The sequence below is a fragment of the Streptomyces sp. NPDC104761 genome (assembly GCF_055583445.1).
Map to the genome: position 1 here is coordinate 29,980 of NZ_JBVJNZ010000016.1, position 54,394 is coordinate 84,373.

Sequence of the window (54,394 nt, forward strand, 5' to 3'; positions counted from 1 at the left end):
GCGTAGTCTGTCCAGTTTGTGCGGGCTGGCGCGATGCGAACACCCGAGGCCAGCGCGCCCCCACAAGCAAAGGCACGGATAACTCCTTTGCGTTCCCCCCCCCCTCCCCCCCCCCCCCCCCCCCCGGTGCAGTCCTGACTGCCGGAGACGCGCAGCGCGCCGCCCGAGGTGTTGTGACCGTCCGTCACGCAGGCGCCCGTGACGTCCTGGAGGCCGATGTCGTACGGGGATCCACTCCCCTTCTGGGCGGTGAAGCGGGTGAGGCGGAGGTCGCTCGCCGCGTTGGCGATGACCGCGGGGCGGGCGTCGTTCGCGGCGAACTTGACGCTGCTGTCGGTGAACTGGACGTGGTCGGCGTTGTGTACGTACCACCCGTAGGCGGGCCGGGTGCCGATGGCCTTGGGGTTGTAGTCGTTCGGGTCGTTGCTCGGCACTCCGGTGGACATGGTGCCGTTGCCGCCGGGGACCGTGATGTCGACGTTGTTGAAGGTCACCCCGCTGATGCGGTGGCCGCTCTCGCCCCACAGGGTCGGGCTGAAGGAGGGGCTGTTGCCGGTGGCGGTGATGTCGTCGTACGTGACATTGCTGATCGAGCCGACACCGGGACTGTTCCCGCAGCGTTTCCGCGTGCCGATCTTCTCCATGATCGGCGAGTGCACGTTCGTCATCGTGATGTCGCGGTAGTGGACGTCGGAGATCTTCGCGCCGTCCATGGAGACCATGCCGAGGCCGGACTTGTCGGCACCGTCGATGCGGATGTTCTCGAACTGGTAGTCCGAGAAGTCGCCACAGGTCTCGGAGCCGAACATCAGCGCGTTGCAGCACTTCGCGCCGAGCGTCGAACCGCTGACCCGGACATGCCCGTTGGGCAGCTTGGCGCCGAGGGCGTAGTCGCTCTTGAAGACCAGGGCGTCGTCGTTGGCGTGGATGGTGGCATTGGTGATCGTGGCGTTCGTGGTGGAGATGACGTTCCAGCCGTCGCGGTCGCTCGCGGTGTCGATGGTCAGGTGGTCGGACGTCACGTTGGTGCAGCCGTTGATGAGGGCCGCGAAGTGGCCGCCGCGGCGGAGGGTGAGACCGTCACCGATCCGGAGGCCGTCGCACCGGGTCAGCGAGAGGATCTTGTCGGCCTCGCCGGTCTTCGGGTTGCCGGTGATCAGGTTGCCCGCGCCGTCGATGACGCCCTGCCCCACGAAGCCGATGTCGGTGAGCCTGTCGCCGTAGATCATCGCGTCGTGGAAGTGGCTGTGCCCGTAGTCCTGGTAGGAGTCGTACGGGTTGGACTCGGCCTTGTCGTAGGTGTCCGCGCTGGAGCCCTGGAGGGTGGCGCCCTTGTCGAGCTGGAGCGTCACATGGCTCTTCATGTGGATCGTGTTCTTGGACTTGTAGGTGCCGGCGGTGAAGCGGACGGTGCCGCCGCCCGCGGAGTTCGCGGCCGTGACGGCCTTGTCGATGGCAGGGCTGTCGTTGGTGGAGCCGTCGCCCTTGGCGCCGTAGTCACGCACGTCGTAGACGGCGCCGGCGCGGGGTGCGGCGGTGTGCTGGGCGGCGAGGGCCGCGGGGTGGGTGAGGCCGAGGACCACGGCCACCACGAAGAGGATGACGGCCGCCGCTCGGCGGCCCGGACCGGTGGGGGGTTTCATGTGGCGTCTCCTCACACCAGTTGGTAGCCACGGAGGTTGGTGAGCAGGAGATAGGTGTCCTGCAGGGATCCGGAGGTGTCACCCAGGGAGCGGTAGATGCCCCACTTCGGGCGGACCCGGTCGGCCAGGAAGGTGTCCACGCCGGTCTTCGAGGCGTCGATCACGGTGGCGCCGCCGGACTTGAGGATCCAGCGGACCGAACCCGCCGAGCCGTTGCCGACCTTGATCTGGAAGTCGACGTCGGTCCAGGTGTCGTGCAGCGGGTCGAGGTCGGTGCGGCCGACGATGATGCCGTCGGTGGCGAGGTTCAGCTCGATGGTCTGCTTGCCGTTCACCCGGCGCAGCGACTGCGTGACGATCGGGGAGGTGCCGGTGCCGGGCTGCTTCATCTGCATGATGTGGGTGAAGGTGGTGGTCGCCTTGAGCGAGCTCGGGATGTACATGGAGTACGTCACCCGCCAGGTCTGGCCCTGGTTCCACTTGAGGTAGTCGCTGCCGCTTCCGTTCCGCAGGCCGGTGACCTCCTGGCGCTGCCGGTCGGTGGAGGTGTCCCGGTCGACCATGTGCATGTTGAAGCGCCAGTTGTTCCCGGTGGCGAAGATGTGCGGATGCCCGGCGGGGTGCGAGTCGGCGCGGTCGTCCTCGACCGTCTCGAAGGCGCCCAGTCCGTCGCTGCTCGCGGAGGGGGCCCACTTCTGCTGCCAGGAGGCGGCGTGGGCAGTGGCGGGCAGCCCCAGCGTCGCTCCGGCCGCGCCCGCGGCAGCCGCGCCCAGCAGTGTTCTTCTGGATGTGCTCATGACATTAATCGCCTCGCAGTTGTTCGTTCATGATCAGGAAGGCGCCCAGACCGTGGAAGTCGTTGGTGGCCCGGGAACGGCCGACGTAGTACGCGTAGTCGCCGACGTTGGTGCCGACGGAGATGTCGGCGAGGTTGGTGCGGCCGTCCGAGCCGACCGAGAGCTTCGCCAGCACGCCCTGGTAGCCGCGGTGCGCGACGGCGGCGTAGTGCGGATCGAGGTAGCCCTGCTGGACGCCGCGGGAGAGGGCGTAGGTGAACATGCTGGAGCAGGAGGTCTCGGTCCAGTTGCCGGACTGGTTGCCCTTGTCCATCACCTGGAACCAGCGACCGGTCGCCGGGTCCTGGTACTTCTCCAGACCGGCGGCCAGCTTGCGGAAGATGGACAGGAGTTGGGGGCGCCGGGCCTGGGTCGCCGGGATCGCGTCCAGGACGTTGACGATCGCCATGGAGTACCAGCCGACGGCGCGGCACCAGTGCTCGGGGGCGAGCCCGGTCTGCGGATCGGCCCAACTCGCGGTCCCCGACTCGTCGTAGGCGTGCTTGAGCAGTCCGTTCGCGACCTGCAGATGACTGCCGTAGACGTACAGCTGCTTCGCCGCCTCGTCGTCGGTGTAGGTGCTGTCGCCGAACTCCCTGCCGTACTCGACGAGGAACGGGTTCACCATGTAGACGCCGTCCGCCCAGAGTTGGTGGGCGCGGCTGGAGTTGTCCGCGTGCCAGAAGCCGCCGTCGCCGGTGCGCGGATAGGTGTTCAGACGGTCGCGGATCTTCTTGGCCGCCTTGCGGTAGCGGTCCTGGCCGGTCTCGTGGTGCAGGATCACCAGGAGCCGGCCCGCCTGCATGCTGTCCAGGCTGTTGAAGGACTGGTCGATCGACCCGTCGCTCTTCACGAACCGGTCGACGTAGTTCTTGATGTAGGTGAGGTAGCGGGGGTCGTGGGTGCGCCGGTAGGTGAGGTACTGGCCGTAGAGGTAGAGGCCGATCGGGTAGGACCAGCCGCCGATGGTGCTCGGGGTGTAGCGGGCCATGGTGGAGTCGACGACCGCGGTGGACCAGTCGGCGGCCGCGGCCGGCCTGGCCGGGGCGGCGGCCACCGCGAGGGCGGGCGGGGGGACGGCCGCGGGGAGCGCGACCAGCGGGGCGGTGGTGAAGGCGACGGCCGCGAGGGCGACTCGCAGGCGTTTCATGGTCCTCCTTCTGCAGGGGCTTCTCTGGGGGCGGCGGCCTCGGAGGTCCGCCGCAGGGGAACGAGGTGGTGGTCGGGGGCGTGGCGGCAGGCCGGGTCGGGGTTGCGGGCGTCTCCGGTGAGTGCGTACGCCTGGCAGCGGCAGCCGCCGAAGTCGGTGGTGCGCAGGGCGCAGCCGCGGCAGGGCTCGCGCATCCAGGACTCGCCCCGGTAGGCGTTGAAGGCCCTCGACTCCCGCCAGATCCAGGCGAGTCGGCGGTCCCTGACACTGGGCGGGTCGAGGCCGGGCAGGGTGGCGGCGGCCGGGCAGGGCAGGACGGTGCCGTCGGGGGTGACGGTGAGCGAGATCCGGCCCCAGCCGCCCATGCAGGGTTTCGCCGTGCCGGCGAGGATGTCGGGGGCGACCCAGACCAGCTCCGGTTCGTCCAGGCGCCGGCGCCAGCGCAGGACTGCCTCGCGGGCCCGCTCGACCTGTCCAGGCAGTGGCAGCAGGGCGGCTCGGTTGCGGGCGGCCCAGCCGTGGTACTGGGTGTTGGCCAGCTCGATCCGGTCCGCGCCCCAGGCCACGCCGAGCGCGATCAGGTCGTCGACGGCGTCCAGGTTGCCCCGGTGCAGGACGACGTTCAGGCCGAAGGGCAGGCCCGCCGCCCGGATCAGCCGGGCCGCGCGCTCCTTGGCCGCGAACGACCGGGCGCCCGCGATGCGTTCGGCGGCCGTCGGCGCCGCGTGCTGCACGGACAACTGCACAGCACGCAGCCCGGCCCCGACCAGCCCTGCCAGCCGCCGCTCGGTCAGTCCGAGCCCGCTGGTGACGAGCTGGGTGTGCAGGCCGGCGGTGTCCGCGGCGCCGACCAGCTCGGGCAGATCGCGCCTGAGCAGCGGTTCGCCACCGGACAGATGGGTCTGGACGACGCCCAGCTCGCCGGCCTGCCGGAACACCTCGGCCCACTGCGCGGTCGACAGCTCCGCTGACCGACCGATCAGTCGGACGGGGTTCGAGCAGTAGCCGCAGTGGAGCGGACAGGCGTGGGTGAGTTCGGCGAGCAGTGCCCAGGGCGGCGCGGGTCCGCCCGGCTCCGCGGTCGTCATCGCAGCCATCCCTCCTTCCGCAACGCGGTCAGGAACTCCGGGACCTCGGCCGCGACCGGGGCGCCCGGGAAGGCCCCGGACAGTTCTGCGACGATCTCGGGCACCGCCCGGGTGCCGTCGCACAGCCGGAGCACGCCGCCCGCCCGGCCGTGCAGCACGACCACCCGCTCGGGCAGCAGCAACAGGTCGGTGCCGCGGACCCGGTCGTGGCGCAGCAGGGCCGTGCGGGCGAGGACGGGGCGCCAGGTCATGGCCCGCCGCCGTCCGCAGCGCCGTCCCGGCCCCCGGTGTCCCCCCGGTCCACGGCGTCGAGCAGCGCCCAGAGCACCTCGCACTTGTAGGCGAGGGCGGCGACTGCGCGGTGCTGCTCCTCACGGGTGCGGGCCCAGGACAGGACCAGCGCGAGGGCCTCCGCGCCGTCCCGGGCGCCCTGGTCGACGCGGGTGCGGAAGTAGCCGAGGCCGGCCGGGTCGATCCACGGGTAGTGGCGTTCGAAGGCGGCGATGCGGGTGCGCATCAGGCCGGGCGCGGACAGTTCGGTGAGGGAGGCGGCGACCGCGTCCAGGGCGGGGCGCAGGCGGCAGAAGGTGACGTACCCCTCGACCGCGAAGCGCACCCCGGGCAGCACGCGGGAGCTGTCCCACAGCTGTTCGCGAGAGAGGCCGGCCGCCTCGCCGAGGCGCAGCCAGCGCTCGATACCGCCCTCGCCGTCGGCGGCGCCGTCGTGGTCGCGGATGCGGCGCAGCCACGGGCGGCGCAGCTCGGGCCGGTCGAGCCGGGCGAGGATCAGGGCGTCCTTGACGGGGATGTGCCGCTGGTAGTGGAAGCGGTTGGCGATCCAGCGGCGCAGTTCGGCGGGGGTCAACTCGCCCCGGTGCATGCGCTGGTTGAAGGGGTGGCGGTCGTGGTAGCGGTCGGCGGTGACGGCGCGCAGTCGTGCGGCGAACTCCGCGGCCGGCCAGGGGTCCGGGTCCGATCCGGGGTGGACGGTGGTGGCGGTGGTGGCGGTGGTGACGGTCATGGTGGCCCGCCCGGGGCCGATCAGCGGTCGCCGAGGAAGTAGCCGGTCACTTCCAGGGCGGTCTCCACGATGTGGTAACCAGGGCTCCGCCAGACCTTTTCATCCGATGTCTGCGGGACGGCGGGTGCCTGCTGACGGTCCTCGGAGGTCGTCTCGTTCATGGGGTGGGTACCTGCTTTCCTGAGGTTGGGGGGTCTCAGCGCGCAGAGAGAGATTTCTCGTTCACAGGGAACGATCGGGAAACCCACAGGGATGTTCACATCTCTGGACCGGGTTCAGCGATACGTCCGACGATGCGCACCAGAGTCCCGGCAGAGACGGGCCCCGGTCAATGGTCCGGACCCATAACGTCGGATGCATTTCCGGCCAATCTCCGCCCGCAGGGGCCGGCCCGCCGGACAGTTCCGGCGGATTCCGCGGTCAGGAATGCGTCGGGGCGGATGATCGTTGACGATGGGTGTACCACCTGTCGACAACCTAAGGATCGAGAGCTCGTGAGCAGCAAGGTCCCCCCGAAAATCCTCAACAACGGCGTCGAGATGCCCCAGCTGGGCTTCGGCGTGTGGCAGGTGCCGGACGACGAGGCCGAGCGGGCCGTCGCCACGGCACTGGAGGCCGGGTACCGCAGCATCGACACAGCGGCGATCTACGGCAACGAAGAGGGCACCGGCAAGGCGATCGCCGCGTCCGGCGTACCGCGTGCGGACATCTTCGTCACCACCAAGCTCTGGAACGCCGACCACGGGTACGACGCCACGCTGCGCGCCTTCGACGCGTCGCTGGCGAAGCTGGGCCTGGACTACCTGGACCTGTACCTGATCCACTGGCCGCTGCCGGCCCGGGGCAAGTACATCGACTCCTACAAGGCGTTCGAGAAGCTGTACGCGGACGGCCGCGTCAAGGCGATCGGTGTGTCCAACTTCCTTCCGGAGCACCTGGAGCGGCTGATCGCGGAGACCTCCGTCATCCCGGCGGTCAACCAGATCGAGCTGCACCCGCACCTGCAGCAGCACGCTGCCCGCGAGTACCACGACGAGCAGGGCATCGCCACCGAGGCCTGGTCGCCGCTCGGCTCGGGCAAGGGCCTGCTGGAGGTCCCGGCGATCGTCGCGATCGCGCAGAAGCACAACCGCACCCCGGCCCAGGTCGTGCTGCGCTGGCACATCCAGCTCGGCAACGTCGTGATCCCGAAGTCCGTGACCCCGTCCCGGATCAAGGAGAACATCCAGGTGTTCGACTTCAGCCTGGACACCGAGGACCTCGCGGCGATCAGCGCGCTCAACGAGGACCGACGCATCGGCCCGGACCCGGCCACCTTCGACGTGGGCTGACCCGGAGCCCGTCCCGCCGACGGCCGTTCCGCCCCGCCGGGGCGGGGCGGCCGTCCGCGTTCCCGGACTCCCGTGCGGGGCAGGTCAGTCGGCGCGGACGTCCGCGTGCAGGACCTCGAACTCCTCCAGACCGACCACCGTCACACGGGCCTTGGCGGCGTCCGCGCGCCGGGCCTCGGCCTGTCCGGCGCGCGAGGCGGCCATCGAGGCGCGGTCGACGAAGAGCGAGCCGGCCACACCCCGGCCCCGCTCCCGGTCGACGAAGAGGGAGCACTGGGCGAATCCGGGCAGTCCCTCCAGCCGGGGCACCGCCGAGGAGCGGAAGGTCTCGGCGAACAGGTCCGTGTCGGCGGGGTCGAACTCCACCCGGGTGGAACGCAGACCACCGCCGGTTCTCGGCGGCCGCACGGTGTGGTGGACGGCGACCTCGTAGTTCTCGACGGCGACGGTACCCGCGAACGGCTCCAGCATCGGCCTGCGCCGCTCGCGCATCACCTGGTCGCTGTTGCGCCGGGCCGCCTCGGTGCCCCACCAGCTCACCGCGAGCAGTTTGCCCAGCTCCCGGTCGATGAAGACGCCCGCGCCCCGGTACTCGGGCCGCTCTTCCAGCAGTTCGCGCCCCTCGCTGTTCAGCGCTCTGACGGCCGCCTCGAGTTTCGCCGGATCGCCGGTGACGTACACTGCGCGTACGAACATGACCCCTCGCCTTCCAGGAGCCACCGGAGCCACCGCCGAATCCCCGCACGGCTCCTGAGCAAATATCCGGAATGTCCTGCCCCACCAGTCTTCCCTGGCGGTCATATCACCGCAATGCGCGAGAAATCACCGAGTTGACATCCAGGACTTGACGCGAACATGCAGCCGGGTCCACCTTGTACGTCACCCGGTCAGGAAACTTTCCTAACAGAAGGGGACCCCCACAGTGCGCATCCGAACACTGACCCTTGCCGCGGCCTCCGGGGCCGCACTGCTCGCCGCCGGAGTGCTGCCCGCGAGCGCGTCCGGCGCCGTCCCGAAGTCCGCCCAGGAGGGCTCGGTCAGCGCGGCCGACCTGCTCGCCAAGGTGAAGTCCTGTTCCCAGATCTCCAACGGCAAGTACAAGACCGACGACGAGACGTCGGCGACGATTCCCGTCTGCGGCAAGAACGGCGCGGTCTTCTGGAAGGCCGACATGGACATCGACTGCGACGGGCAGCGCACCACCAACTGCAACGAGGACCGCGACCCCTGGTACCAGGACGACACCGCCTTCCACCAGTCCGACGGCAAGCCGCTGAAGGCCGAGTCGCTGCCGTACATCGTGGTCCCCAGCTCCAGCAGCATCTGGAACTACTCCAGCGCCGGCATCAAGGGCGGCGGTGTGGTCGCCGTGATCTACAACAACAAGGTCGAGTACGCGGTGGTCGGTGACACCGGCCCCACGAAGATCATCGGTGAGGCCTCCTACGCCACCGCCAAGGCGCTCGGCATCGACCCCGACCCGGCGACCGGCGGCGCCGACTCCGGTGTGACCTACATCCTGTTCAAGAACTCCAAGGTGTCCCCCATAGAGAGCCACAGCGCGGCGGTGACCCTCGGCGACCAGCTGGCCAAGCAGTTCCTCGCCAACAACTGACCGATGCCCTCGCACCCTGCCACCGGCCCGGGGCGGGCGGACGGCCCGGTACCGCGCGGTACCGGGCCGTTCCGGCACCTCACCTGCGGCGCGCTCGGCCTCAGGTGCCGCAGGTCGCGCGCTCGGGCACGCCGTCATGGCCGGTCCCGGTTGCGTGCCGTCGGATGTGGTCGAGGTGCCGGGTCAGGGTCGACCGGCTGTCCCCGGGGGCCGGCGGCAGCAGAGGGTGCTGTGCGTCCGGCGGCCGCCAGGAGTGCCTCGGCGGTCGCCGGGTCGGCCGGCAGGAATGCCTCCAGCTTCAGCTCGGCGAGTGTCACGTCGACGGCCGTGGCGAAGGTCGTCACGGTCGTCATCAGGCGCAGTTCGCCGTACGACGACCGCAGGCGCAGCGGCACCGCGAAACCCAGAGCCCCGGCGGACGGCTCCAGGTCGGGAACGTATCCGGTGAGTTCGGAGCGCAGCTCCTCGAGGTGACCGAGGCGGGCCAGGATGTGGCGTGCCCACTCGGCGAGGTTGACGATGCGGGGAGCCAGGCCGTCCGGGTGCAGGGCGAGGCGGTAGATGTTCGTGCCCTCGCCCACCAGGCGGGGAGCCGCACCCTCGGTGATGAGGTCGAACGCGGTGTTCGCGGCGATCAGGGCACCGCCGCGGTCCACCACCAGCGCCGGATACGGCAGATGCCCGCGCAGGATGTGGCCGATCGCCGTGCGCACGGGCGCCAGCGCCGGGTCGTCGAACGCGCTCTCGGGGTAGGCGGGCGCGTAACCGGCGGCCAGCAGCAGTTCGTTGCGCTCCCGCAGCGGCAGTTCCAGCGACTCGGCCAGGCGCACGACCATGTTCCGGCCGGGGACGGACCTGCCGGACTCGATGAAGCTGAGGTGCCGCTGGGTGGTGCCCGCCCGGAGCGCCAGGTCGAGTTGGCTGAGACGACGGCGGGTACGACGTTCGCGAAGCGCACGGGAGAAGTCCACGCGCCTGTTCTAACGGTGACGGAGAGCCCCGGGCCATTCCCCGCAGGGAATTGCCGCCCGTTCACATCGCCCGTGACCATCGCCGGCATGGACATCGGTGTACTGCTTCCGACCGGAACCGCCCAGTGGGGCCCGTCCGACGACCCTCGTGAGCTGATCTCCTTCGGCCGGCGGGCCGAACGCCTCGGCTTCTCCTCGCTCTTCGTCAACGACTCCCTCGTCAGCCCCCGCATCGAGGCGCTCACGATGCTGGCCGCGCTCGCTCCCGCGACCGAGAACGTGACGCTGGGGACGGCGGCCCTGATGCCGTTCCTGCGCCGTCCCGTGCAGGCGGCCCAGTCCCTCGCGTCGATCGACCTGCTGTCCGGAGGCCGGCTCACCGTGACCGTCGGCGCCGGCTTCCCCGGGCGCTTCGGACGGCCCCTCTACACGCTGTCCGAGCTGCCGTGGGCCAGGCGCTTCGCCCGCCTGGACGAGACCGTCGCCCTGTGGCGGGCCCTGTGGGACGGTGCCGGAGCCTTTCACGGCGAGATCCTCCGGTTCGCCGACATCCCGCCCGCGACCAGGCCGTTCCGACCCGGCGGGCCGCCCGTCTGGCTCGGCGGCGCGACCCCTGCGGCGCTGGCCCGTACCGGCCTGATGTACGACGGATGGCTGCCCTACCCGCCCGAACCGGCCGACTACGCGTCCGGCCTCCGCGACATCCACCGAGCAGCGGCCGATGCCGGGCGCGCCGGCGCGGACGTCACCCCCGCGCTGTTCGTCTCGGTACGGATCGACGACGACGTCGAGAGCGGTCGCCGAGCACTGGACGGCTACGCACGGGCCACGTACGGCATGCCGCTGGAGGAACTGGAGAAGATCCAGGCAGTCGTCGCAGGCTCCGCCGGCCAGGTGCGCGAGCGCCTCGGACAGTACGTCGCAGCCGGTGTCCGGCACCTCGTCGTACGCCTCGGATCCCTGGGCCTGCCCTCCCAGCGCGACCAGCTCGAACGGGTCGCTGACCTGATCCCGGCCGTACGGGCGGCGGCGGATCACGCCTGACGCTCCGGCGGCTCCTGAACCCGGCCGGGCCACCCGGGACGCCGACAGCGGGGCAGGTTTCAGGCGGGCCGTACCGCCGTGTGCACCGTGCGGGCGCCGAGGACGAACAGGTCGGACCTGCGGTGCAGGCTCGCCGGGTCGGCGGGGTCGAGGAGGCGGTCCAGGGTGGCGCGGTCCTCGGCGTGGAGGTCGTCGGTGAGGGTGTCGCGGAAGCGGGCGAAGATCTCGACGGCGTAGGCGCGGGCCCGGTCGGGGGCGGGCGCCGGCAGGTCGATCAGGAAGCTGCGGGTGCGCGCGTACTTGAGGCCTGCGGAGGAGAGCAGAGTCGGCCAGTCCTCGGTCTCGGCGACCGAGCCGGGCAGTTCGGCGCGCATCCGCGCGAACCACTCCTCCTGCAGCGCGTCAAGGCGGGCCTGGAGCCCGGGACGGCCGATGCCGATGTCGCGGGGCAGGAAGCGGCTGGGCAGGCCTCCTTCGAGGATCGCCAGGGTGCCGCCGGGCGCCAGCCGCTCGGCGAAGGCGGTGAGCGCGGCCCGCTGGTCGCCGAGGTGGTGCAGGCTGTGCCCGGCCCACAGCAGGTCGGCCGGGTAGTCCAACTCGTCCAGCGCACCCGGGAGTTCACCGGCGAGCACGCCGAAGCGGTCGGCCACGCCCAGCCGCTCGGCGCGGGCCCTGGCCCGGTCCAGGAGCGGCTCGCTGGCGTCCACGGCCAGCACCCGCGCACCCGGGAACACCTCGGCGAACAGGCACGACACCACTCCCGGCCCGCTGCCGGCGTCGACGATCAGCCCCGGTTCGGTGACCTCCTTGCCGAGCCAGTTCAGCGCGCTCTCGTACAGGGGTGCGAAGAGCTCCGCCTGCGACTCCAGGTGACCGGCCATCTCGGCCCAGTCGATGTCGGTGTTGGAGTGGGCGTGGTTGTGGTCGTGGGTGTGCTTGCGGGTGTCCGCGTGGTGGTGGTCGTGCGCCATGGGGTCAGCCTCTCGTCCGGGTGCCGCCAGGGTGCGACGGCGCACCGCCCCGAGGCCAGTCCTCTTGCCGGTGCGGCAAAAAACCCGATGCGGACGGCAAGGCGGACGGTCCAGGATGGCAGGGTGGACGACGAGCTGGTGGACCGCTTCCTGACCGACGGTTTCGTGAAGATAGAGGGCGCCTTCCCGTCGCGCGTCGCCGAGGACTGCGCCCGGCTGCTGTGGCGCGAGACGGGGTACGACCCGCACGCCCCGGACACCTGGAAGGACCCCGTGGTGTGGGTGGGCGGCATGGCGCAGGGCCCGTTCGCGGCGGCCGCCAACTCCCCCGAACTGCACCGGGCGTTCGATCTGCTGGTGGGCGAGGGCCGCTGGGTCCCCCGGTACTCGCTGGGGAGCTTTCCGCTCCGGTTCCCGCACCCGGAGGAGCCCGACGACGCCGGTTGGCACATAGAGGGCAGCTACCTCCCGGACGGCGTCGAGACCCGCTGGCACCACACGAACCTGCGCTCCCGCGACCGCGCGCTGCTGATGCTGTTCCTCTTCTCGGAGGTGACCGAGCAGGACGCGCCCACCCGGATCCGCGTCGGCTCGCACCTCGACGTCCCGGCGGTCCTGGAGCCGTACGGCGAGGAGGGCGTCTCGATGCTGGACATCGCCCCGGAGGTCGTCGAGGCCTCGGCGCACCGCCCCCTCGCGTACGCCACCGGCCACCCCGGTGACGTCTACCTCTGCCACCCCTTCCTGGTCCACGCGGCCCAGCCGCACCACGGCACCCGCCCCCGCTTCATGGCCCAGCCGCCGTTGATGCCGGCCGCTCCCTACGAGCTGGAGCGGCCGGACGGGGCCTACTCGGCGGTGGAGTCCGCCATTCGTCGGGGCCTGTCCCGCGCCCCGTAGGGGCGCTGGGGGTCCCCCCGGCCGAAGGCTGGGGGAGGGACTGCGCGACCAGCCACACACGGCCCGCAGCGTCGGATCCGGCTCAGACGGTCATCACGACAGCGGCGGACAGGCGTTGGCCATCAGCTGCTGGAACTGGGCGGAGAACCAGTGTCCCCGACGGGGCGCCGGGTGCACCGCTTCTCCCGGGAGCCGTCCGAAGGTTCCGCGTGCGTCGCCTCGCCACCTGACGGCGGGGCCGATCCGACGGGCCGTCCCCACCCGCGCTGGGGACGGCCCGGCAGTCAGCCGGCGTCGTCGGCCTCGCGGTTGCCGTATCTCTCGGCCAGTTCGGCGATCGTGCGAGCCATGCGTGCGCGCAGTTCGGGCGGCCCCAGGACCTCGATGTCCGTGCCCAGGCGGAGGAACTGGGCGGTCGCGTGGTCGACCGACTCGATCGGGACGCGGGCGAGGGTCCAGGCGGCGGTCGTCCCGACCGTCTCCGCCCTGGGGAGCGTCACCCCCGGCGCGAGCCGGACCAGGGCCTCGCCGCCGTCGCCGTACAGCCGGACGTGGAAGTCGCGTTGGTACGCGGTCCAGTGGGCGGCCAGGTCGAAGGCTTCCGGGCGGCTGAACTCCTCGTCCAGGAGGGTCAGTTCGAGGATCTGGTCGACGCGGTAGGTGCGCGGTCCTGGGGCCGCGACGACGTACCAGCGGCCCGCCTTGAGGACCAGTCCGTACGGTTCCAGGCGGCGCCGCACCTCGGTCGGCTCGCGCCAGCGGCGGTAGCGGACGTCCAGGGCACGGCCGTTCCAGACCGCCTCGGCGACCGCCGCGAGGTACGGCGTCTCGTCGGCGTCCGCGTACCAGCCGGGGGCGTCGAGGTGGAAGCGGCCGCTGATCCTGTCGGCGTGGCCGCGCAGCTCCGGCGGCAGGGCGGCGCGGACCTTGAGCTGGGCGGCGGCCAGGACCGGGCCGAGCCCGAGGTCGGCGGCGGGGCCGGGGGCGCCGGCCAGGAAGAGGGCCTCGGCCTCCGCCGTGGTGAGGCCGGTGAGGCGGGTGCGCCAGCCGTCGAGAAGGCGGTAGCCGCCGGCATGGCCCGCGTCGCCGTACAGCGGGACGCCCGCCGCGCCCAGGGCCTCGACGTCCCGGTAGACCGTGCGGACGGACACCTCCAGCTCCGCGGCGAGCTGGGCGGCGGTCATCCGGCCCCGGGTCTGGAGCAGCAGGAGGATGGCGACGAGCCGGCTGGACTTCACCGCCCCAGGATCCCCGACTCCACTGACATGAGGTGTCAGTGAACCGGCCCTAGCGTCACGTCCATGAGCTTCACGGAGAAACTGCTGACCGTGCCGCCCCCGATCACGGTGGCCGGCCGGCACATCAAGCGCTACCACGTCACCGCCGATCCCGCGGGCATCGCGCCCGACGTCGAGGAGGTGGCGTACGCGCTCCTGCCCGGGCTGCTGCCGGAGCCGGACGGCACCCCGCCGGCGACCTTCGTGGTCCTGCACCGGGGCGGGGACAGCGGCGCCTACCTCAACGCGTACAGCTGGGTGTGGGACAACGTGCTCCACTTCCGGTGCGCCGCGGCGGGCCAGCCGGTGCTCGGCTGCCCGGACAAGGACCCGACCCATTTCGTCGAGCCGGCCGTGCCGTGGATCGGGTGCGTCTGGGAACTGCCGCCGATCCGGCACGAACGGGACGCCTGGGTACGGCACCTGCTCGCACCCGAGGTCCCCGACCTGGCGGCCTACCTGGCCGACTCCCTTTCCGCCGGAACCACCGGAGGCCGCGCGTGAGCACGCCGAACGACTTCGACTTCCTCCACGGCGAGTGGGAGGTCCGCAACCACCGCCGTACCGACTTCCTCGACCCGGACAGCGCATGGGTGGAGTTCCCCGCCGTCAGCCGCTGCCTGCCGCTGTTCGACGGTGCCGCGAACGTCGACGAGATCGACATGCCGTACCTGGGCGCGAAGGGCCTGACCCTGCGGCTCTTCGACCCGGAGACCGGGCAGTGGTCGCTGAACTGGGCGGCGAGCCGGAGCGGGAAGCTGTTCCCGCCGGTCGTCGGGCGGTTCGACGGCGACCGGGGGGAGTTCTACGGCGACGACACGCACGAGGGCAGGCAGGTCCGGGTGCGGTTCGTGTGGTCGGGGGTCTCCCCCGGCGGCGCGCGCTGGGAGCAGGCGTTCTCGGTGGACGGCGGTGACACCTGGGTGACCAACTGGACGATGGACTTCAGCAGGCCGCCGGTCTCCTGAACGCCCGCACGGCGAAGCAGGGGTCGGGGCGGCGGCGGTCCTGGTCGGGCAGGGCCGCCAGCCGGTCGGCGAAGCCCTCGGCGCGGGGGTCGTCCGGCGGGAGCATCGTGAACCAGCCGCGCCGCAGGTCGGCGAGGGTGGAGCGGGGGCTGCGGCCCTGGCCGACGCCGGTGAAGGAGGCCTGCCCGGCGGGCAGCAGACCGCTCGCGCGAGCGTGCGCGGTCACGTCCGCGCAGGCGTCGGACGCCGGGCGGCGCGGGCGGGCGGCGAGGACGGCGTCGATGTCGCTGCCGACGTCGTGGGCGGCGGCCTTGTCGACGGTGGTGACGTACACCCCGCCGGGCCGCAGCACCCGTGCGCACTCCGCGACGATTCCGCGGACCTCGGAGCCGTCCGCTATGAGGTGGAGCAGCCAGACGGTCGTGACGGCGTCGAACGTGGCGTCACGGAAGGGCAGTCGACGGCTGTCGGCGAGCAGGACCGAGCCCGGCAGCCGGGCCGCCGCCATCCGGGCCATGCCGGGCGCGCGGTCCGCGCCGGTGACCTGGAGCGCCGGGCGGGTGGCGGCGAGCCGGCGGGTGACGATGCCGGTGCCGCAGGCGAGGTCGAGGAGACGGGCGGGACGGGCGGAGCTGCCGAGGTTCTCGGGGATCAGGCTGAGAACGGCCGCCGCGGCGGCCGCCGCGCGGGCCTCGCCGCCGCGTGTGGCGTCGTAGGCCCCGGCTTCCTTGTCGTAGTCGAGCACACGGCTCAGTGTGCGCCGTGGCCTGGGGCGATGTCCTCCACCCTGTGGGCGAGTTCGAAGTCCTTGGCGGTGACGGCGCCGCCCACGCTGTGGGTGTTCACGGTGAGGGTGACGGTGTTGTAGCCGAGGGTGAGGTCGGAGTGGTGGTCGAGTTCGTCCTGGATGTGCGCGATGTGCACGACCAGGGCGACGGCGGCGAAGTGCGAGTCGAGGCGGTAGGCGCGGGCGAGCCGGTCGCCGTCCAGTGACCAGCCGGGCAGCTCGGCCAGCCGGTCCTCGGTCTCCTGCTGCGACAGCGGTGCGACGGCCATGGTGCGGCTTCCTTCCCGGGGACCGGCGAGTGACGTGGGCGTGGCTGCGTTCAGCCTGCCATGGACAGGCAGTCCGGGCTGCGCTGCGCGGTCGCGTGTCCGGTCGCCGTCCACGGTCCTCGGCCACGGTCCTTGGCCACGACCGCCGGCCACAGTCCTCGGCCACGACCGCCGGCCACGGTCCTCGGCCACGACCGCCGGCCACAGTCCTCGGCCACGACCGCCGGCCACGGTCCTCGGCTACGGTCGTCGGCATGACCCTTGTCGCCTCCGGCCCCGTCCCGTCCCGCGCCAACACCCCCGACGGCCAAGGCGTCGGCCCGCTGCTGCGCGCGTGGCGGGAGCGGCGGCGGGTGAGCCAGCTTGAGCTGGCACTGCGTGCCGACTCCTCGGCCCGGCACATCAGCTTCGTCGAGACGGGCCGGTCGCGGCCGAGCGAGGAGATGGTGCTGCGCCTGGCCGAGCACCTGGACGTACCGGTGCGGGAGCGCAACGCGCTGCTGCTGGCCGCCGGTTACGCCCCGCACTACCCGGAGACCCCGCTGGACGACCCGGCGCTGGACGCGCTGCGCGACGGCATGGAGCGGCTGATCCGTGGCTACGAGCCGTATCCGGCGCTGGTCGTGGACGCCACGTACACGGTGGTAGCCGCCAACCGGGGCATCGCCATGCTCCTGGAGGGCGTCCCGGAGTCGCTGCTCGCGCCCGCCCCGAACGCGATGCGGCTGACCCTGCACCCGGAGGGGCTGGCGCCGCGCATCCGCAACCTGCGTGAGTGGCGCGGGCATCTGCTGGAACAGATGGGGCGCCAGATCGCGCTGCACCGCTCCGACGCGCTGCGGGAGCTGTACGAGGAGGTCGCCGCCTATCCGGTGCCGACCGGTGTGGCGGACGCCGAACCAGCCGAACCCGGCGGGCCCGTCGCGTACTTCGCGCTGCCGATGCGGATCGAGCACGCGGGGCGGGTGCTGTCGTTCGTGTCGTCGATCTCGACGTTCAACACTCCGATGGACGTGACCGTCGCGGAGCTGGCCATCGAGACGTTCCTGCCGGCGGACCCGGCCACCGCCAAGTACCTGCATACGTTGGTAAGTTGACGGAAGTAGTTTCCTCGACCAGGTGTGCGACGCGGCATCGCGTGACACACTGCTCCCCTTACTTGGGCACGTTGGGGAGGCGTGGCGTGAGTGAACGGCGTGCTGCGCCCACCGTGGGGCAGGTCGTGCTCGGCAAGCGGCTGCAGGAACTGCGCGAGGCGGCCGGCCTGGGCCGCGACGAGGCGGCGCGGGTCCTGCGGGTGGCCCAGGCGACCGTGCGGCGCATGGAGATGGCCGAGGTCGCGCTGAAGATCCCGTACATCCAGGTGCTGCTGGAGACGTACGGGGTGCCCGAGGAGGAGCAGGCCGCGTTCATACGGCTGGCCGAGGAGGCCAACCAACCGGGCTGGTGGCAGCGGTTCCACGACGTGCTGCCGGACTGGTTCAGCCTGTACGTGAGCCTGGAGGGCGCCGCCCGGGTCGTCCGCTCCTACGAGCCGCACTTCCTTCCCGGCCTGTTGCAGACCGAGGCGTACGCGCGGGCCGTGATGGAGTCCGGGACGATCGGCCACAGCGATCCCACGGCCGTGGAACGGCACGTGGCGCTGCGCATGACCCGGCAGCGGCTGCTGGAGCAGGACGATCCGCCCCACCTGTGGGTGATCATGGACGAGACGGTGCTGCGGCGCCCGGCCGGTGACGCCGAGGTGATGCGCGACCAGATCGACAAGCTCCTGGCCTACATCGAACGGGACCGGATAACCCTGCAGCTCGCCGAGTTCGCGAGCGGTCCGCACCCGGGGACGTACGCGCCGTTCACGCTGTTCCGGTTCGCCGAGCCCGAACTGCCCGACATGGTCTTCACCGAGTACCTGACCGGCGCCCTGTACCTGGACTCCCGCGACGAGGTCGGGGCGCACCTGGAGGTCCTGGACCACATGACGGCCCGGGCGGCCTCGGCACAGCGGACCGAGGACCTGCTGCGGGAGTACCGCGACAAGCTCTGAGCGGGAGTACCGCGACCGCCAGACCCTGAGCCGAGGAGCACAGACCGTGAGCGCACCCGAGCCCGCCCCGACCTCGATCGACACGAGCCGGCCGCATCCGGCGCGGGTGTACGACTGGTGGCTGGGCGGCAAGGACAACTACCCGGTGGACGAGGAGCTGGCCCGGCGGATCCTCGCCGTGGACGGCACGGTGCTGCGCGGGGCGCGGGCCAACCGCCGCTTCATGCAGCGGGCCGTGCGGACCGTCGCCGAGGCCGGCACCCGGCAGTTCCTGGACATCGGCACGGGCATCCCGACCGAGCCGAACCTGCACCAGGTGGCGCAGGGCGTGGCGGCGGAGTCGAAGGTGGTGTACGCGGACAACGACCCGATCGTGCTGCGCCACGCGGAGGCGCTGCTGCGCGGCACGGAGGAGGGCAGCACCGCGTACGTGCACGCCGACGTCCGGGACGCCGGCACCCTGCTGGCCCGGGCCGCCGAGACCCTGGACTTCGCTGAGCCCGTCTCGCTGTCGCTGGTGGCGCTGACCCACTACCTCGACGACGACCCGGACGGCGACGACGTGTACGGCCTGCTGCGCGGGTACGTCGACGCGCTCGCCCCCGGCAGTCATCTGATCCTCTCCCAGGTCACCCCGGACCTCAGCCCGGAGGCGGTCGAGCAGGCGGCCGCGAACTTCCGGCGCAGCGGTACGCCCTTCCACCCGCGCTCGCTGCCAGCGTTCTACCGCTTCTTCGACGGCCTGGAGCTGCTCGGTCCGGGGGTGATCCCGGTCTCCGGCTGGCGTCCGGAGCCGGAGGACGTGGCCGTCCAGGCGGAGGGCGTCGTGCCGGTGTACGGCGGGGTCGCCCGCAAGGTCTGACCCGTCCGGGCGCCCTGAACAGGTGCGTTCCCGGGCCCGCCCCTAGCGTCGAAGCGACGGGCGAGCGAGGGAGCGGACGTGACCGACACGCGGACACCGCCGAAGGAGCCGGGCGCGGCGCTGCTGAGCGCCGCCCGGTTCTTCCGGCCGCGCACGCCCGCGCCCGGCCTGCCCAGCGTGGCCATGACCGGCGGCCGGGAGACGGACTGCCCGTCGGCCGGCCCCGGCCGCACCGGGTACGAGCCCCGCGGCTGCCCGCCGGGGGCCGCGTTCTCCTGGTCCACGTACGCGCCGAGCCGGGTGCGTCACCCGTACGTCCGGGGCGTGCTCCTGGAGATGTACCGGGAGGCCAGGCGGCGGCTGCGGGACCCGGTGCTGGCCTGGGCGGACCTCCAGAACGACCCCGAGCGGCGCCGCCGTTACCAGCGGGCGCGCGGCAAAAACGGTCTGGTGCGGGCGAGGTGGGACGAGGCGCTGGAGATCGTCGCCGCCGCGCAGGTGCACACGATCAAGACCTACGGCCCGGACCGGATCGCGGGCTTCTCCCCCAACCCCGCGATGTCGATGGTGTCGCACGCGGCCGGCGCCCGCTACCACTCCCTGATCGGCGCCCCGATGCTGTCGTGCCACGACGGGCACGCGGACCTGCCGGTGGCCTCGCCGCAGGTCTTCGGCGAGCAGACGGACGTACCGGAGTCGGGCGACTGGTGGGACGCCGCCTATCTGATGGTGTGGGGCTCGGACGGCCCGGCGACCCGCACCCCGGACGCGCACCTGATGGCGGAGGCCCGCTACCGCGGCCAGAAGGTGGTGGCGGTCTCCCCGGAGAACGCGGACCGGGCGAGGTTCGCCGACGAGTGTCTGCACCCGCACCCCGGCACCGACGGCGCGCTGGCCCTCGCGATGGGCCACGTGGTCCTCAAGGAGTTCTTCGTCGACCGCGAGACGCCGTTCTTCGCGGACTACGTACGCAGGTTCACCGACCTGCCGTTCCTGGTGACCCTCACCGAGCGGGACGGCGCGTACGTGCCGGGCAAGTTCCTGCGCGCCACCGACCTCGGGCAGCAGGGCGAGGGCGCCGAGTGGAAGACGGTCGTCCTGGACGCCGTCTCCGGCCACGCGGTCGTCCCGAACGGCTCCCTCGGCTTCCGCTGGACCGACTCAGGCAAGGGCCGCTGGAACCTCGAACTCGGGGCGATCGAACCCCGGTTGACCCTGTACGGCAGTGAGGTGGCGGCCGGCGTCGAGGTGTTGCTCCCCCGCTTCGACACGGACGGCGGCGCGCACGGCCGGGGCAGCGGGGACGTCCTGCGGCGCGGGGTCCCGGCGACCCGCCTCGGCGGCACGCACGGCCCGCTCGTGACGACCGTCTACGACCTGCTGCTCGCCCAGTACGGCGTGTGGCGGCACGGGCTGCCGGGCGGCTGGCCCACCCACTACGCGGACGCCGACGCCCCGGGCACCCCCGCCTGGCAGGAGCGGCACACCTCGGTCCCGGCCGCCAAGTGCGTCAGGATCGCGAGGGAGTTCGCACGGACCGCCGAGCGCTCCGAGGGCCGCTGCATGATCCTGACGGGCGCGGGCACCGACCACTGGTTCCACTCCGAGACCATCCACCGCGCCTTCCTGGCCCTGCTCCAGCTCACCGGCTGCCAGGGCCGCAACGGCGGCGGCTGGGCGCACTACACCGGCAAGGAGAAGTGCCGCCCGGTCACCGGCTGGGCCTGCCTGGCCTCCGCCGAGGACTGGTCCCGGCCGCCGCGCCAGATGATCGGCACGGCCTACTGGTTCCTCCACACCGACCAGTGGCGCTACGACCGGTTCGGCGCCGACTGCCTGGCCTCACCGCTGGGTGCGGGCAGGCTCGCCGGGATGACCGGCGCCGACTGCCTGGCGCTGTCGGCCCGTGCGGGCTGGATGCCGTCGTACCCGACCTTCGACCGCAACCCTCTCGAACTGGGCGAGGTGGCCGGTGACCCGGTGGCCGAGGCGGTGGCCGGGCTCAGGGCGGGGACCCTGAGGTTCGCGTGCGAGGACCCGGACGCCCCGGAGAACTGGCCGCGCGTCCTGACCCTCTGGCGGGCCGACCTCCTCGGCTTCCCGGCGAAGGGCACCGAGTACTTCACCAAGCACCTCCTCGGCACGCACTCCTCCCTGCGTGCCGAGGAGGCATCCCCGAACCGGCGCCCCCGCGACGTGACCTGGCGGGACGAGGCACCCGAGGGCAAGCTCGACCTGCTGCTCTCCCTGGCCTTCCGGCAGACCTCCTCCACCCTGCTGTCGGACGTCGTACTGCCGGCCGCCACCCGGCACGAGAAACACGACCTGTCGTCCACCGGCATGCATCCCCGCGTGCACGCCCTCACCCCGGCCGTGGATCCGCCCTGGCAGGCGCGCACCGAGTTCGACACCTTCAAGGCGCTCGCGGAGCGGCTGAGCCGGCTGGCCGTGCGCCATCTCGGGGTGCGCAGGGACCTGGTGGCCGTACCGCTGCAGCACGACACCCCGGACGAGACCGCCCAGCCCTTCGGGGTGGTGCGGGACTGGAAGCGCGGCGAGTGCGAGCCGGTGCCCGGCGAGACCATGCCGAAGCTGAGCGTGGTGGAGCGGGACTACACGGCGATCGGCGGCAAGTTCGCGGCGCTCGGTCCGCTGGTGGAGGAGCTGGGGCTGCCCGCCAGGGGGATCGTCCTCGGACCGGACCAGGAGGTCGCGCGGCTGCGGGAGTCGCACGGGGTCGGCTTTCAGGGCCGTCCCTCGCTCGACACGGCGGTGAAGGCGGCCGACGCCGTCCTCGCGCTCTCCGGCACCACCAACGGCCGCCTCGCCACCCAGGGTTTGCGCACCCTGGAGCAGCGCACCGGGCAGGAGATGGCCCGCCTGGCCGCATCGCACGAGGGCAGGCGGGTCACCTATGCCGACACGCGGGCGGCGCCGGTCCCGGTGATCACCTCGCCGGAGTGGTCGGGCAGCGAGTCCGACGGCCGCGGGTACACGGCGTTCACCCTGAACACCGAGCACTTCAAGCCGTGGCACACGCTCACCGGCCGCCAGCACTTCTTCCTCGACCACGACTGGATCCACGAGCTCGGCGAGGCGCTGCCCGTCTACCGGCCGCCGCTGGACATGGACAGGCTGCCCGGCGAACCGCGTGTCGGCCCCGCCGGTCAGCGGCAGGTGACGGTCCGTCATCTCACGGCGCACGGCAAGTGGTCGATCCACTCCGCGTACGAGGACAACCTGTTCGTGCCGGCGCTCTCCAGGGGCGGCCGGAACATCTGGATGTCCCCGCAGGACGCGGACACGATCGGGGTCGGGGACGACGACTGGGTGGAGGCGGTCACCCCCGGCGGCCTGGTGGTGGCCCGCGCGGTCGTCTCGCACCGGATGCCCGCCGGCACGGTCCACCTGCACCACGCCCAGGAGCGCACGGTGGCCGTCCCTAGGGCGGAGGCCGCCGGCATGCGCGGCGGCCTCCACACCTCGCTGACCCGGCCGGTCCTCAAGCCCTCGCACCTGATCGGCGGCTACGCCCAGCTGTCCTGGGCCGTCGACTACCTGGGCCCGACGGGCGGCCGGTGCGACGAGGTGACGGTGATCCGGCGCCGTGCCCAGGAGGTCGAACACTGATGCGCCCGATGGCCCAGATCGCGATGGTCATGAACCTCGACAAGTGCATCGGCTGTCACACCTGTTCGGTCACGTGCAAGCAGGCGTGGACCAACCGGCGGGGCATGGAGCACGTCTGGTTCAACAACGTCGAGACCCGCCCCGGCCAGGGCTATCCGCGCCGCTACGAGGACCAGGAGCGGTGGCGCGGCGGCTGGGAGCTGAACCGGCGCGGCGCCCTGAAGCTCAGGGCCGGTGGCCGGCTGCACCAGCTCGCCGGGATCTTCGCCGACCCCAGGCTCCCGGAGACCAAGGACTACTGCGAGCCCTGGACGTATGAGTACCGCAACCTCACCGACGCCCCGCTCGGCGAGGGCAACCCGGTGGCCCGCCCGGTCTCCCCGCTCGACGCCAAGCCCCTGAAGACCGAGTGGTCCGCGACCCGGGACGACGACCTGTCCGGCGCCCCCGCCCACGGCGGCCTGGACCCGATGCTCGAGCGCGCCCGCCAACAGGCCTCGGACAAGGTGCGGTTCGAGTTCGAGCAGACCTTCATGTTCCACCTCCCCCGCATCTGCGAGCACTGCCTCAACCCGTCCTGCGTGGCCTCCTGCCCGTCCGGCGCGATGTACAAGAGGACCGAGGACGGCATCGTGCTTGTCGACCAGGACCGCTGCCGGGGCTGGCGGAGGTGCGTGACCGGCTGCCCGTACAAGAAGGTGTACTTCAACCACGCCACCGGCAAGGCCGAGAAGTGCACGCTGTGCTCCCCGCGGATCGAGGCCGGTCTGCCGACGGTCTGCTCGGAGACCTGCGTGGGCCGGCTGCGCTACCTCGGGGTGGTCCTCTACGACGCCGACAAGGTGACGGCGGCCGCCGAGACCGCGGACGAGAAGGCGCTGTACGAGGCCCAGCTGGGCGTCTTCCTCGACCCGGAGGACCCGGCCGTGCGGCAGGCCTGCGCGGCGGCGGGCATCCCGGGCGACTGGACGGAGGCGGCCCGCCGCTCCCCGGTCCACGCGCTGATCAGCAGGTACCGGGTGGCGCTGCCGCTGCATCCGGAGTACCGCACGCTGCCCATGGTCTGGTACATCCCGCCGCTGTCCCCCGTCGTGGACGCGCTCTCCGAGACCGGTCACGACGGTGAGGACGCCGACAACCTGTTCGCCGCGATCGACACCCTGCGCATCCCTCTCGAATACCTGGCCGAGCTGTTCACCGCGGGCGACACCGCCCCGGTCCGCGCCTGCCTGGAGAAGCTCGCGGCGATGCGCTCCCACATGCGGGCGCTCAACCTGGGCGAGGAGCCGGACCCGGCGATCGGCTCCGCGGTCGGCATGCGGCCGGAGGAGATCGAGGCGATGTACCGGCTGCTGGCGATCGCCAGGCACGAGGACCGGTACGTGATCCCGCCGGCGGCCGCCGGCGACGCCCGCCGTCTGGAGGAGTCCGCGCTGCCCGACGGGTGCAGCCTCGACTTCGACGGCGGCCCGGGGATGGGCGGGGACGGCCCGTCCGGCCAGGACCCGGGACGCAAACTGCTCCCTCTGGTGTCGGTGGAGAACTTCCACGTCCTGCGCGGACAGCAGACCGCCGGCACTCCCGACGAGGCGAAGGAGGACTGATGCCCTCGGACGCGGTGTTCTACCAGGCTGCGGCACTCTGTCTGACCTACCCGGACGACGACTTCGTCGCCCGGCTGCCGCTGCTGCGCGAGGCCGCCCCGCAACTGCGGGAGTTCACCGACCATGCGACGGTGACCCCACCGCGGGAGCTGGCCGCGCACTACGTACAGGTCTTCGACTTCGAGGACCGGCACAGCCTCTACCTCAGCTGGTGGCGGGACGGCGACACCCGCCGCCGGGGCACGTCCCTGGTCCGCTTCCAGGACATCTACAAGGCGTACGGGATGGAGTTCACCGGCGAGGAACTGCCGGACTTCCTCCCCGCCGTCCTGGAGTTCACGGCCCGCACCGGAAACACCGACCTGCTCACCGAGCACCGCGACTGCCTGGCGCAACTCCGCGGCAGGCTCACCGACTTCGGCACCCCGTACGCGTGTGTCCTGGACGCGGTCTGCGCCGCCCTGCCGGCCCCGCCCGGCGGAGTGCGCCCATGACCACCTTCCTGTGGGGCGTCCTGCCCTACATCGCCTGCGCCCTCCTGGTCGCCGGCCTCGTCTGGCGCTACCGCTACGACAGGTACGGCTGGACCAGCCGCTCCTCCCAGGTCCACGAGTCGAGGCTGCTGGACACCGCCTCCCCCGTCTTCCACTACGGCATCCTGTTCGTCCTGGCCGGCCACCTCGCCGGCCTGCTCGTCCCGGCGTCCTGGACCCGGTCGCTCGGCGTCGACGCGCACACGTACCACCTGTTCTCCCTCTACGGCGGCACGCTCGCGGGCGTCCTCACGGTGGCCGGACTGGCCCTCCTCCTCTACCGCCGCCGCACCCGGGCCCCCGTGTCGCGCGCCACGACGGCGAACGACAAGGTCATGTACCTGGTCCTGGTCGCCGCGATCGTGCTGGGCATGACCGCGAAGCTGAGCCGCACCTCCGGCGACGGCTACGACTACCGCGCCACCATCGCCCCCTGGGCCCGCGGCCTGTTCACCCTCCGGCCGAGGACAGCCCTGATGGCGGACGTCCCGGTCCTCCACCAGGTCCACGCGGTCATCGGCATGCTCCTCATCACCCTGGTCCCGTACACCCGTCTGGTCCACATGTTCAGCGCCCCGGTCCAGTACCTGTTCCGCCCGTCCGTGGTGTACCGGTCGAGGGATCCCCGCCAGTTGGGCCCCCGCCCGGAACGCCGGGGCCGGGAGACCATCCGCAACTGATCTCTTCCGCCCGCCACCAAGCCCTTCCGGCCGCAACCGGACTCTCTCCGCCCGGAACCGAGCCTTCTCCCCGCCGCAACGGCGCTCAGTCACGACGGCGCGGCCCGGCGGTGCCTCACCCGGCCGCACCCCGGTCCCGCTCGTCGTCCACGATCTCGGCGTCCACCACCCCCTCCTCCTCGCCGGCCTCGGGCGCCCGCTGTTCCCCGGCCGAACCGCCGGCGGCACTGGCGTACATGGCCTGCCCCATCTGCTGGCTCACGCTCGCCAGTTTCTCCACCCCCTGCCGCAGCTCCCCGGTGTCGGCGTCCCGCTCCAGCAGCGCCTTCAGCTCGGTGATCGCCGCCTCCACCTCGGACTTCGTGGCGCCCGGCACCCTCTCCTCGTTCTCCCGGAGGAACTTCTCCGTCTGGTAGACGAGTTGCTCGGCCTGGTTGCGGGTCTCCGCGGCCTCACGCCGCTTGCGGTCCTCCTCGGCGTACTGCTCCGCCTCCCGCATCATGCGATCGATGTCGTCCTTGGGGAGCGCGGAGCCGCCGGTCACGGTCATCTTCTGCTCGCGGCCGGTCGCCAGGTCCTTCGCCGAGACGTGCATGATCCCGTTCGCGTCGATGTCGAAGCCCACCTCGATCTGCGGCACCCCGCGCGGTGCGGGCGGCAGGCCGGTGAGGTCGAAGACGCCCAGCTTCTTGTTGTACGCGGCGATCTCGCGTTCGCCCTGGTAGACCTGGATGCCCACCGAGGGCTGGTTGTCGGCCGCGGTCGTGAAGATCTCCGAACGCCGGGTCGGGATGGTGGTGTTGCGCTCGATGAGCTTGGTCATGATGCCGCCCTTGGTCTCGATGCCCAGGGACAGCGGGGTGACGTCGAGCAGCAGCACGTCCTTCACGTCACCGCGGATGACTCCCGCCTGGAGGGCCGCGCCGACCGCGACCACCTCGTCCGGGTTGACGCCCTTGTGGGGATCTTTGCCGGTGAGTTCACGGACCAGTTCGGTGACGGCGGGCATCCGGGTGGACCCGCCGACCAGGATGACGTGGTCGATCGCCGACACCTGCACGCCCGCGTCCTTGACGGCCTGGTGGAAGGGCTTCTTGCAGCGGTCCAGCAAGTCGGCCGTGAGCTCCTGGAACTGGGCCCGCGTCAGCTTCTCCTCCAGATGCAGCGGCCCCTCCGCCGAGGCCGTGATGTACGGCAGGTTGATCGACGTCTCCGTCGACGACGACAGCTCGATCTTCGCCTTCTCGGCGCTCTCGCGCAGCCGCTGCACCGCCATCCTGTCGTTGCCGAGATCGACGCCGTACTGCCCCTTGAACCGCTTCACGAGGTGCTCGACGACCCGCTGGTCCCAGTCGTCGCCGCCCAGGTGCGTGTCGCCGTTGGTGGCCTTGACCTCGATCACGCCGTCGCCGATCTCCAGGAGCGACACGTCGAAGGTGCCGCCGCCGAGGTCGAAGACGAGGACGGTCTGCTCCTCTCCCCGGTCCAGGCCGTAGGCCAGCGCGGCGGCCGTCGGCTCGTTGATGATCCGCAGCACCTTCAGGCCGGCGATCTCCCCGGCCTCCTTGGTGGCCTGCCGCTGGGCGTCGTCGAAGTACGCGGGCACGGTGATCACCGCGTCGGTGACGTCCTCGCCGAGGTAGGCCTCGGTGTCCCGCTTGAGCTTCTGCAGCACGCGCGCCGAGAGCTCCTGGGCCCGGAAGCGGGTGCCGTCGACGCTCCCGCTCTCCGGGAACCGCCAGGCCGCGTCGCCCATGTGCCGCTTGACCGAGCGCGCGGTGCGGTCCACGTTGGTCACCGCCTGCCGTTTGGCGACCTCGCCGACCAGCACGTCGCCGTTCTTCGCGAAGGCCACGACCGACGGGGTGGTGCGCGCCCCCTCGGCGTTGGCGACGACGGTGGGCTCACCGCCCTCCAGCAGGGCCACCACCGAGTTCGTCGTACCGAGGTCGATACCGACCGCACGTGCCATGTCCGTCCCCTTTCCGCCCGGGCACTTCCCCGACTCCAGCACAAAACTTGAGCGAGCTGTTGTCAATGCCGGGTACCCCGGGAACGACGCTGCCGCGCACCCTCGGACGGGGGGTGCGCGGCAGCGCGGCGGGCTGGACGGTCAGGCGAGCTTCGCGTCCAGGGTGATCGTGGTGCCGGCCAGGGCCTGGCTGACCGGGCAGTTCTTCTTGGCGTCCTCGGCGGCGGCGACGAAGCCGTCCGCGTCCAGGCCGGGGACGGTGCCCTCGACGGTCAGGTGGATGCCGGTGATGCCGGTGCCCGGCTGGAAGGTGACGTCGGCGTTGGTGACCAGCTTGGTGGGCGGGGTGCCGGCACCGGTCAGGGCGTGCGAGAGCGCCATGGAGAAGCAGCTGGAGTGGGCGGCCGCGATCAGCTCCTCCGGGCTGGTCTTCCCGTTCGCCTCCTGGGAGCGCGAGGCCCACGTGACGGGCTGCTCGCCGATACCGGAGGAGTCGAAGGTGATGACCCCGTTGCCCTCGGTCAGGCTGCCTTCCCAGACGGTGTGTGCGGTGCGCGTGGTAGCCACGGTTGTTCCTTTCGGCGATGAAGGCGAATGAACCGGTTCGCTCGCCCCCATCCGATCACATCAGGGCTCACCGCACCCGGAAGACCGGCCCACGGGGGGTGAACGGCAGACGACGTCCGTCCGGGATCAGGTAGGCGTGCTCGCGGCGCACCCGCAGGACGTCGCACCAGCCGTCGGTGATCACCAGGACCGGCGCGGCGGGCGGGAAGTCGTCGGCGCGCTGGAGCAGGTCGATGCCGGGCTGCAGGACCGTCCCGCCGCGGCCGTGCACGCGGACCCGGCCGGCGATCTCGGTGGTCGGGAGGTAGCCGGCGTCGTGCGGGGCCGCGTCGCAGAAGACGACACGTGCGGCGGGTACGTCACGGGCCTCGGCGTAGGAGGCGATCGCGCCGAGGGCCTTGCCGAGCAGGGTGCGGTCCATGGAGCCGGAGGTGTCGAGGACCACGCCGAAGGTGCAACGGGCGACCTCCTCGGGCGGAAAGTACCGGCCGGCGCGCGGGATGTCCGGGGTGGACGACTGCCGGCGCGAGGGGCGGGCGTAGGACCGTACGGCCTCCGGGCGCGGCACGAACTCGTCGAACCAGCGGGCGAGCCGGGCGTCCCAGGGCAGCGGCGGATGGCTGAGTGCGCGGATCTCCTCGACCAGTCCGCCGGGCAGCAGTCCCCGGTCCTGCGTCTGGTGCAGGTCGAGCCCCTGACTCAGCCCGCGGCGGTAGAACTCGTCGAGGTCGACGTACGCGCCGGGCGGCCCGAGCGGCGCGCCCAGCACGTCACCGCGTCCCTTGCCGCGCAAGGTGGCGAGCCGCCGCATCCGTCTCAGGTCGACGGCGATCCGGTCGTACACCTCCTCGGCCGAGAGTCCCTTCAACCCGGCGTCGTACAGCAGTCCTTCAGGCATCTCACCGACGCGCATCTCAGCCAGCCAGCCGTTGATGACGTAGTCGCAGGCGATGTTGAAGAGGTAGGGGTCGCGGGCGCCGAGGCGGTCGCCGTGGCGCAGGGCGGCGTGCAGCATCTCGTGGGCGAGGACGAACCGCCACTCCTCGTCGTCCATGGTCCGCAGCGGGTTGACGTAGATCTCGCCGGCCTCGGGGTTGACGGCGGCGACGGAGATGTCGTGGGCGCGGGCCAGTTCGGCGTCGGCGACCAGTGTGATACCGGCCGCGATGCCGCCGAGCAGCGGGTAGGAGGAGACGAACCAGCTCAGCGCCTTCTCCCAGGGGCGCCGGGGCGTGGGCGGGCCGGACATGGAGGTGCGGCGGCCGCCGGCCAGGTCCATCGCCCGGGACATGGTGCGGGTCAGCGCGTGCGCGAACCCCACCTGCCAGTCGGGCACTTGCCCGGCCCACTTGCTCCAGGAGAGGAGGAGCTGGTCGGGCTCGCCGCCGCTCGTGCCACCGTGCTCGTACGCGGCCGGGATGCCGCCGGTCCGGCGCCAGCCGGCGGCGAGCCGTTCCTCGTCGCCCTCCGGGTAGGAGGCCGGCAGGTGGTCGGGGGCCTCGCCGACCGGGAAGGTCTGCAGGAAGCGGTTGACGACGGTGCAGCGGGCGGCGAGGTCGAAGCGGTCGGGCTGGTCACGCGGCCCGGTTGCGGCCGGGAGGTGCCCAAAGCCGAGATGGATGGTGCAGTGCGCCAACGCCCAGGCCCACTCGGCCGGTTCGGCCCGCCGGGTGGCGTGCGCGTGCAGAACCCCGTCGGAGTCCGCGCGCACCAGCCCCTCCCGGGGGCCGAGTTCACACTTCTCGTGCCGGCAGATCGTGAACTCCACCGCCCGCAGGGCGGGATTGGCCCGCAGCAGCTCCACACCGGCCGCGAAGTTCTCGGCGGCGGGGTCCTTCTTCTTGGGCGCCGCGGCGGCCCGGCTCATCGCCGGGCCTCCACCAGCCGGGGCATGTCCCGGGCCGCCTCGATCAGGAACCAGGCCGGCAGCACGGGGTTGCCGTCGGCGTCGGAGGCGATGACGGTCTGGGCGACCTCGACGGAGATCTCGGCCAGCTGCACCAGCAGCGACTTGGCCCGGTAGGCGGTCTGCCGGCCGTTCGCCGACATGTGCTCCTTGTCGACGGGCAGTTCCTTGACCAGCCGCCCCCGGAACGACTCGGCGAGGTAGTAGAGCAGGTCGCGGTCCTCGATGCGGGGCGGCCAGCCCGCGTCCCCCTTCAGGATGGCCTCGATCCCGAACCGGCTGCGCACGATCTTGACGTATCCGCAGAAGGCGGTGGCGTGCGCGGGGGTCAGCGTGCCGTGCGCCAGCACCTTCAGCGTGTCCTCGTCCAGGTCGCGGCCGAAGGAGTGCAGGGCGTCGGAGAGCATGTGCCAGGAGCGCGGGGTGGAGAACGGCTCCTCGGTCTTCGGCGGCTTGGACCACAGGTGGTCGGGCCGGTCGGTGAGGTGGTCCAGGATCCACGGGTGGATGCCGTTGGCCCCGGCCCAGGCGAGCCAGTCGTGCGCGGAGGCCTCCAGGTGGACGTGGGCCAGCCGGTTGACGAGCGCGGAGGCGATGGGCCGGGCGAGGGCGTTGTCGGTGGCCCGGTTGCCGGCGCCGATGACGATCGAGCCCTTGGGCAGCTCGTAGGTCCCGATGCGCCGGTCGAGGATCAGCGAGTAGAACGCCTTCTGCACATCGGGCGTGGCCGCGTTCAGCTCGTCGAGGAAGAGGCAGTAGGGCTCGTCCCGGGCGATCGCCTCGGGCGGGCAGAACACGGACCGCCCGTCCCGGATCTGCGGAACGCCGATCAGGTCCTCGGGCGCGAGCTGCGTACCCAGCAGACTCACACACTCCAGCCCCAGCGACTCGGCGAACTCCCGCACCAGGGAGGACTTCCCGATCCCGGGCGCCCCCCAGATGAACACGGGCCGGACAGTGGCGAGACCGAGCAGAAGCTCGGGAATGCGAGAGGGCGTGACGGTCACGGCTGCCTGCAAGAGGCTGCTCCTTGGAGGTGTTCGAGAGGTGTGCGACTCGAACAGTGTGAGCCGGAGCCGAAAGGAACGCAGCCGATTTATCCGGAGCCCGGCTGCAGCGCCTCTTCAGGGGCGCCGGGGGTACCCCCGACCTTCGGCCGGGGGAGGAACTGCGCGAACAACCCCCACCGGCCGCAGTGAACCACCTACGCGGCCTTCTCACCCTCCACGGACAAGGGAACCTGCGGGCCGTCCGCCTCCTGGAGCCACCGCCGCAGCACTCGATGCACGGCCTCGGCCCCCACGAGCTCTTCTCTGTCCCCCACCGGCTCGGAGACACAGACCGGCGACAACAGGAACGGCCGCCCCTGCGCGCCCCCCAGTCCCCCGTGCGACCCGATCTGCTCCTCGAAAGCGAGCACCTCCCCGCTCTCCGGGTCGTACCACGAGTTCACCATGATGTCGGCGGTGTGCGGAAAGGAGTGCGTCCGCCGCACCGCATCGGCGGCGCCCGCCCCGAACACGGCCAGCGGCCCGGCATGCCCGTCCAGCCGGTCGAGCGGGATCTCCGCGCCGTACGCGCCGAGCACCACCCCGCCGTGCTCCTCGCTGCGCACCAGCAGGAACCCGATGCCGGGATGGTTGGCGAGGGTGGTGAGCAGCGCGGGGTGGCGGGCGTCCAGCTCCTCCTTGGTCATGCGGTGCGGCACGTCCGGGAAGGAGACCAGGCCGAGGTTGCCGGAGGCGAGCACGACCGGCTCCGAGTGCCGGGTCGGCCGGTGCTTCTCGCCGCCCTCCTCGACCGGCCTGCGCAGCGCCGCTCGGACGGCGGCCCGCGCCTCCGTACCGCTGTGGGTGCGCTCGGCCCTGCGCGGCACGGGCAGTCCGCAGCCGGCCCTGACCAGGTCGCCGAGGCCGAGTCCGTAGCGGGTGTGGAAGGTCTCGCCGGGGCTCTGGCCGTGGTCGGAGAGGACGACGATCCGGTACCGGCGGGGGGCGTGTTCCGCGGCCTTCTCGATCAGGGCGAGGGCGCGGTCCAGGCGTTGCAGCACCTTCTCCGCGTCCCGGCTGTGCGGGCCGGAGTGGTGGGCGACCTCGTCGTAGGCGACCAGGTCGGCGTAGACGGCGGTGCGGCCGACGAGGAGGTCGCCCATGACCGCGGCGACGACGACGTCCCGTTCGACGACGGTCGCGAAGGCGCGGACGAAGGGGTAGAGGCCGCCCCGCTTGACGCGCGGGCGCTGCTTGCGGAGCCGGGCCGTGGTGGACTGGCCGATCTCGCGGCCGACCTCGGCGAAGAAGGAGAGTGCGGTGCGGACGGCGTTGGCCGGGTCGGCGAAGTACGCGAAGTACCCGGCGCGGGAACGGTTCTCCCGGCCGCGGCGGCGGGTGGCTATGGACAGGACGAGGGCCTGTTCCTCGGCGCCGCCGCTGAAGAGGTTGCCGCGGCTGGCGCCGTCCAGGGAGAGCAGCCCCCCGTCGGCGGTGCGCTCGATCGCCCGGCGCTGGAGTTCGGCGGCGCTGGTCGGCCGGTTGCAGACCATCACCTCGCGGCTGTCCTTCTCGTACCAGCGGAAGGCGGGGACGTCGAAGTTGGAGCCGTGCAGGATGCCGAGCTGGCTGGCGCCGGTCTGGCTGGACCAGTCGGTGCGCCAGGGGGTGAGCCGGTGGGTGGGCTGTGCCCGGCCCGCGCCCAGCCAGCCGGCGACGGTCGGCATCAGGCCCTTGGCGACGGCGGCGGTCAGGACGTCGTGGCCGACGCCGTCGAGCTGCAGGAAGACGGTGCCGGGGGTGGCCCGGCAGGGCGGGTGGGATCTGCGGCGGCGGGTGGCCAGGCGGGAGAGCCGGCGGCGGTAGGCGTCGTCGTCGCGGACGGCGAGGGCACCGCCGGTGGCGGAGGCGACGGCGGACATCACGGCGGCCACGATCACGGCGGTCTCCGGCGCGGCCTCGCTCTGCCCGGAGGGGTTGATGCGCAGGGCGAGGAGGAGCAGGGAGCCGTTGAGGAAGAAGACCAGCAGGCCGAGGACGAGGGCGGGCACGAGCAGCAGGAGCCGTACGAGGAGGGGCCAGACGACGGCCGAGAGCACACCGAAGGCGCCGGCGCCGAGGGCGGCGGTCATGGCGATGCGGGTGGCGCTGTCACCGTCGGGTGACTGGAGCTGGAAGTCGGGCAGGAGGCCGGCGAGGACCAGCATGGTGACGGTGGACACCGCCCACACCGTGACGCTCCGCCCGACCTGACTGACGACCCGCCGCCACCGCACGCCCCACCGACCTCACGTCCGCCCCCCGCCGGATGCGGGTCTGCTCGCGTCAACACTGTCACATGGGGGCGGGCCGGAAGTGGTCGGTCAGGATGCGCTCGAGAAGGCTGTGCGGTGCCGTGTCCAGGTCTGACCGGACGGCAGGGCACGGCTGCGCCGTTCGGCGGTCCCGGTCCCTACCGGCCGTCGTAGCCCGCCGTCGGCATCGAGAGCCTGCGGTGGACGCGGGCCTTCATCTGGGCGTCGTAGCGGGGCTCGGCCCGGCCCACCGTCTCCACCCGGACGCCGCGTCGCGCGCACTCCGCCATGAAGTCCTCGACCGACGACAGCGCGCTCTCCAGGACCCTTCTGCTCGGGGCGACGAAGACGTCCAGGCCGGGCCGGACGCCGGTCCACAGGGCGGTGTGATCGGGGCGCAGGCCGCGGACCAGGAGTTCGCGGGCGATGACGTAGCCGTGTTCCACCGCCCAGCGCGCGCACATCGCGTGCTGGCTGCGGGAGTCGACCAGGAAGGGGTCGATCTCCAGTTCCTCCAGGGGTGTCAGACTCGCGATCGCGGTCACCCGCACCGGCGCGAGCCCGCCGGAGGCACCCCGTACCTGTCCCATGGCGTCCCCCTCACCTCCGGGTTTCGCCGCCGACCCTACTCCTGCACGTAGGCTTCGGGGAGTCGCGCGAAGGAGGCAAAGAGGTGCCGGTGGAGATCACCTGGTGGGGTCACGCCACCTGCACGATCGAGGATTCGGGCATACGCCTGCTCACCGATCCTCTGTTCGCGCGCCGGCTCGCCCACCTGCGCCGCCGCCGGGGCGCCCCGCCGCCGCCCGAGGCCCGCCGCGCGGACCTCGCGCTCGTCTCCCACCTGCACGCGGACCATCTGCACGTTCCCTCGCTCGCCACGCTCGCCCCGGGCACGCGCCTGCTCGTGCCCCGGGGCGCACCACGGGCGGTCCCCGCGCTCCGCCGCCTCCGCCAGTTGCGGATCACCGAGGTGGGCGTCGGGGACGAGATACGCGTCGGCCCCCTCGTCGTACGGACCGTGCCCGCGCTGCACGACGGGCGCCGGCTGCCGGTCGGACCGCACCGCTCACCCGCCCTCGGGTACGTCGTCGAGGGCGCGGCGCGGACGTACTTCGCCGGGGACACCGGGCTGTTCGACGAGATGGCCGAGTCGGTCGGGCCGGTGGACGTGGCCCTGCTGCCGGTCGGCGGCTGGGGACCGTACCTCGGGGAGGGCCACCTGGACGCCGGGCGGGCGGCACGGGCGCTGGCACGGCTGGCACCGCGCAGCGCGGTGCCGGTGCACTACGGGACGTACTGGCCGATCGGCATGGACGGGGTGCGCCCGCACGAGTTCCACGCGCCCGGCGACGAGTTCGTGCGCCTCGCGGCCGAGTACGCGCCGCAGGTGGCGGTGCACAGGCTCGGCCACGGGGAGAGCGTGCGGCTGGAGGTCGCGCGGTGAGACTGCTGGTGGTCATGGCGGCCGCCGCCGGCTCCACCGCGGCGACCTCGTCGTCGACCGAGTCGGCGCAGCAGGCGATCGGGTATCCGACGCTGTTCCTGCTGGTGCTGATCGGGGCGCTGGTGCCGGTGATACCGACGGGAGCGCTGGTGAGTTCGGCGGCGGTGGTGGCCTTCCATCAGACGGCGCCGTTCGCGCTGGCGCTGGTGTTCGTGACGGCGTCGCTGGCGGCCTTCCTGGGGGACGCGGCGCTGTACTGGCTGGGACGGCGGGGGCTGCGGTCGAAGAACGGGTCGCGGTGGCTGGAGGCGATACGGTCGCGGGCGCCGCAGGAACGGCTGGAGCAGGCGCAGGGGAAGCTGGCCGAGCACGGGATCGCCGTGCTGGTGCTGTCCCGGCTGGTGCCGGCCGGCCGGATACCCGTGATGCTGGCGTGTCTGCTGGCGGAGTGGCCGTTGCGGCGGTTCGCGCGGGGGAACGTGGCTGCGTGCCTGGCGTGGGCGGTGACGTATCAGGTGATCGGGATTCTGGGTGGGTCGTTGTTCCCGGAGCCGTGGGAAGGGGTGGTGGCGGCGGTGGGGCTGACCGTGGTCCTCAGTGTGGCGCCGAGTGTGTGGCGGCGGGTTCGGGGTGGTGCGGTGCGTGCGTAGCTGCGGGCGGGTGGGGGCCGGGCGCGCGGTTCCTCCCCCGGCCGAAGGCCGGGGGTACCCCCGGCGCCCCCAGGAGCGCGCTCTAGTCGGCGGCGCTGCGAAGTGAGGTCCTCTCCAGGACCCTCGACCCGCCCACCGGCAGGTCCCACAGGTCCTCCCGGGCCAGTTCCGCCTTCTCCCAGGCCGCCCGTACCCGCGTCAGCGGTTCCAGGACCGGCTCTGCCGAGAGGATGAAGGTGCCCCAGTGCATGGGGGCCATCCGCCTCGCCCCCAGGTCCTGCGTCGCCTGTACCGCCTCCTCGGGGTCCAGGTGGACGTCGCTGAGCCACCAGCGGGGGTCGTAGGCGCCGATGGGCATGAGGGCGAGGTCGATGCCGGGGTAGCGGCGGCCGATGCGGGAGAACCAGTGGCCGTAGCCGGTGTCGCCGGCGAAGTAGACGCGGCCGCCTTCGGGGGCGGTGAGGACCCACCCGCCCCACAGGCTGTGGCAGGTGTCGGTGAGGGTGCGCTTGGACCAGTGGTGGGCGGGGACGAAGTCGAAGCGGACCCCGGACAGTTCGGCCGCCTCCCACCAGTCCAGCTCGGTGACGGTGGTGAAGCGGCGGCGCCGGAACCAGCGGCCGAGACCGGCCGGCACGAACACCGGAGTGTCGCGCGGGAGGCGGCGCAGGGTGGGGGCGTCCAGGTGGTCGTAGTGGTTGTGGCTGATGACGACCGCGTCGACGCGCGGCAACGTCTCCCAGGGGACACCGACCGGGGTGACGCGGGCGGGGGTGCCGAGGATGCGGCGGGACCAGACCGGGTCGGTCAGAACGGTCAGGCCGCCGGTCCGCACGATCCAACTGGCGTGTCCGGCCCAGGTGACGGCGACGGTGCCGGTGTCGGTGCGGGGCAGCGGGCCGGGTTCGAAGGGCAGCCGGGCGACGTCGGCGAGGCCCTCGCGGCCGGGGCGGACGGAGCCCTCGCGGGCGAACCGGGCCATGGCCTTGAGGCCGGGCAGCGGGGCGGTCAGGCGGTCGTGGAAGGTCCGCGGCCAGACCCGGAGTTCGCCCAGCGGGCGGGGGTCGGCGAGCGGCGGGAACGGCGGCGTGCGGGTAGCGGTATCGGCTTCGCCGGTGGTCGTGGCAGGCGTCGTGGTGGCAGTCGTGGTGGACGCTGGCTCATGCGTCTGCTGCGTCATCGAGGAGGCTCCCATCGCTGAGCGTCGTCGCGGAGATCGTCGAGTACCGACCCCAAGCACATCAACGCGCGTTGCACGTGTGGCAGTTCCAACGGTGCGGGTGACGTGAGGCATTCCAGTCGTTCCGCGTCGGTGCCGCCCAGCAGCGGGCCGGTGGCGAGCCGGATGCGCAGCGCGCCGAGGTCGTCGCCGAAGCGGTGGCCGCCGGGCGCGGGCATGCCGAGGCGGGCGGTGAGGAAGTCCTCCAACTCCTGTGCGTCGCCGACCCCGTGGGCGCCGAGCGCGGCGCGCAGCGGTTCCAGGTCGGCGTACAGATGACGGCCGGCCTGCGGGGGCCGGGCCAGGGCGCCGCCGGCGACGACCGCGGCGTGCGCGGCGGCGGCCACGCGCGCGTGCAGGCGTACGACGGCCTCCCGGCGCGCGGTGACGGGGCCGGGCTCGTCGAGTGCGTACCGCGCCGCGACCGCGACCGGTCCGGCGAGGCGGGCGCCCAGCGCCGTGAGGATGTCGAGCACGCGCGCGTGCAGGGCGGTCCCGGTGGCGCCCTCCGGGAACCGGGCGACGGCGGCGGGCCAGCCGGCCGGCAGCAGGGCACCGGCCAGGTCGGTGACGACGGTGACCCGGTCCGGGAGCATCTCGGCGGGGCTGAGCAGCACCGTGGCGTCCGGGGCGTGCAGGGTGTCGCGCCAGGTCTCGTCGCTGACCAGGTGCAGTCCCGCGCCGGTCGCGGCCTCCACGGTCTCGTGCAGCAGCTCGGGCGGGGCGACGGTGGCGGTGGGGTCGTCGGCGACGGAGAGCACCAGCAGCCTGGGGTCGCCGCCCTCGTCGCGGACCCGGCGCACGGTCTCCAGCAGCGCGTACGGGTCGGGGGCGCCGCCGGACTCGGCCGGGGTGGCCACGTGGAAGACGGGCCGGCCGAGGAGCCGGGCGTACGGCGCCCACCAGGCGGCGCAGGGGCGCGGCACGAGGACGTCGCCGCCGAGCGCGGCGGTGAGCGCGAGGAGCAGGGCGGGGGCGCCGGGGCCCGCGGTCACCCGCCCGGGCGGGGCGGAGAGCCCGCGGCGTTCCCAGTAGCCGCGGGCCGCGTCCAGCAGCGCCGGTCCGCCGCCGACCGGCTCCTCCGCGCCCAGGTTCGCGGCGGCGGCCAGGACGGCGGCGAGCTCGGGCAGGACGGGCAGCCCGTCGTCGGGCAGCGGCGGGCCGTAGCGGACGGGTCCGTGGCCTTCCGGTGACGCCGGTCCGCGCTCCTGCGTGGAGCTGCCGTCCGCCGGTCCGTGGGCCCCGGGATCCGTCCGCCGCATGTCCGCCTCCGCGCAGTCCGTGGTGCCGTGTGCTGTCCGGTCCGGGTCGTGCGTACGGTGCCGGAGCGGTCGCTCCGGGGTACCCGGCACCGGCCCGCTCACCCGTCCGCGCCGTACCTCCCGGCCCACAGCCGGTACGCCCGCCCGCCCCACAGCCGGTACGCGGCGCCGCAGCAGGCCGCCGCGATCAGCATCCCGCCCGCCATCAGCGCCGGTACGGACGTGCTGTAGGAGCCCCCGTCCCCGGCCGCCACCCCGTGCTGCACACCCGTCGCGGCGCAGGCGCCGTCACCGCCCCGGGCCGCGCCGCACTCCTGCCCGTCGACGCCCCCGTCGCCTCCGCACGACTGCTGCCCTCCGGAACAGGGCCGCTCGCCGCTCCCGTGCGGGACGCCACCGTCCTCTCCACGGGGGTCCGCGGCACCGACGTCACCGCGGGCGGCCGCGTCGCCTTCACCACGGTCACCGCGGAGGGCCGTGCCGTCGTCGCCGCGATCACCGGGAGGGGCCGTACCGGCGTCCCCACGGACGCCGCTTCCCTCGTCACCGCGGGACGGCATGCCGTCGTCGCCGCGCGGGGCCGTGCCCCCGTCCCCGCCGGTGACGGTCCCGCCGTCCACCGGGGGCACCGAGCCGTCGTCGATCCGCGGCACGGCCCCGCCCCCGGCCTCCGGCACAGCCGCCCCGCCGACCTCCGGCACAGCCGCCCCGCCGGCCTCCGGCACAGCCGCGCCGCCGGCCTCCGGCGGGGCCCCGCCGCCGCCCTGGAGGAACGTGCCGCCGTCCCCCGCGGAAGCCGCACCGCCGCCGTCCCGCGTCACGGCCGGCCGCTCGTTTCCGGCCTGTCCCTGCTGTCCGTTCGCCGCCGGACAGGTCCCGTCGACGGTGCGGGTGCCGACCGGCCCGGCGCCCGCCGCGTCCCCGGCGACGTCGGTCGCGGCCGCGTCCCCCTCCGTGTAGGTCGCCGTCCGGTCGCCGGGGGCGGCCTGTGCCGGTGCCGGTGCGCCTTCCCGGCCGTCGGCGGCCGTCCCGCAGGCCACCGGGACGGTGACGACGGCACCGGGCCGGGCGCTGCCGGGACTGATCTCCGCAGCGGGGCCGGCGGCCGCGGCGGCCGTGCCGGTGGCGCCGAACGCGGCACCCGCCAGGACGGCGACGGACAGGGTGCGAACGGTGCGGCGCATGGGAAGAGCTCCTTGCACGGACGACTCGGAGGCACGGGGCCCGTACCCCCGCAGCCATCACAGCCCGGCCCGCGCCGGGCCGCGCGCGGCCGGACCCATTCGCGGGACACGCGTCCTCTTTCGGGTGACGTCACGGCCCTGTCGTGGCGGGCCGGGAACGGCCGGGGGGATCCCTGTGTCGGTCACCTGTCCCCGGGTACGCGGTCCGCACCCCCTGATGTACCTGGAGGGAGAACATGCAGCGAGGCAGTGACCGGCTGAACGTGCACCGGGACGACGAGATGAAACACGAGCTCCAGGGCCTGCTCAGGTCCGGGCACCCGACGCGCACCGAGGACTGGAACGTCCCCGAGCCGCCGGCCGAGGACGATCCGGAGGTGTACCGCGGTGCGCTGATGCCGGGAACCGGTGAGCGGCCCGCGCCGCAGAGCGTACGTCTGGAGTTGTCCCGGTCCCTGACCCGGCACGACTTCCCGGCGGCGGCGCGGGAGCTGGCCGGCGTGCTGGAGCGAAGGAACGCCCCGGACGCCCTGGTCGAGCGGGTTTCCCGGCTGCCGCGCTCGGCACGCTACGGCAGCCTGCTGGCCCTGGCCGAGGCGGTGACCGGCAGGGAGTGAGCCGGGCTCGCGGAATGCACGAAGGCGCGCGCCGGCGGGCCCCCGCCTGCCGGCGCGCCTCAGAAGGGAGTAAGCATCATGCGTGTCGCTTTTCTGTCCGCGCCCGAGGGCGTCGAGCAGGTGGAGCTGACCGAGCCGTGGAAGGCGGTCTCCGACGCCGGGTACGAGCCCGTGCTGGTGTCGACGGAGCCGGGGCGGATCCAGGCCTTCGACCACTTGGACAAGGCGGAGACGTTTCCGGTGGACGAGGTGGTCGGCGAGACGTCGGCGGACTCGTTCGGGGCGCTCGTGCTCCCCGGCGGGGTGGCGAACCCGGACTTCCTGCGGACGGACGACAAGGCCGTGGCGTTCGTGAAGAGCTTCTTCGACGCCGGCCGGCCGGTGGCGGCGATCTGCCACGCGCCTTGGACGCTGGTCGAGGCGGACGTGCTGCGCGGCCGGACGCTGACCTCCTGGCCGAGTCTGCGGACCGACATCCGCAATGCGGGCGGCACCTGGGTCGACGAGCAGGTCAAGGTCTGCGACAGTGGCCCGAACAAGCTGGTCACCAGCCGTAAGCCGGACGATCTCAAGGCGTTCTGCGAGGCCTTCCTCGACGTGTTCGCAGAGTAGTCCGCGGACGGGCGGCCGGACCGGGGCGCCGTGGCCTCAGCCGGCTGCGGCGCCCGGCGTCGCCGTCTCGGCGCAGTTCCGCTCCCGGGCGCCCTCCCGGGTCCGGCCGGCGGCGACCACGCGGCGCGGGTTGCGCCGCAGGTACTCGCCCTCCAGCTGGGCCATGCGCTCGTTGTGGGCGCGCAGCGCGTCGTTCGAGCCGTACAGCAGGGTGTCGTGGCGCGTCCGGTGGATGGTCTCCAGCTCCTTCATGAGCTGCTGGTCGTCCAGCCGGCTGGGGTCGACTCCGGTCATGGTGGTACCCCGCTCGTCGTGTGGGTCCCGGCGGTCCGGATTCCTGCCTCCACTGTACGAACATCCGGCCGCGCGGGCCTCCCTGGGGTGCCGGCCCGACGCCCCGCCTAGCGCACCCGCTCCACCCGGCGCTCGTCCCACACCGGCTCCGCGGTCTCGCGGACCCGGCCGTCGCTGCCGAAGACCAGGTAACGGTCGAAGGAGCGGGCGAACCAGCGGTCGTGGGTGACGGCGAGCACCGTGCCGTCGAACGCCTCGAGCCCCTCCTGGAGGGCCTCGGCGGACTCCAGGTCGAGGTTGTCGGTCGGCTCGTCCAGGAGCAGTGCCGTCACGCCCTGCAGCTCCAGCAACAGGATCTGGAACCGGGCCTGCTGGCCGCCCGACAACCGATCGAAGTTCTGTTCGGACTGCTGGGTGAGTTCGTAGCGGCGCAGCCGGGACATCGCCGCGCCGCGGTCCTGGGAGTGCTCCGTCCACAGGATGTCCAGCAGGGTCCGGCCCTCCAGCTCGGGGTGGGCGTGGGTCTGCGCGAAGTGCCCGGGAACCACGCGCGCGCCCAGCTTCCACTGCCCCTCGTGTGCCACGTCCTCGCCGGCCAGCAGCCGCAGGAAGTGCGACTTGCCCGAGCCGTTGGAGCCGAGGACCGCGACCCGTTCGCCGTAGAAGACCTCCAGGTCGAAGGGTTTCATCAGGCCGGTGAGTTCGAGCTGTGCGCAGGTCACGGCCCGTACGCCGGTACGGCCGCCCTTGATGCGCATCCTGATGTCCTGCTCGCGCGGCGGCTCGGGCGGCGGCCCGGCCTCCTCGAACTTGCGCAGCCGGGTCTGGGCGGCCGCGTACCGGGACGCCAACTCGTGCGAGATGGAGGCGGCCTGACGCAGGCTCAGCACCAGCTTCTTCAACTGGGCGTGCTTCTCGTCCCAGCGGCGGCGCAACTCCTCGAAGCGGGCGAAGCGTTCGCGGCGGGCCTCGTGGTAGGTGGCGAAGCCGCCGCCGTGCACCCAGGCGTCGGCGCCGGTCGGCGAGGGCTCCACGGAGACGATCTTCTCGGCGGCGCGGGCGAGGAGTTCGCGGTCGTGGGAGACGAACAGGACCGTCTTGCGGGTCTCCTTCAGCTGCTGTTCCAGCCAGCGCTTGCCGGGCACGTCGAGGTAGTTGTCCGGCTCGTCGAGCAGCAGCACCTCGTCGGTGCCGCGGAAGAGCGCCTCCAGCACCAGCCGCTTCTGCTCGCCGCCGGAGAGGGTGCGCACCTGCCGCCACTGGGCCTTCTCGTAGGGCACCCCGAGGGCGGCCGTGGTGCACATGTCCCACAGGGTCTCGTGCTCGTAGCCGCGCACCTCGGCCCAGTCGGCGAGGGCCTGCGCGTACGTCAGCTGGGCCGCCTCGTCGTCGACGGTCATGAGGGCGTGCTCGGCCTTGTCGACGGCCTGCGCGGCCGTGCGGATGCCGGGCGGCGCGACGGACACGAGGAGATCGCGCACGGTCGTCTCGTCCCGCACGGAGCCCACGAACTGGCGCATCACGCCGAGACCGCCGCTCACGGTGACGGTGCCGCCGTGCGGCTTCAGCTCGCCGGAGATCAGCCGCAGCAGGGTGGTCTTGCCGGCGCCGTTGGGCCCGACCAGGGCGACGGCGGCGCCCTCGCCGACCCGGAAGGACACGTCGCCGAGCAGGGCCCTCCCGTCGGGGAGGTAGTACTCGAGGTGCGCGGCTTCCAGATGTCCCATGGTCAGGGATTCTGCGTGGCGTGCCCGCGATGGGGCAAACCGTTATCAGGCAGTTCTACGGGTGCGGCCCTGTGGGGGCTGGTCGCGCCGTTTCCCCGCGCCCCTTTCAGGGGGCCGCGTGGACGCTCCTGAAAGGGGCGCGGGGAACTGCGCGAGCAACCACGACGCACCCGCACCCGGGATACCTCGCGGCCCTACTGCACCGGCTCCCCCGCAGGCCCGCTCGCCCCCGCCGGTTCCACGACGGCGCCCTCCCAGGACAGTGCCTTCCAGCCGTCGGACGGGGAGCCCTCCAGGATCACCACGCCCGTGTTGCCGAGGGGGCGGGAGGCGGCGTAGGGGACGTCGACGTTGTCGGCGCGGGCCGCGGTCCACAGGCGGATCACGGCGCCGTGGCTGACCATGGCGACCGTCCCGGCACCGCTCGCGGCGGCCTCGGCGACCACCGCGTCGTAGCGGCCCAGGACCTCGTCCCCGCTCTCCCCGCCGGGTATGCGCGGCGCGGTGTCCCCGGCCGCCCACGCGAACACGGTCCGCATGTACTCCTCGCCCCGCTCGGAGTGGCCGGGCAGCATCTCCAGGTCGCCGGCGAAGACCTCGCGGATGCCGTCGCGGACGACCGGCTCGAGCCCCCGGGCGGCCGCCAGCGGGGCGGCGGTGAGCTGGGTGCGGGTGAGGGTGGAGACGTAGAGGGCCTCGATGTCCTCGTCGGCGAGGGCTCCGGGGAGGGCCGCCGCCTGCTGCTCGCCGAGGGCGGTCAGACCGGGACCCGGTACCGCGGTGTCGAGGAGGAAGTCGACGTTGGTGGGGGTCTGCCCGTGCCGTATGAGGAGCAGGCGCATCCAGGGGTTCCTCTCACTCGGCTCACCCGTCCGCACCGCGGGCCGGCAGGAAAGTGCCACTTCAGGGTAACCGCACCGGCATGAGCCCAGACGTCGACCTCACCGTCCCGAAGCCCGGCCGGCACGCCCTGCGCGACCGGCTGCTCGCCCTCGACAGCAGGCTGTTCGAGATCGCCGCCCAGCGGAACTGGCCGCTCGCCGAGCCGGTCCTGCCCCGGCTGAGCCGGAGCGCCAACCACGGTGTGCTGTGGTTCGCGACGGCGGCCGCGGTGGCCGCGTCCCGCACGCCCCGGGCCCGCCGGGCCGCCGCCCGCGGCCTGGCCTCGCTGACCCTCGCCTCCCTGACCATCAACACCCTCGGCAAGCGGTCGGTGCGCAGGACGCGCCCGGCCCTGGACCCGGTGCCCGCCGTACGGCACCTCAAGCGGCAGCCGATCACGACCTCCTTCCCGTCCGGTCACGCCGCGTCGGCGGCGGCGTTCGCGGCCGGCGTCGCCCTGGAGTCCCCGGGGTGGGGCGCGGTGGTGGCGCCGGTGGCGTTCTCCGTGGCGATGTCCCGGGTCTACACGGGTGTCCATTTCCCGAGCGACGTGGTGGCGGGCGCGGCCCTGGGCGTGGGTGCCGCGTTCGTCGTACGGCGGCTGGTGCCGACCCGGGCGCAGATCGGTCCGCTGCCCAAGCCGCGTGCCCACGCGCCGGCGCTGCCCGACGGGGAGGGCCTCGTGGTGGTGGCCAACCGGGCTTCGGGCAGTGCGGACCGGGTCCGGGCACTGCGCGACGAGCTGCCGAAGGCCGAGCTGGTGGAGTGCGAACCGGAGGAGGTGACCGCCGAGCTGGAGAAGGCTGCGCTGCGCGCGCAGGCGCTCGGCGTGTGCGGCGGCGACGGCACCGTGAACGTGGCGGCGCGGACCGCGCTGCACCACGGCCTGCCGCTCGCGGTGCTGCCCGGCGGCACCCTCAACCACTTCGCCTACGACCTGAGCGTGGAGGACGGCCGGGGACTGGGCCGCGCGGTGCGCGAGGGCGAGGCGGTCCGGGTGGACGTGGGCCGCTTCACCAGCGACGACCGGGAGGGCATCTTCCTCAACACGCTGAGTCTCGGCGTGTACCCGGAGCTGGTGCGCGAGCGGGAACGCTGGGCGCACCGCCTCGGCGGCCGGGCCGCCGAGGTGCTGGCGGCGGCGCGCGTGCTGCGCACCGACCAGCATCCGCTGGAGGTCGAACTCGGCGGCTCGGCGCACCCGTTGTGGCTGCTGTTCGTCGGCAACTGCGTCTACCACCGGATGGGCGTGACCCCGGGCCGCCGCACCGACCTGGCGGACGGGCTGCTGGACGTGCGGGTGGTGCACGGCGGCCGGCATCCGGCGCTGCGCCTGCTGTCGGCGGCCGTCGCGGGCGCGCTGAGCCGCTCCCCCGCGCACGCGGAGGTACGGGTGCGCCGGCTGCGGCTCACCGGCCTCAAGACCGGTACCCCGTTGGCGTACGACGGTGAGGTCATCGACGTGAAGGGCGAGGTGCGGGTGGACAAGCTGCCGGCGGCGCTGACCGTCTACCGCCCGCACTGACGGCACGTCAGTCCACATCATAAAACGCGGGTCTCATCATTCGACATGCGAGCGTAGCGTTGCGGATACCGCGGGACGGGGCCGTCCGGCCCTGTCCGCCGGTGTGACGCGAAGGGGTTGAGCCATGTCGAAGCCACAGGAGACCGCCGTCTACACGCACGGTCACCACGAGTCGGTACTGCGTTCCCACACCTGGCGCACCGCCGCCAACTCCGCCGCCTATCTGCTCGGTTCGCTCAAGCCCCACATGCAGATCCTGGACATCGGCTGCGGACCGGGAACGATCACCGCCGACCTGGCCGAGCTGGTCCCCGACGGCCATGTGACCGGCGTCGACCACGCGCCGGGCATCCTGGAGCAGGCCCGCGCGACGGCCGCCGGGCGCGGGCTGACGAACGTGGACTTCGCGGTCGCCGACGTGCACGCGCTGGACTACCCGGACGACACCTTCTGCGTGGTCCACGCCCACCAGGTGCTCCAGCACGTGGGCGACCCGGTGCAGGCGCTGCGCGAGATGCGCCGGGTCACCAAGCCGGGCGGTTTCATCGCCGTACGCGACTCGGACTACGCGGCGATGACCTGGTACCCGGCGGTGCCGGGACTGGACGACTGGCTGGAGCTGTACCGGCGGGTGGCCCGCGCCAACGGGGGCGAGCCGGACGCCGGGCGGCGGCTGCGGTCCTGGGCGCTGGCGGCGGGGCTGACCGAGATCACGGCCACCTCCGGGACCTGGACGTACAGCACGGACGAGGAACGGGCCTGGTGGGGCGGGCTGTGGGCGGACCGTACGGTCGCCTCCGCCTATGCCGAGCGGGCCACCGAGGGCGGTCACGCGACGACGGAGCAGCTGGCGGCGGTCTCGGCGGCCTGGCGGGAGTGGGCGGGCCGGGAGGACGGCTGGTTCGCCGTACTGCACGGAGAAATTCTCTGCCGTAAGTGAGCCTGTTTCGCGGGTTTCGGGAAACCCGCTTCACAGGAGGTTCACACCATGGTTCCCATCCTGCTGGTGCTGCTTCTGGTCCTGATTCTCTTCGGGGCCGGGTTCGCGGTGAAAATACTCTGGTGGATCGCGCTCGCCGTACTGGTGATCTGGCTTCTCGGATTCCTGGTCCGGGGCACGACCGGCGCCGGTGGCAGGGGCCGCTGGTACAGGTGGTGACGCCACCCGCCGTGGCGGCGTCACTCCCGCGGCAGCAGCGGTCCCAGCGGCCCGAGGTCCAGGTTCAGGTCCTCGGGCCGCAGTCCGTAGCGGTCGCGCAGCTCGGCCATCCGGTCCTCCAGGAGCATCAGGGTGAGCCCGATGCGCTCCTCCTGCTGTTCGGTGAGGTCCCCGGTGTCGAAGCGGCGCAGCGCCTGCCGTTCCATCAGCTGGCGCAGCAGCTCCACCACGGTCAGCACGAGTTTCACCAGATCACGCTCCACCGTGTCCGGTTCGAGGTCCAGCCGGTTGCGGTGCTCGCTCACGTCTGCTCCCCCCAGGGTGCCGGAACTTGGGCGTTGACCGAGCTGATCAGCGCGTTGAGGTCGATGCGCACGAGGTCGACGTCCGCGATGCGCAGGGTGACGTCGCCGGTGATGACGACCCCGCCGGCCAGCAGCCGGTCGAGCAGGTCCACCAGGGCGACCTCACGGCGTTCGACGACGGTCACCGCTGCCCCTCCGCTTCCACCGGCTCGGTGAAGGAGTAGGCCGCCCAGGGACCGGTCAGTTCCACCCGTATGTCCGGCGCCTCGTCCTTCGTCCGGTCGACCAGTTCCACGAATTCCTCGGAATCGGCGCGGGACACCAGATAAGCGGCGTTGAGCAGGTTCTGTCCGGACACCCCGGAAAGGGCGGCATTCTGCGGCGGGTGCAGCCGGGAATCCTCGGCGTGCCGGGAAAGCCGCTCGTGCAGTGTGTGCGCGAATTCCTCGGCGGCCCGCCATTTGTCCTCGTGCGCACGCGTGCTCATCCGCCGCTGCCGCAGGTAGTCCCGTCCGCTGGCGGGCCTGCCGGCGGGCGCGGGCGCCTGCTCGGGCGGGTCGACGTACAGCTTCACGCCCCACTCGACCCGCCCTTCCAGCCGGTCGAGGACGTGCAGGAAGTCGGCCTCGCGGGCCTCCATCATGGTCCGTACGCCGCTGTCGTCCCGGAAGACCGTGGCCAGCCGGAGCGGCAGCGGCGTGGTGACCGTGGTGAGCGCGTCGATCACGCCCTGGTGGGCGCGGGCGGTCGCGGCCAGCCAGTCCAGGTCCTCCAGGTGGTCGCGCAGCGGCTCCTCGGCGAAGTCGCTCTCGGGGACCGTGCTGACGACGGCGACCAGACCGTGGTGCCTGAGCAACCCCGGCGGGCTCCCGCCCACACCGCTGAGCTGGGCCTGGAGAGCTGCCTCGAACGGACGGCAGACGGCGTACACGTACCGGAGCCCGCCCTGTGCGGTCATCTGTCCTCCTCCTGGCGCTGCCCGCGGCCGGCCTCCAGTGCCTCCAGGGCGGCCAGCCGCTCCCGCAGCTCGTGGTTCTCCCGGGTGAGCTGGTCGCGCCGGGCGCGGGTGGACAGCTCCGGGTCGTGTTCCCACCAGTCGATGCCCATCTCCTTCGCCCGGTCGACGGAGGCGACGACCAGGCGGAGCTTGATGGTGAGCAGTTCGATGTCGAGCAGGTTGATCCTGATGTCCCCGGCGATGACGATGCCCTTGTCCAGGACGCGCTCCAGGATGTCGGCGAGGTTGGCACCCCCGCCGTCACGTCCGTAGGGCTCGGGCAGCCGACCGGCCATCGTCATCGACGACTCCCGGAACCGGCGTACTCGTCCTGGTCCTCTTCCTCGGCCTCGTACTCGTCCTCGGGCTCTTCCTCGGCCTGGTCCTCGTCCTCGGTGTCCTCCGAGTCCTCGTACTCGTCCTCGGGCTCCTCCTCGCCCTCGTCCTCGGGCTCCTCTTCGGGTTCCTCCTCGTCCCGGTACTCCTCATCCTCCCCCTGCTCGGCGTCCTCCGCCTCGTCGTAGGGCTCCTCGCCCTCGTACGACTCCTCGCCCGACTCCTCGCCCGGAGCCTCGTTCTCCTCTTCCTCCTCGGCCACCACGTCCTCGTGGCTGCGGACGACCTCGCCGTCGCGGATCTCGCCGCGCCAGCCGTCGTCCACCTCGCCCTTGATGGTGATGTGGCGGGCGTAGTGCTTGAGATCGAGCCGGACCCGGCGACCGGGGGCGCGCCAGATGTTGGCGGTCTTCTCGAAGAACCCGCTGGGGTAGTACTCGATCACCAGCAGCACGCGAGTGAGGTTGTCGTCGAGCCGGTGGAAGGTGACGACGCCCTTGTGAGTGCCCTTGGCACCCTGGGTCTGCCACTGGATCTTGTAGTCCGGGACCTGCTCGACCGTGCTCCCCTTCCAGCTGCGGCTGGACCACCAGATCTTGCCCTGCCAGTCCGACGAGGTGTCGTCGGCACGGCTGGCGCTCTTGACGCCCTTGGCGAAGGTGCTGAAGTCCTGGAAGCGGGTCCACTGGTCGTAGGCGGTGCGCACCGGCACGCCGACGTCGACCGACTCGATGATGACGGTCGGCTTCTGGCCGCTGCTCTTGCCCTTGCCTTTGCCCTTGCCGCCCCCCAGTTCCTTCACCTTGTCCATGACGGTGTCCTTGGCGTGCGACAGGCCGAGCTCCAGTGCGGAGCGCACCGGGCCCTTGCCCTCGGCGACCTTGCGTCCGGCGTCGAGGGCGAGCTTGCCGAAGCCGGGGCTGTTGCCCTCGGCGATGTCGTTGAGCTTGCCGGTGGCCTCGCCGAGCTTGCGCCCGGCGCCCACGAGCAGGCGCTCGGTCTGAGCGGTGAGGTATTCCTGCAGTTCTGCCTTCAGGCGGTCCGCGGCCTCGGAGCGGGCCGCCTCGCCGAGCGGTCCGGTGTTCATCGGTCACCGCCTCCCTTCGCCCGGGCCTGGCCGGCCGTCTTCTTGGCGGCCGCCCGGCCCTGCGCGGCCTTCTTCGCCGGCGCCTTCCTGGCCGGCGGCTTGCCGGCGGACGCCTTCTTCGCGGCCGCCTTCTTGGCCGGCGGCTTCTCGGCCGCCTTCTTCGCGGGTGCCTTCCGGTCGGGACCCGACCGGTCCGGTGCCTTCCGGTCGGACCGGTCATCGCGGTCCGATGCCTTCCGCTCGGACCGCTCCTCGCCGTCGTCCCCGGCCTGCTCCCGCGGTTCCTCGTCGTCGTCCCCGCCGCCGAGACCGACGTCGCCGGTGTCGGGCACGACACCCGCCAGCTGGTCGCGCACCTCGCTGGTACGGCCGTGCAGCCGGTCGGCGAAGGCGTCCAGCTGCCGTTCGACCATGGCGCCGGACGCGGCCTTGCCGACCCCGCGCAGGTCTTGGCGCAGCTGGTCCCCGATCTCCTTGAACTGCGGGTTGTCGCGCAGTTGCTGGTTGGCCAGGTCGAGCAGCGCCTTCGGGGTCAGGTTCAGCCGCTTGCCGGCCACCAACGACCCGACGGCGACGGCCATTTTCAGTTTCTTGGTACGGCCCAGCAGGTATCCGGCCCCGATCGCGAGGCCCAGTCCCATGCGGTTCATGTATGCATCCCATTGCCGTGCCCCGCGTCTTTGCGCAGGGCGATCTCCAGCCGGTCGAGAAGTTCGTCCTCGGCCTGGTCGAACTCCTCCTCGTCGATCTCGCCGGCTTCCAACAGCTCTTCCAGCCGCGCCAGTTCGGCCCGGATCGAGGCGGGGTCGTAGTAGATCCGCTCCGCCTCCTGCACCACCTGCTCGATGACCCAGGCGCTGCCGCGCACGGGCGCGAAGGGCAGTAGCAGCAGCTCCTTGACCAGTCCCATGGGTGCCTGCTCCTTCTGGTTCCCGTCCTCGCCGGCTACGTCTCGGCCCGGCCGGCCGTACTGACCGCCGGCTCGGCGGGACCCGGTTCGACGAAGCTGTACGGCGGGAGCGGCCCGTTGACGCTCAGGTCGAGGTGCGGGTGGCTCTTGCGCAGCCGCTCGACACCGGCCAGGAACGTCTCCGCGGAGTCCCGGTCCACCAGGAAGGACACGTTGACGAGCCATCCGGTGGATTCGGGCCCCACGCCGACGGCGGCGGCCTCGGGTTCGAGCGCCTGCCGCACCTCGGCCGCGTCCTGGGCCTCGCGGGCCTGCACGGCGCCCACCACCAGCTCGCCGAGGCGCAGCCGGCTCTCGTAACTCCCGCCGCCCGCCTTCCGGTTGGCCTCGGCCAGGGCGCGCAGCTCGGGGTTCTCGGACATCACGCGGTGCAGCACGGCCTCTTCGACATGGCTGGCCTTGACGTTGTACTCGACCTTGCCGTCGAGGGTGCGCAGCCGCTCCCGGTAGTGGTCGGCGCGTTCGGCGAGGACGCCGGTGACGGCGTCGTCGTCCGGGGCCACGCTGCCGAACCGCATGGGCAGCACGCAGCCACCGCCCCCCGCCTCCGCCAGCACGTTCTGGTGGGCGAGCAGGTCCCGGCGCTTGGGCCGGAGCCCCTCGGGGGCATCGCTGACCACGGCGGCCAGGTCACCCTCCGTGAGCACCCGCACCCGGCGGGGCGGATCGCCGACCCCGTCCATGCCCTCGGGCAGGGTGGGATGTGCGGCGGTCGTGATGCCGTAGACGTACGTACTCACTCCTGCTCCTCCCTCTCCTTGCGGCGGGCCGGGGCCTTGCGGGCGCGCGGCCGGGACTCGGTCTCACCCGAGCCCGAGTGCTCGTCGCGGGCCTGCTGGAAGGCGTCCGAGATCGTCTGGGCGGCGCCGGAGAGCGCGCCCTTCGACTTGCCCCGGGCGCCGGACTCCGTGACCTCGCCGACGATGTCGGGCAGGCCGGGGTCCTTGTGCGGGCCCGACTCCAGGTCGAGCCGGTTGCAGGCCTCCGCGAAGCGCAGATAGGTGTCGACGCTGGCGACGACGACCCGTATGTCGATCTTCAGGATCTCGATGCCGACCAGGGAGACCCGGACGAACGCGTCAATGACGAGCCCCCTGTCGAGGACCAGTTCGAGCACGTCGTAGAGGCCACTGCTGCCCCCTCCGCCGGTCTGCTGTGCCGGTACAACGGTCATGCCGTTCCAACCTCCTTGGCGTGGTGCCTGTCCGTGGGCGCCGGTGGGCGGCCTAGCGGCCGCCGGGCCTGTGCGGGTCGGCACGCCCGCGTTCGTAGCGGCTGACGCGCCGGTAGCCGGTGAGCTGTCCCTGCGGGTCGAGTTCGACCTGGTAGCTCGCCATCAGGCTCATGGTGTCGGGCACCCTGGGCAGTTCCAGGACTTCGATCACCAACGCCCATCCGTCATCGGTCTGTTCGAAGGACGACACGGATTCGGCGGCCATACCGGTGAGCTCCGCGAGCTGGGCGCGCGCCTGGCGCAGTACCTCCATGGGGCTCGGCCGGTCCGGTGCCGCGTCGGGTCCGTCGTCGCGTTTGCGTTCCTTGCGTGAATCCTGCGTCTGAGACGTGTCGTTTGTGTTCGTCATGGCCACCTCTCGGTCCGAGTGGCCGCAGGTTTCCCGGTCAAACCTTCACAACCGGCCGTCACACGGCGCAGTCAGCCGGATGCCCTGCGCAGCGCGTCGAGCCGCCGCCGGGCCGGACCGAGCGCCCGGCCCCGGGCGGGAATGTCCGCCCACGGTGCGGTCCGGGCCTGGTCGACGGCGTCGGCGACGGTCCAGCGCCGGGCGTCCAGGGCGGGGTCGGCGAGCTGGTCCCAGGTGATCGGCACGGCGACGGGGGCGCCGGGCCTGGCCCGCACGGTGTAGGGGGCCACCGCGGTCTGGGCGTAGGCGTTGCGCCCCATGTCGAGGAAGAGCCGGTCGCCGCGCTCGTCCTTGCGGACAGCGGTGGTGAGCCGGTCGGGGTGCTCGTCGGCGAGCAGGGCGGCCAGGTCCCGGGCGAAGGCGCGGACCTCGTCGAATGCGTGGCGGCCGTTCAGCGGCACGACCAGGTGCAGGCCCCGGGAGCCGGTGGTCATGGGTGCCGCCGGCAGGCCGAGCCGGTCGAGCAGGTCACCGGCCCAGCGGGCGGCCTCCCGCACCGGGGCGAAGTCCGTGCCGGGCGGGTCCAGGTCGAGGACCAGCAGGTCGGGACGGTCGGGCGCGGTGGTGCGGGAGAGCCAGCGGTGCAGGGTGAGACAGGCCTGGTCGGCGAGGTACACGAGGGTGGCGGTGTCGCCGCAGACCACGTGGGTGACGGTGCCGTCCTCCTTGGCGACCTCGGCCCGCTCGATCCAGTCCGGATAGTGGTCCGGGGCGTTCTTCTGCATGAACCGGGGGCCGTCCAGACCGTCGGGGTACCGCTCCAGCATCAGCGGCCGCCCGCGCAGGTGCGGGAGCAGGTACGGCGCGACGGACTTGTAGTAGTCGACGAGGTCGGCCTTGGTGTACTCCTTGGCGGCACCGTCGCCGCCTCCGTCGCCGGGGAAGAGCACCTTGTCGGGCCGGTGCGTGGGCACCGTCCGGCGGCCCGCCCGTACCGGCCGCACCTCGTCCGGGGTCATCGCACGACCGCCTCCTCGACGAGCAGCCGCCCGGCCGCCGCGATGGAGTCGGCGTCGATCCCCGCGGCGTGCAGCTGCTGGTCGGGAGCGGCCGAACCCGGCATGGTGCGCACGGCGAGCCGCACCAGCCGCGGCACCGGCCTGCCGTCGGCGAACGCCTCCGCGACCGCGTCGCCGAGCCCGCCCTCCTCGTGATGGTCCTCGACGGTGAGCAGACAGCCGGTCTCCTCGGCGGCGGTGCGCAGCGTCTGCCGGTCGACGGGCTTCACGGAGTAGAGGTCGACGACCCGGATCCGGATGCCGTCCTCGGCGAGCGCGTCGGCGGCCTTCAGCGCCTCGTGCAGGGTGACTCCGGCGGCGACCACGGTCAGCCGGTCCTCCTCGGAGGAGCGCAGCACCTTGCTGCCGCCGACCGGGAACTCCTCGTCCGGGCCGTAGATCACCGGGCTCGCCCCGCGCGAGGTGCGCAGGTAGCGGATGCCGTCGAGCCCGGCCATGGTGGCGACGAGCTTGGCGGTCTGGTTGGCGTCGCACGGGTAGAGCACGGTCGAGTCGTACACCGAGCGGAACATCGCCAGGTCCTCCAGGCCCATCTGGGAGGGCCCGTCCTGCCCGATGGCCACGCCCGCGTGCGAGCCGACCAGGTTGATCCCGCTGCCGCTGACGGAGGCCATCCGCACGAAGTCGTAGGCCCTGCTGAGGAAGGCGGCGAAGGTCGAGGCGTACGGCACCCAGCCGCGGGCGGCCATGCCGACGGCACCGGCCACGAGTTGCTGTTCGGCGATGTAGAACTCGAAGTAGCGGTCGGGGTGTTCCTTGCCGAAGAGCTCGGTGCGGGTGGAGTCGCCGACCTCGCCGTCCAGCGCGACGACGTCGGCGCGGGCGTGGCCCAGCGCGACGAGCGCCTTGCCGAAGGCGTCCCGGGTGGGGACCTCTTCCCCCTTGTCGTAGCGCGGGAGTTCGAGCGCACCGGTGGGCACCGAGTGCAGTGCGCGGGCGGCCGGCGGCTCCTGCACGTGGACCCGGACGTCGCGGAGTCCGCCCAGTTCGGCGACGGCCTCCTCGGCGTCCGGCAGCGGCTTGCCGTGCATGCCCTCGCGGTCCTCGACGGCGGCGACGCCGCGGCCCTTGCGGGTGCGGGCGAGGATCACGGTGGGCTGTCCGGCGGTGGAGGCGGCCTCGCCGTAGGCACGGTCGATGGCGTCCACGTCGTGCCCGTCGATCTCCACGGTGTGCCAGCCGAAGGCCTGGAAGCGGCGGGCGTAGGCGTCGAGGTCGTGGCCGTGCCGGGTGGGGCCGCGCTGGCCGAGCCGGTTGACGTCCACGATCGCGGTCAGGTTGTCGAGGTGCTCGTACCCGGCGTGCTCGGCGGCCTCCCACACGGAGCCCTCCGCCAGTTCGCTGTCCCCGCACAGCACCCAGACCCGGTAGCGGCCGTGCTCGAGGCGTTTCCCGGACAGCGCGATGCCGACGCCGACCGGCAGGCCCTGGCCGAGGGAGCCGGTGGCGGTCTCCACCCACGGCAGGCGGCGCGGTGTGGGGTGTCCCTCGAGGTGGCTGCCGAGCTTGCGGAAGGTGAGCAGTTCGGCGTCGTCGATGGCGCCGGCCGCCTTGTAGGCGGCGTACAGCAGCGGCGAGGCGTGGCCCTTGGAGAGGACGAAGCGGTCGTTGCCGGGGTGGTCGGGCCGCTCGAAGTCGTAGCGCAGGTGGTGGGCGAGCAGGACCGCCATCAGGTCGGCGGCGGACATCGACGAGGTCGGGTGCCCGGACTCGGCCGCGGCGGCCGCCCGCACGCTGTCCACACGCAACTGCTGGGCGAGTTCGACGAGTTCGGCGGTGTTCATGAGGCTCCTTCCGGAGGATGGTCCGTGACGGGTTCGGGGGCCTTCGGCAGCTCGGGCGAGGCCGTGTCCAGCGGCACCGACCAGGACCGCACGAGGCCCAACTGGACGCCCTGGCGCGGCAGTACGGCGTCGAGCAGCCAGTCGGCGGCGACCCGGGCCCGGCCCCCGGGCATGGCCGCGAGGTGGTAGCCGCGGGTCACCAGCCCCGCGAGCGGCCCGGACAGGGATACCCCGAGCGGGTCGGCGGCGGCCTGCACGCCGCCGAGGTCGACGACGAACCCCAGGTCGCGATGGCGGTAGGGACGCCGGCGCCGTCCGAGGCCGAGCGAGGCGGCCACGTTCTCGCCGGCCACCCGGCCCTGCCGCCAGGCGTGCTGCGCGGTCATCGGCGTGAACGCGCCGGGGTTGGCGAGGTCGGGCACCGCGGCGGCATCCCCGCAGGCGAACACGTCGGCGCAGCCGGGCACCTGGAGGTACGGATCGACGATCAGCCGCCCCTTCTCCAGGGGCTGCCCGGTGCCCTCCACGAGCGGGTCGGGCCGTACGCCGACGCACCACACGAGGGTCCGGGACGCGACGAACTCCCCGTCGGAGAGCAGCACCCCGTCCCGGGTGGCCTCCTTCACGGAGGTGCCCATGCGCACCTCGACCCCGCGCCGGCGCAGCACCCGGTCGGCGGTGCGGGACAGCTTCTCGTCCATCCCGGGCAGTACCCGGGGTGCC

The 54,394-nt window shown here is 72.6% G+C and carries 58 protein-coding genes (1 of these 58 cut by a window edge); 20 read left to right on the forward strand and 38 right to left on the reverse strand.

All coding sequences use genetic code 11. The annotated features are described in order from the left end of the window. The 7 genes from ACZ63F_RS34455 to ACZ63F_RS34485 form a co-directional block, all read right to left on the reverse strand. Positions 1-1,643, reverse strand: a 1,643-nt coding sequence (locus ACZ63F_RS34455) for a glycoside hydrolase family 28 protein (RefSeq protein WP_469717206.1), incomplete at its 3' end; no start/stop codon positions are given. A gap of 11 nt (positions 1,644-1,654) precedes the next feature. Beyond that, complete coding sequence (locus tag ACZ63F_RS34460; protein WP_469717208.1) at positions 1,655-2,440, reverse strand: heparin lyase I family protein; 786 nt, start codon at positions 2,438-2,440, stop codon at positions 1,655-1,657. A 4-nt stretch (positions 2,441-2,444) separates the two neighbouring features. Next, complete coding sequence (locus ACZ63F_RS34465) at positions 2,445-3,629, reverse strand: glycoside hydrolase family 88/105 protein (protein WP_469717211.1); 1,185 nt, start codon at positions 3,627-3,629, stop codon at positions 2,445-2,447. Further along, positions 3,626-4,717: a pyrroloquinoline quinone biosynthesis protein PqqE gene (gene pqqE, locus ACZ63F_RS34470; RefSeq protein WP_469717213.1), complete on the reverse strand. Its 1,092-nt coding sequence runs from the start codon at positions 4,715-4,717 to the stop codon at positions 3,626-3,628. The genes ACZ63F_RS34465 and pqqE overlap by 4 nt, the downstream gene beginning before the upstream one ends. Beyond that, on the reverse strand, positions 4,714-4,968 hold the full coding sequence (gene pqqD / locus ACZ63F_RS34475; protein WP_469717215.1) for a pyrroloquinoline quinone biosynthesis peptide chaperone PqqD: 255 nt from the start codon (positions 4,966-4,968) through the stop codon (positions 4,714-4,716). The genes pqqE and pqqD overlap by 4 nt, the downstream gene beginning before the upstream one ends. Next, complete coding sequence (pqqC, locus tag ACZ63F_RS34480; RefSeq protein ID WP_469717216.1) at positions 4,965-5,738, reverse strand: pyrroloquinoline-quinone synthase PqqC; 774 nt, start codon at positions 5,736-5,738, stop codon at positions 4,965-4,967. Before pqqC ends, pqqD begins: the two co-directional genes overlap by 4 nt. Positions 5,739-5,758: 20 nt before the next feature. Beyond that, positions 5,759-5,899 (reverse strand): pyrroloquinoline quinone precursor peptide PqqA, encoded by a 141-nt coding sequence (locus ACZ63F_RS34485; protein WP_469717218.1) that lies wholly within the window; start codon positions 5,897-5,899, stop codon positions 5,759-5,761. A 333-nt stretch (positions 5,900-6,232) separates the two neighbouring features. Between ACZ63F_RS34485 and ACZ63F_RS34490 the strand changes: the two genes are divergently transcribed. Further along, positions 6,233-7,069, forward strand: coding sequence for an aldo/keto reductase (locus ACZ63F_RS34490; protein ID WP_093498075.1), 837 nt, complete (start codon positions 6,233-6,235; stop codon positions 7,067-7,069). Between the two features lie 84 nt (positions 7,070-7,153). On the opposite strand, the gene ACZ63F_RS34495 is transcribed toward ACZ63F_RS34490, so the two are convergent. Next, entirely contained in the window at positions 7,154-7,765 is a 612-nt protein-coding gene (locus tag ACZ63F_RS34495; protein WP_469717220.1) for a hypothetical protein, read from the reverse strand. A gap of 226 nt (positions 7,766-7,991) precedes the next feature. On the opposite strand from ACZ63F_RS34495, the gene ACZ63F_RS34500 reads away from it, so the two are divergent. Beyond that, positions 7,992-8,684 (forward strand): glycoside hydrolase family 75 protein, encoded by a 693-nt coding sequence (locus tag ACZ63F_RS34500; protein WP_469717222.1) that lies wholly within the window; start codon positions 7,992-7,994, stop codon positions 8,682-8,684. A gap of 134 nt (positions 8,685-8,818) precedes the next feature. On the opposite strand, the gene ACZ63F_RS34505 is transcribed toward ACZ63F_RS34500, so the two are convergent. Further along, complete coding sequence (locus ACZ63F_RS34505) at positions 8,819-9,655, reverse strand: MmyB family transcriptional regulator (RefSeq protein WP_469717224.1); 837 nt, start codon at positions 9,653-9,655, stop codon at positions 8,819-8,821. 87 nt (positions 9,656-9,742) lie between these two features. Between ACZ63F_RS34505 and ACZ63F_RS34510 the strand changes: the two genes are divergently transcribed. After that, positions 9,743-10,699, forward strand: coding sequence for an LLM class flavin-dependent oxidoreductase (locus ACZ63F_RS34510; RefSeq protein WP_469717226.1), 957 nt, complete (start codon positions 9,743-9,745; stop codon positions 10,697-10,699). Positions 10,700-10,758: 59 nt separating this feature from the next. Here ACZ63F_RS34510 and ACZ63F_RS34515 read toward each other — a convergent pair whose 3' ends face one another. Beyond that, a complete protein-coding gene (locus ACZ63F_RS34515; protein ID WP_469717228.1) occupies positions 10,759-11,670 on the reverse strand; it encodes a class I SAM-dependent methyltransferase in 912 nt (303 codons plus the stop codon). Positions 11,671-11,757: 87 nt separating this feature from the next. Here ACZ63F_RS34515 and ACZ63F_RS34520 point away from each other — a divergent pair, with 87 nt between their 5' ends. Beyond that, complete coding sequence (locus ACZ63F_RS34520; RefSeq protein ID WP_469717230.1) at positions 11,758-12,570, forward strand: phytanoyl-CoA dioxygenase family protein; 813 nt, start codon at positions 11,758-11,760, stop codon at positions 12,568-12,570. A 284-nt stretch (positions 12,571-12,854) separates the two neighbouring features. Here the strand turns inward: ACZ63F_RS34520 and ACZ63F_RS34525 are convergent, their stop codons facing one another. After that, positions 12,855-13,808 (reverse strand): helix-turn-helix transcriptional regulator, encoded by a 954-nt coding sequence (locus tag ACZ63F_RS34525; protein ID WP_469717232.1) that lies wholly within the window; start codon positions 13,806-13,808, stop codon positions 12,855-12,857. Positions 13,809-13,871: 63 nt separating this feature from the next. Here ACZ63F_RS34525 and ACZ63F_RS34530 point away from each other — a divergent pair, with 63 nt between their 5' ends. Beyond that, positions 13,872-14,351, forward strand: coding sequence for a hypothetical protein (locus ACZ63F_RS34530; RefSeq protein WP_469717234.1), 480 nt, complete (start codon positions 13,872-13,874; stop codon positions 14,349-14,351). After that, positions 14,348-14,815, forward strand: a complete 468-nt coding sequence (locus ACZ63F_RS34535) for a hypothetical protein (protein ID WP_469717236.1) — start codon at positions 14,348-14,350, stop codon at positions 14,813-14,815. Before ACZ63F_RS34530 ends, ACZ63F_RS34535 begins: the two co-directional genes overlap by 4 nt. Here the strand turns inward: ACZ63F_RS34535 and ACZ63F_RS34540 are convergent. Together ACZ63F_RS34540 and ACZ63F_RS34545 are read right to left on the reverse strand one after the other, a co-directional pair. Beyond that, entirely contained in the window at positions 14,793-15,560 is a 768-nt protein-coding gene (locus ACZ63F_RS34540; protein WP_469717238.1) for a class I SAM-dependent methyltransferase, read from the reverse strand. The genes ACZ63F_RS34535 and ACZ63F_RS34540 overlap by 23 nt on opposite strands. A 5-nt stretch (positions 15,561-15,565) precedes the next feature. Further along, positions 15,566-15,871, reverse strand: coding sequence for a 4a-hydroxytetrahydrobiopterin dehydratase (locus tag ACZ63F_RS34545; protein WP_352357596.1), 306 nt, complete (start codon positions 15,869-15,871; stop codon positions 15,566-15,568). A gap of 254 nt (positions 15,872-16,125) precedes the next feature. Here ACZ63F_RS34545 and ACZ63F_RS34550 point away from each other — a divergent pair, with 254 nt between their 5' ends. From ACZ63F_RS34550 to narI, 7 genes are all read left to right on the forward strand, one after another. After that, complete coding sequence (locus ACZ63F_RS34550) at positions 16,126-16,968, forward strand: helix-turn-helix domain-containing protein (RefSeq protein WP_469717240.1); 843 nt, start codon at positions 16,126-16,128, stop codon at positions 16,966-16,968. Positions 16,969-17,054: 86 nt separating this feature from the next. Beyond that, positions 17,055-17,915, forward strand: coding sequence for a helix-turn-helix domain-containing protein (locus ACZ63F_RS34555; protein WP_469717242.1), 861 nt, complete (start codon positions 17,055-17,057; stop codon positions 17,913-17,915). Positions 17,916-17,961: 46 nt separating this feature from the next. Then, positions 17,962-18,777, forward strand: coding sequence for an SAM-dependent methyltransferase (locus ACZ63F_RS34560; protein WP_469717244.1), 816 nt, complete (start codon positions 17,962-17,964; stop codon positions 18,775-18,777). Positions 18,778-18,855: 78 nt separating this feature from the next. Continuing rightward, positions 18,856-22,407: a nitrate reductase subunit alpha gene (locus ACZ63F_RS34565; protein WP_469717246.1), complete on the forward strand. Its 3,552-nt coding sequence runs from the start codon at positions 18,856-18,858 to the stop codon at positions 22,405-22,407. After that, positions 22,407-24,011: a nitrate reductase subunit beta gene (narH, locus tag ACZ63F_RS34570; RefSeq protein ID WP_469717248.1), complete on the forward strand. Its 1,605-nt coding sequence runs from the start codon at positions 22,407-22,409 to the stop codon at positions 24,009-24,011. Before ACZ63F_RS34565 ends, narH begins: the two co-directional genes overlap by 1 nt. Next, positions 24,011-24,505, forward strand: coding sequence for a nitrate reductase molybdenum cofactor assembly chaperone (gene narJ / locus ACZ63F_RS34575; protein ID WP_469717250.1), 495 nt, complete (start codon positions 24,011-24,013; stop codon positions 24,503-24,505). Before narH ends, narJ begins: the two co-directional genes overlap by 1 nt. Further along, positions 24,502-25,224: a respiratory nitrate reductase subunit gamma gene (gene narI, locus ACZ63F_RS34580; protein ID WP_469717252.1), complete on the forward strand. Its 723-nt coding sequence runs from the start codon at positions 24,502-24,504 to the stop codon at positions 25,222-25,224. The genes narJ and narI overlap by 4 nt, the downstream gene beginning before the upstream one ends. Before the next feature lie 115 nt (positions 25,225-25,339). On the opposite strand, the gene dnaK is transcribed toward narI, so the two are convergent. The 6 genes from dnaK to ACZ63F_RS34610 all read right to left on the reverse strand — a co-directional run bounded on the left by dnaK (position 25,340) and on the right by ACZ63F_RS34610 (position 33,542). Continuing rightward, the gene (gene dnaK, locus ACZ63F_RS34585; protein WP_469717254.1) at positions 25,340-27,196 is read right to left on the reverse strand and encodes a molecular chaperone DnaK; all 1,857 of its coding nucleotides are present in this window, start codon (positions 27,194-27,196) and stop codon (positions 25,340-25,342) included. A gap of 141 nt (positions 27,197-27,337) precedes the next feature. Beyond that, complete coding sequence (locus ACZ63F_RS34590; RefSeq protein ID WP_382728975.1) at positions 27,338-27,763, reverse strand: OsmC family protein; 426 nt, start codon at positions 27,761-27,763, stop codon at positions 27,338-27,340. A gap of 67 nt (positions 27,764-27,830) precedes the next feature. Next, positions 27,831-29,630 (reverse strand): vWA domain-containing protein, encoded by a 1,800-nt coding sequence (locus tag ACZ63F_RS34595; protein ID WP_469717256.1) that lies wholly within the window; start codon positions 29,628-29,630, stop codon positions 27,831-27,833. Next, on the reverse strand, positions 29,627-30,688 hold the full coding sequence (locus ACZ63F_RS34600) for an ATP-binding protein (RefSeq protein WP_469717258.1): 1,062 nt from the start codon (positions 30,686-30,688) through the stop codon (positions 29,627-29,629). The genes ACZ63F_RS34595 and ACZ63F_RS34600 overlap by 4 nt, the downstream gene beginning before the upstream one ends. A 185-nt stretch (positions 30,689-30,873) precedes the next feature. Then, positions 30,874-32,889, reverse strand: coding sequence for an alkaline phosphatase family protein (locus tag ACZ63F_RS34605; protein WP_469717443.1), 2,016 nt, complete (start codon positions 32,887-32,889; stop codon positions 30,874-30,876). 221 nt (positions 32,890-33,110) lie between these two features. Next, a complete protein-coding gene (locus tag ACZ63F_RS34610) occupies positions 33,111-33,542 on the reverse strand; it encodes a hypothetical protein (RefSeq protein ID WP_469717260.1) in 432 nt (143 codons plus the stop codon). An 83-nt stretch (positions 33,543-33,625) separates the two neighbouring features. On the opposite strand from ACZ63F_RS34610, the gene ACZ63F_RS34615 reads away from it, so the two are divergent. Together ACZ63F_RS34615 and ACZ63F_RS34620 are read left to right on the forward strand one after the other, a co-directional pair. Continuing rightward, entirely contained in the window at positions 33,626-34,399 is a 774-nt protein-coding gene (locus ACZ63F_RS34615) for an MBL fold metallo-hydrolase (RefSeq protein ID WP_469717262.1), read from the forward strand. 14 nt (positions 34,400-34,413) lie between these two features. Further along, a complete protein-coding gene (locus ACZ63F_RS34620; protein ID WP_469717445.1) occupies positions 34,414-35,049 on the forward strand; it encodes a DedA family protein in 636 nt (211 codons plus the stop codon). Between the two features lie 82 nt (positions 35,050-35,131). Here ACZ63F_RS34620 and ACZ63F_RS34625 read toward each other — a convergent pair whose 3' ends face one another. The 3 genes from ACZ63F_RS34625 to ACZ63F_RS34635 form a co-directional block, all read right to left on the reverse strand. Continuing rightward, positions 35,132-36,229, reverse strand: coding sequence for an MBL fold metallo-hydrolase (locus tag ACZ63F_RS34625; RefSeq protein ID WP_469717264.1), 1,098 nt, complete (start codon positions 36,227-36,229; stop codon positions 35,132-35,134). Further along, on the reverse strand, positions 36,226-37,530 hold the full coding sequence (locus ACZ63F_RS34630; protein ID WP_469717266.1) for an aminotransferase class I/II-fold pyridoxal phosphate-dependent enzyme: 1,305 nt from the start codon (positions 37,528-37,530) through the stop codon (positions 36,226-36,228). Before ACZ63F_RS34630 ends, ACZ63F_RS34625 begins: the two co-directional genes overlap by 4 nt. 98 nt (positions 37,531-37,628) lie before the next feature. Then, the gene (locus ACZ63F_RS34635; protein WP_469717268.1) at positions 37,629-38,714 is read right to left on the reverse strand and encodes a hypothetical protein; all 1,086 of its coding nucleotides are present in this window, start codon (positions 38,712-38,714) and stop codon (positions 37,629-37,631) included. Positions 38,715-38,950: 236 nt separating this feature from the next. Between ACZ63F_RS34635 and ACZ63F_RS34640 the strand changes: the two genes are divergently transcribed. Both ACZ63F_RS34640 and ACZ63F_RS34645 read left to right on the forward strand, forming a co-directional pair. Next, positions 38,951-39,331 (forward strand): DUF2795 domain-containing protein, encoded by a 381-nt coding sequence (locus ACZ63F_RS34640; protein ID WP_469717270.1) that lies wholly within the window; start codon positions 38,951-38,953, stop codon positions 39,329-39,331. A 78-nt stretch (positions 39,332-39,409) separates the two neighbouring features. Continuing rightward, the gene (locus tag ACZ63F_RS34645; protein ID WP_469717272.1) at positions 39,410-39,943 is read left to right on the forward strand and encodes a type 1 glutamine amidotransferase domain-containing protein; all 534 of its coding nucleotides are present in this window, start codon (positions 39,410-39,412) and stop codon (positions 39,941-39,943) included. Positions 39,944-39,979: 36 nt separating this feature from the next. Here the strand turns inward: ACZ63F_RS34645 and ACZ63F_RS34650 are convergent, their stop codons facing one another. The 3 genes from ACZ63F_RS34650 to ACZ63F_RS34660 all read right to left on the reverse strand — a co-directional run bounded on the left by ACZ63F_RS34650 (position 39,980) and on the right by ACZ63F_RS34660 (position 42,806). Next, entirely contained in the window at positions 39,980-40,237 is a 258-nt protein-coding gene (locus ACZ63F_RS34650) for a DUF6158 family protein (RefSeq protein ID WP_093498101.1), read from the reverse strand. Between the two features lie 107 nt (positions 40,238-40,344). Continuing rightward, positions 40,345-41,964 carry an ABC-F family ATP-binding cassette domain-containing protein gene (locus ACZ63F_RS34655; protein WP_469717275.1) on the reverse strand — a complete coding sequence of 540 codons (1,620 nt, stop codon included), beginning with the start codon at positions 41,962-41,964 and terminating at the stop codon, positions 40,345-40,347. Between the two features lie 194 nt (positions 41,965-42,158). Then, positions 42,159-42,806, reverse strand: coding sequence for a histidine phosphatase family protein (locus ACZ63F_RS34660; protein WP_469717277.1), 648 nt, complete (start codon positions 42,804-42,806; stop codon positions 42,159-42,161). Between the two features lie 80 nt (positions 42,807-42,886). Here ACZ63F_RS34660 and ACZ63F_RS34665 point away from each other — a divergent pair, with 80 nt between their 5' ends. The 3 genes from ACZ63F_RS34665 to ACZ63F_RS34675 all read left to right on the forward strand — a co-directional run bounded on the left by ACZ63F_RS34665 (position 42,887) and on the right by ACZ63F_RS34675 (position 45,530). Next, complete coding sequence (locus ACZ63F_RS34665) at positions 42,887-44,371, forward strand: phosphatase PAP2 family protein (protein WP_469717279.1); 1,485 nt, start codon at positions 42,887-42,889, stop codon at positions 44,369-44,371. A gap of 124 nt (positions 44,372-44,495) precedes the next feature. Continuing rightward, the gene (locus tag ACZ63F_RS34670; RefSeq protein WP_469717281.1) at positions 44,496-45,311 is read left to right on the forward strand and encodes a class I SAM-dependent methyltransferase; all 816 of its coding nucleotides are present in this window, start codon (positions 44,496-44,498) and stop codon (positions 45,309-45,311) included. 48 nt (positions 45,312-45,359) lie between these two features. Beyond that, on the forward strand, positions 45,360-45,530 hold the full coding sequence (locus ACZ63F_RS34675) for a hydrophobic protein (RefSeq protein WP_293994494.1): 171 nt from the start codon (positions 45,360-45,362) through the stop codon (positions 45,528-45,530). 20 nt (positions 45,531-45,550) lie between these two features. Here ACZ63F_RS34675 and ACZ63F_RS34680 read toward each other — a convergent pair whose 3' ends face one another. The 13 genes from ACZ63F_RS34680 to ACZ63F_RS34740 all read right to left on the reverse strand — a co-directional run. Further along, on the reverse strand, positions 45,551-45,835 hold the full coding sequence (locus tag ACZ63F_RS34680; RefSeq protein ID WP_181806592.1) for a gas vesicle protein K: 285 nt from the start codon (positions 45,833-45,835) through the stop codon (positions 45,551-45,553). After that, positions 45,832-46,020, reverse strand: a complete 189-nt coding sequence (locus ACZ63F_RS34685; protein WP_351959902.1) for a gas vesicle protein — start codon at positions 46,018-46,020, stop codon at positions 45,832-45,834. The genes ACZ63F_RS34680 and ACZ63F_RS34685 overlap by 4 nt, the downstream gene beginning before the upstream one ends. After that, positions 46,017-46,793 (reverse strand): GvpL/GvpF family gas vesicle protein, encoded by a 777-nt coding sequence (locus ACZ63F_RS34690; protein ID WP_469717284.1) that lies wholly within the window; start codon positions 46,791-46,793, stop codon positions 46,017-46,019. The genes ACZ63F_RS34685 and ACZ63F_RS34690 overlap by 4 nt, the downstream gene beginning before the upstream one ends. Continuing rightward, positions 46,790-47,134 carry a gas vesicle protein gene (locus ACZ63F_RS34695; RefSeq protein ID WP_352362582.1) on the reverse strand — a complete coding sequence of 115 codons (345 nt, stop codon included), beginning with the start codon at positions 47,132-47,134 and terminating at the stop codon, positions 46,790-46,792. The genes ACZ63F_RS34690 and ACZ63F_RS34695 overlap by 4 nt, the downstream gene beginning before the upstream one ends. After that, positions 47,131-48,255: an SRPBCC family protein gene (locus ACZ63F_RS34700; RefSeq protein WP_469717286.1), complete on the reverse strand. Its 1,125-nt coding sequence runs from the start codon at positions 48,253-48,255 to the stop codon at positions 47,131-47,133. Before ACZ63F_RS34700 ends, ACZ63F_RS34695 begins: the two co-directional genes overlap by 4 nt. Next, positions 48,252-48,905 (reverse strand): DNA primase, encoded by a 654-nt coding sequence (locus tag ACZ63F_RS34705; protein ID WP_469717288.1) that lies wholly within the window; start codon positions 48,903-48,905, stop codon positions 48,252-48,254. The genes ACZ63F_RS34700 and ACZ63F_RS34705 overlap by 4 nt, the downstream gene beginning before the upstream one ends. Further along, positions 48,902-49,165, reverse strand: a complete 264-nt coding sequence (locus ACZ63F_RS34710) for a gas vesicle protein GvpG (protein WP_351959907.1) — start codon at positions 49,163-49,165, stop codon at positions 48,902-48,904. Before ACZ63F_RS34710 ends, ACZ63F_RS34705 begins: the two co-directional genes overlap by 4 nt. 35 nt (positions 49,166-49,200) lie before the next feature. Then, positions 49,201-49,965, reverse strand: coding sequence for a GvpL/GvpF family gas vesicle protein (locus ACZ63F_RS34715; RefSeq protein WP_352362590.1), 765 nt, complete (start codon positions 49,963-49,965; stop codon positions 49,201-49,203). Then, positions 49,962-50,399 (reverse strand): gas vesicle structural protein GvpA, encoded by a 438-nt coding sequence (locus ACZ63F_RS34720; RefSeq protein ID WP_351959909.1) that lies wholly within the window; start codon positions 50,397-50,399, stop codon positions 49,962-49,964. Before ACZ63F_RS34720 ends, ACZ63F_RS34715 begins: the two co-directional genes overlap by 4 nt. A 52-nt stretch (positions 50,400-50,451) precedes the next feature. Beyond that, positions 50,452-50,808, reverse strand: a complete 357-nt coding sequence (locus ACZ63F_RS34725) for a gas vesicle protein GvpO (protein ID WP_469717291.1) — start codon at positions 50,806-50,808, stop codon at positions 50,452-50,454. Between the two features lie 71 nt (positions 50,809-50,879). Then, positions 50,880-51,827 (reverse strand): non-homologous end-joining DNA ligase, encoded by a 948-nt coding sequence (gene ligD / locus ACZ63F_RS34730; RefSeq protein ID WP_469717293.1) that lies wholly within the window; start codon positions 51,825-51,827, stop codon positions 50,880-50,882. Further along, entirely contained in the window at positions 51,824-53,671 is a 1,848-nt protein-coding gene (locus tag ACZ63F_RS34735; protein WP_469717295.1) for a transketolase, read from the reverse strand. The genes ligD and ACZ63F_RS34735 overlap by 4 nt, the downstream gene beginning before the upstream one ends. After that, positions 53,668-54,394 carry the 3' portion of an NAD(P)/FAD-dependent oxidoreductase gene (locus ACZ63F_RS34740; protein WP_469717297.1) on the reverse strand. 617 nt of this gene lie beyond the right edge of the window, so the window shows 727 of its 1,344 coding nt (coding positions 618-1,344); the start codon falls outside the window, past its right edge; it ends in the stop codon at positions 53,668-53,670. Before ACZ63F_RS34740 ends, ACZ63F_RS34735 begins: the two co-directional genes overlap by 4 nt.

Bases quoted from the DNA above. Each gene is read 5' to 3' on its own strand.
- ACZ63F_RS34460 (WP_469717208.1), bottom strand. From the start codon at position 2,440: ATGAGCACATCCAGAAGAACACTGCTGGGCGCGGCTGCCGCGGGCGCG.
- ACZ63F_RS34465 (WP_469717211.1), bottom strand. From the start codon at position 3,629: ATGAAACGCCTGCGAGTCGCCCTCGCGGCCGTCGCCTTCACCACCGCC.
- pqqE (WP_469717213.1), bottom strand. From the start codon at position 4,717: ATGACGACCGCGGAGCCGGGCGGACCCGCGCCGCCCTGGGCACTGCTC.
- pqqD (WP_469717215.1), bottom strand. From the start codon at position 4,968: ATGACCTGGCGCCCCGTCCTCGCCCGCACGGCCCTGCTGCGCCACGAC.
- pqqC (WP_469717216.1), bottom strand. From the start codon at position 5,738: ATGACCGTCACCACCGCCACCACCGCCACCACCGTCCACCCCGGATCG.
- ACZ63F_RS34485 (WP_469717218.1), bottom strand. From the start codon at position 5,899: ATGAACGAGACGACCTCCGAGGACCGTCAGCAGGCACCCGCCGTCCCG.
- ACZ63F_RS34495 (WP_469717220.1), bottom strand. From the start codon at position 7,765: ATGTTCGTACGCGCAGTGTACGTCACCGGCGATCCGGCGAAACTCGAG.
- ACZ63F_RS34510 (WP_469717226.1), top strand. From the start codon at position 9,743: ATGGACATCGGTGTACTGCTTCCGACCGGAACCGCCCAGTGGGGCCCG.
- ACZ63F_RS34515 (WP_469717228.1), bottom strand. From the start codon at position 11,670: ATGGCGCACGACCACCACCACGCGGACACCCGCAAGCACACCCACGAC.
- ACZ63F_RS34520 (WP_469717230.1), top strand. From the start codon at position 11,758: ATGCGGACGGCAAGGCGGACGGTCCAGGATGGCAGGGTGGACGACGAG.
- ACZ63F_RS34530 (WP_469717234.1), top strand. From the start codon at position 13,872: ATGAGCTTCACGGAGAAACTGCTGACCGTGCCGCCCCCGATCACGGTG.
- ACZ63F_RS34545 (WP_352357596.1), bottom strand. From the start codon at position 15,871: ATGGCCGTCGCACCGCTGTCGCAGCAGGAGACCGAGGACCGGCTGGCC.
- ACZ63F_RS34550 (WP_469717240.1), top strand. From the start codon at position 16,126: ATGACCCTTGTCGCCTCCGGCCCCGTCCCGTCCCGCGCCAACACCCCC.
- narH (WP_469717248.1), top strand. From the start codon at position 22,407: ATGCGCCCGATGGCCCAGATCGCGATGGTCATGAACCTCGACAAGTGC.
- narJ (WP_469717250.1), top strand. From the start codon at position 24,011: ATGCCCTCGGACGCGGTGTTCTACCAGGCTGCGGCACTCTGTCTGACC.
- narI (WP_469717252.1), top strand. From the start codon at position 24,502: ATGACCACCTTCCTGTGGGGCGTCCTGCCCTACATCGCCTGCGCCCTC.
- dnaK (WP_469717254.1), bottom strand. From the start codon at position 27,196: ATGGCACGTGCGGTCGGTATCGACCTCGGTACGACGAACTCGGTGGTG.
- ACZ63F_RS34595 (WP_469717256.1), bottom strand. From the start codon at position 29,630: ATGAGCCGGGCCGCCGCGGCGCCCAAGAAGAAGGACCCCGCCGCCGAG.
- ACZ63F_RS34610 (WP_469717260.1), bottom strand. From the start codon at position 33,542: ATGGGACAGGTACGGGGTGCCTCCGGCGGGCTCGCGCCGGTGCGGGTG.
- ACZ63F_RS34620 (WP_469717445.1), top strand. From the start codon at position 34,414: ATGGCGGCCGCCGCCGGCTCCACCGCGGCGACCTCGTCGTCGACCGAG.
- ACZ63F_RS34625 (WP_469717264.1), bottom strand. From the start codon at position 36,229: ATGACGCAGCAGACGCATGAGCCAGCGTCCACCACGACTGCCACCACG.
- ACZ63F_RS34630 (WP_469717266.1), bottom strand. From the start codon at position 37,530: ATGCGGCGGACGGATCCCGGGGCCCACGGACCGGCGGACGGCAGCTCC.
- ACZ63F_RS34635 (WP_469717268.1), bottom strand. From the start codon at position 38,714: ATGCGCCGCACCGTTCGCACCCTGTCCGTCGCCGTCCTGGCGGGTGCC.
- ACZ63F_RS34640 (WP_469717270.1), top strand. From the start codon at position 38,951: ATGCAGCGAGGCAGTGACCGGCTGAACGTGCACCGGGACGACGAGATG.
- ACZ63F_RS34645 (WP_469717272.1), top strand. From the start codon at position 39,410: ATGCGTGTCGCTTTTCTGTCCGCGCCCGAGGGCGTCGAGCAGGTGGAG.
- ACZ63F_RS34650 (WP_093498101.1), bottom strand. From the start codon at position 40,237: ATGACCGGAGTCGACCCCAGCCGGCTGGACGACCAGCAGCTCATGAAG.
- ACZ63F_RS34655 (WP_469717275.1), bottom strand. From the start codon at position 41,964: ATGGGACATCTGGAAGCCGCGCACCTCGAGTACTACCTCCCCGACGGG.
- ACZ63F_RS34660 (WP_469717277.1), bottom strand. From the start codon at position 42,806: ATGCGCCTGCTCCTCATACGGCACGGGCAGACCCCCACCAACGTCGAC.
- ACZ63F_RS34665 (WP_469717279.1), top strand. From the start codon at position 42,887: ATGAGCCCAGACGTCGACCTCACCGTCCCGAAGCCCGGCCGGCACGCC.
- ACZ63F_RS34670 (WP_469717281.1), top strand. From the start codon at position 44,496: ATGTCGAAGCCACAGGAGACCGCCGTCTACACGCACGGTCACCACGAG.
- ACZ63F_RS34675 (WP_293994494.1), top strand. From the start codon at position 45,360: ATGGTTCCCATCCTGCTGGTGCTGCTTCTGGTCCTGATTCTCTTCGGG.
- ACZ63F_RS34690 (WP_469717284.1), bottom strand. From the start codon at position 46,793: ATGACCGCACAGGGCGGGCTCCGGTACGTGTACGCCGTCTGCCGTCCG.
- ACZ63F_RS34695 (WP_352362582.1), bottom strand. From the start codon at position 47,134: ATGACGATGGCCGGTCGGCTGCCCGAGCCCTACGGACGTGACGGCGGG.
- ACZ63F_RS34700 (WP_469717286.1), bottom strand. From the start codon at position 48,255: ATGAACACCGGACCGCTCGGCGAGGCGGCCCGCTCCGAGGCCGCGGAC.
- ACZ63F_RS34705 (WP_469717288.1), bottom strand. From the start codon at position 48,905: ATGAACCGCATGGGACTGGGCCTCGCGATCGGGGCCGGATACCTGCTG.
- ACZ63F_RS34710 (WP_351959907.1), bottom strand. From the start codon at position 49,165: ATGGGACTGGTCAAGGAGCTGCTGCTACTGCCCTTCGCGCCCGTGCGC.
- ACZ63F_RS34720 (WP_351959909.1), bottom strand. From the start codon at position 50,399: ATGACCGTTGTACCGGCACAGCAGACCGGCGGAGGGGGCAGCAGTGGC.
- ACZ63F_RS34725 (WP_469717291.1), bottom strand. From the start codon at position 50,808: ATGACGAACACAAACGACACGTCTCAGACGCAGGATTCACGCAAGGAA.
- ligD (WP_469717293.1), bottom strand. From the start codon at position 51,827: ATGACCCCGGACGAGGTGCGGCCGGTACGGGCGGGCCGCCGGACGGTG.
- ACZ63F_RS34735 (WP_469717295.1), bottom strand. From the start codon at position 53,671: ATGAACACCGCCGAACTCGTCGAACTCGCCCAGCAGTTGCGTGTGGAC.